The 57,009-nt window shown below is 71.9% G+C and carries 52 protein-coding genes (1 of these 52 only partly in view); 29 read left to right on the top strand and 23 right to left on the bottom strand.

Translation table 11 applies throughout. The features are described 5' to 3' along the window. The 4 genes from KM933_RS00260 to KM933_RS00245 form a co-directional block, all read left to right on the top strand. A protein-coding gene (locus KM933_RS00260) for an OmpA family protein (protein ID WP_221347681.1) crosses the window boundary here: on the top strand, positions 1–344 show its 3' portion. Its footprint begins 280 nt before the window's first position; the window shows 344 of its 624 coding nt (coding positions 281–624); its start codon lies off the left edge, out of view; its stop codon occupies positions 342–344. Between the two features lie 77 nt (positions 345–421). Beyond that, positions 422–1,294, top strand: a complete 873-nt coding sequence (locus KM933_RS00255; protein WP_221347680.1) for an LLM class flavin-dependent oxidoreductase — start codon at positions 422–424, stop codon at positions 1,292–1,294. Between the two features lie 75 nt (positions 1,295–1,369). After that, positions 1,370–1,954, top strand: a complete 585-nt coding sequence (locus KM933_RS00250; RefSeq protein WP_221347679.1) for a GNAT family N-acetyltransferase — start codon at positions 1,370–1,372, stop codon at positions 1,952–1,954. 61 nt (positions 1,955–2,015) lie between these two features. Then, positions 2,016–2,810: a class I SAM-dependent methyltransferase gene (locus KM933_RS00245; RefSeq protein WP_260332836.1), complete on the top strand. Its 795-nt coding sequence runs from the start codon at positions 2,016–2,018 to the stop codon at positions 2,808–2,810. Positions 2,811–2,900: 90 nt separating this feature from the next. Here KM933_RS00245 and KM933_RS00240 read toward each other — a convergent pair whose 3' ends face one another. Next, the gene (locus KM933_RS00240; RefSeq protein ID WP_173894742.1) at positions 2,901–3,251 is read right to left on the bottom strand and encodes an ArsR/SmtB family transcription factor; all 351 of its coding nucleotides are present in this window, start codon (positions 3,249–3,251) and stop codon (positions 2,901–2,903) included. A gap of 169 nt (positions 3,252–3,420) precedes the next feature. Here KM933_RS00240 and KM933_RS00235 point away from each other — a divergent pair, with 169 nt between their 5' ends. The 8 genes from KM933_RS00235 to KM933_RS00200 all read left to right on the top strand — a co-directional run bounded on the left by KM933_RS00235 (position 3,421) and on the right by KM933_RS00200 (position 11,157). Next, the gene (locus tag KM933_RS00235; protein WP_221347677.1) at positions 3,421–3,804 is read left to right on the top strand and encodes a winged helix-turn-helix transcriptional regulator; all 384 of its coding nucleotides are present in this window, start codon (positions 3,421–3,423) and stop codon (positions 3,802–3,804) included. Between the two features lie 844 nt (positions 3,805–4,648). Further along, on the top strand, positions 4,649–5,422 hold the full coding sequence (locus KM933_RS00230; RefSeq protein ID WP_221347676.1) for an isoprenyl transferase: 774 nt from the start codon (positions 4,649–4,651) through the stop codon (positions 5,420–5,422). Between the two features lie 421 nt (positions 5,423–5,843). Then, complete coding sequence (gene phoH2 / locus KM933_RS00225; protein WP_221347675.1) at positions 5,844–7,169, top strand: RNA 5'-3' helicase PhoH2; 1,326 nt, start codon at positions 5,844–5,846, stop codon at positions 7,167–7,169. Positions 7,170–7,647: 478 nt separating this feature from the next. Further along, positions 7,648–8,370 (top strand): aggregation-promoting factor C-terminal-like domain-containing protein, encoded by a 723-nt coding sequence (locus KM933_RS00220; protein WP_488269378.1) that lies wholly within the window; start codon positions 7,648–7,650, stop codon positions 8,368–8,370. Positions 8,371–8,495: 125 nt separating this feature from the next. After that, positions 8,496–9,896, top strand: coding sequence for an AI-2E family transporter (locus tag KM933_RS00215; RefSeq protein ID WP_221347673.1), 1,401 nt, complete (start codon positions 8,496–8,498; stop codon positions 9,894–9,896). Between the two features lie 106 nt (positions 9,897–10,002). Next, positions 10,003–10,533, top strand: coding sequence for a glycoside hydrolase family 25 domain-containing protein (locus KM933_RS00210; RefSeq protein WP_221347672.1), 531 nt, complete (start codon positions 10,003–10,005; stop codon positions 10,531–10,533). After that, the gene (locus KM933_RS00205) at positions 10,524–10,940 is read left to right on the top strand and encodes a hypothetical protein (RefSeq protein WP_221347671.1); all 417 of its coding nucleotides are present in this window, start codon (positions 10,524–10,526) and stop codon (positions 10,938–10,940) included. Before KM933_RS00210 ends, KM933_RS00205 begins: the two co-directional genes overlap by 10 nt. Positions 10,941–10,944: 4 nt before the next feature. After that, the gene (locus KM933_RS00200; protein WP_221347670.1) at positions 10,945–11,157 is read left to right on the top strand and encodes a hypothetical protein; all 213 of its coding nucleotides are present in this window, start codon (positions 10,945–10,947) and stop codon (positions 11,155–11,157) included. Positions 11,158–11,527: 370 nt separating this feature from the next. Here the strand turns inward: KM933_RS00200 and KM933_RS00195 are convergent, their stop codons facing one another. The 7 genes from KM933_RS00195 to KM933_RS00165 form a co-directional block, all read right to left on the bottom strand. Then, a complete protein-coding gene (locus KM933_RS00195) occupies positions 11,528–12,061 on the bottom strand; it encodes an alkyl hydroperoxide reductase (protein WP_221347669.1) in 534 nt (177 codons plus the stop codon). Positions 12,062–12,064: 3 nt separating this feature from the next. Beyond that, positions 12,065–12,244, bottom strand: a complete 180-nt coding sequence (locus KM933_RS00190) for a hypothetical protein (RefSeq protein ID WP_221347668.1) — start codon at positions 12,242–12,244, stop codon at positions 12,065–12,067. Positions 12,245–12,476: 232 nt separating this feature from the next. Beyond that, positions 12,477–14,777 carry an ABC transporter permease gene (locus KM933_RS00185; protein ID WP_221347866.1) on the bottom strand — a complete coding sequence of 767 codons (2,301 nt, stop codon included), beginning with the start codon at positions 14,775–14,777 and terminating at the stop codon, positions 12,477–12,479. Positions 14,778–14,890: 113 nt separating this feature from the next. After that, positions 14,891–15,577: an ABC transporter ATP-binding protein gene (locus KM933_RS00180; RefSeq protein WP_221347667.1), complete on the bottom strand. Its 687-nt coding sequence runs from the start codon at positions 15,575–15,577 to the stop codon at positions 14,891–14,893. Then, positions 15,574–16,098 (bottom strand): PadR family transcriptional regulator, encoded by a 525-nt coding sequence (locus KM933_RS00175; RefSeq protein ID WP_221347666.1) that lies wholly within the window; start codon positions 16,096–16,098, stop codon positions 15,574–15,576. Before KM933_RS00175 ends, KM933_RS00180 begins: the two co-directional genes overlap by 4 nt. A 187-nt stretch (positions 16,099–16,285) precedes the next feature. Beyond that, entirely contained in the window at positions 16,286–16,588 is a 303-nt protein-coding gene (locus KM933_RS00170; protein ID WP_430727253.1) for a type II toxin-antitoxin system antitoxin, read from the bottom strand. Further along, positions 16,534–17,481 carry an SPFH domain-containing protein gene (locus KM933_RS00165; protein ID WP_221347664.1) on the bottom strand — a complete coding sequence of 316 codons (948 nt, stop codon included), beginning with the start codon at positions 17,479–17,481 and terminating at the stop codon, positions 16,534–16,536. The genes KM933_RS00170 and KM933_RS00165 overlap by 55 nt, the downstream gene beginning before the upstream one ends. A 258-nt stretch (positions 17,482–17,739) precedes the next feature. Between KM933_RS00165 and KM933_RS00160 the strand changes: the two genes are divergently transcribed. Beyond that, the gene (locus tag KM933_RS00160; RefSeq protein WP_221347663.1) at positions 17,740–20,061 is read left to right on the top strand and encodes a transglycosylase domain-containing protein; all 2,322 of its coding nucleotides are present in this window, start codon (positions 17,740–17,742) and stop codon (positions 20,059–20,061) included. Positions 20,062–20,196: 135 nt separating this feature from the next. Here the strand turns inward: KM933_RS00160 and KM933_RS00155 are convergent, their stop codons facing one another. The 4 genes from KM933_RS00155 to KM933_RS00140 form a co-directional block, all read right to left on the bottom strand. Next, on the bottom strand, positions 20,197–22,299 hold the full coding sequence (locus tag KM933_RS00155; protein WP_260332834.1) for a SpoIIE family protein phosphatase: 2,103 nt from the start codon (positions 22,297–22,299) through the stop codon (positions 20,197–20,199). A gap of 366 nt (positions 22,300–22,665) precedes the next feature. Then, entirely contained in the window at positions 22,666–23,358 is a 693-nt protein-coding gene (fomD, locus tag KM933_RS00150) for a cytidylyl-2-hydroxypropylphosphonate hydrolase (RefSeq protein ID WP_221347661.1), read from the bottom strand. Between the two features lie 72 nt (positions 23,359–23,430). Further along, the gene (locus KM933_RS00145; RefSeq protein ID WP_221347660.1) at positions 23,431–24,816 is read right to left on the bottom strand and encodes a class II fumarate hydratase; all 1,386 of its coding nucleotides are present in this window, start codon (positions 24,814–24,816) and stop codon (positions 23,431–23,433) included. 245 nt (positions 24,817–25,061) lie between these two features. Then, positions 25,062–26,759, bottom strand: coding sequence for a fumarate hydratase (locus tag KM933_RS00140; RefSeq protein ID WP_221347659.1), 1,698 nt, complete (start codon positions 26,757–26,759; stop codon positions 25,062–25,064). Between the two features lie 156 nt (positions 26,760–26,915). Between KM933_RS00140 and KM933_RS00135 the strand changes: the two genes are divergently transcribed. Continuing rightward, positions 26,916–27,629 carry a DUF1707 SHOCT-like domain-containing protein gene (locus KM933_RS00135; protein ID WP_221347658.1) on the top strand — a complete coding sequence of 238 codons (714 nt, stop codon included), beginning with the start codon at positions 26,916–26,918 and terminating at the stop codon, positions 27,627–27,629. A 227-nt stretch (positions 27,630–27,856) separates the two neighbouring features. Beyond that, on the top strand, positions 27,857–28,234 hold the full coding sequence (locus tag KM933_RS00130; protein ID WP_221347657.1) for a WhiB family transcriptional regulator: 378 nt from the start codon (positions 27,857–27,859) through the stop codon (positions 28,232–28,234). A gap of 150 nt (positions 28,235–28,384) precedes the next feature. Here the strand turns inward: KM933_RS00130 and glpX are convergent, their stop codons facing one another. After that, positions 28,385–29,416, bottom strand: coding sequence for a class II fructose-bisphosphatase (glpX, locus tag KM933_RS00125; RefSeq protein ID WP_221347656.1), 1,032 nt, complete (start codon positions 29,414–29,416; stop codon positions 28,385–28,387). A 125-nt stretch (positions 29,417–29,541) separates the two neighbouring features. On the opposite strand from glpX, the gene KM933_RS00120 reads away from it, so the two are divergent. Next, positions 29,542–30,060 carry a DUF4245 domain-containing protein gene (locus KM933_RS00120; protein ID WP_221347655.1) on the top strand — a complete coding sequence of 173 codons (519 nt, stop codon included), beginning with the start codon at positions 29,542–29,544 and terminating at the stop codon, positions 30,058–30,060. Positions 30,061–30,169: 109 nt separating this feature from the next. Here the strand turns inward: KM933_RS00120 and KM933_RS00115 are convergent, their stop codons facing one another. From KM933_RS00115 to KM933_RS00100, 4 genes are all read right to left on the bottom strand, one after another. Then, the gene (locus KM933_RS00115; protein ID WP_221347654.1) at positions 30,170–30,760 is read right to left on the bottom strand and encodes a malonic semialdehyde reductase; all 591 of its coding nucleotides are present in this window, start codon (positions 30,758–30,760) and stop codon (positions 30,170–30,172) included. 188 nt (positions 30,761–30,948) lie between these two features. Then, on the bottom strand, positions 30,949–31,203 hold the full coding sequence (locus KM933_RS00110; RefSeq protein WP_221347653.1) for an exodeoxyribonuclease VII small subunit: 255 nt from the start codon (positions 31,201–31,203) through the stop codon (positions 30,949–30,951). 9 nt (positions 31,204–31,212) lie between these two features. Then, positions 31,213–32,433 (bottom strand): exodeoxyribonuclease VII large subunit, encoded by a 1,221-nt coding sequence (xseA, locus tag KM933_RS00105; RefSeq protein ID WP_221347652.1) that lies wholly within the window; start codon positions 32,431–32,433, stop codon positions 31,213–31,215. A gap of 112 nt (positions 32,434–32,545) precedes the next feature. Next, positions 32,546–33,907, bottom strand: coding sequence for an APC family permease (locus KM933_RS00100; RefSeq protein WP_260332833.1), 1,362 nt, complete (start codon positions 33,905–33,907; stop codon positions 32,546–32,548). A gap of 129 nt (positions 33,908–34,036) precedes the next feature. Here KM933_RS00100 and KM933_RS00095 point away from each other — a divergent pair, with 129 nt between their 5' ends. Further along, on the top strand, positions 34,037–35,053 hold the full coding sequence (locus KM933_RS00095; protein ID WP_221347650.1) for a 4-hydroxy-3-methylbut-2-enyl diphosphate reductase: 1,017 nt from the start codon (positions 34,037–34,039) through the stop codon (positions 35,051–35,053). Positions 35,054–35,082: 29 nt separating this feature from the next. Next, a complete protein-coding gene (gene ppgK / locus KM933_RS00090) occupies positions 35,083–35,829 on the top strand; it encodes a polyphosphate--glucose phosphotransferase (RefSeq protein WP_221347649.1) in 747 nt (248 codons plus the stop codon). 76 nt (positions 35,830–35,905) lie between these two features. Here the strand turns inward: ppgK and KM933_RS38905 are convergent, their stop codons facing one another. After that, the gene (locus tag KM933_RS38905; protein WP_308013183.1) at positions 35,906–36,373 is read right to left on the bottom strand and encodes a DUF6542 domain-containing protein; all 468 of its coding nucleotides are present in this window, start codon (positions 36,371–36,373) and stop codon (positions 35,906–35,908) included. A 363-nt stretch (positions 36,374–36,736) separates the two neighbouring features. Here KM933_RS38905 and ychF point away from each other — a divergent pair, with 363 nt between their 5' ends. The 3 genes from ychF to KM933_RS00070 all read left to right on the top strand — a co-directional run bounded on the left by ychF (position 36,737) and on the right by KM933_RS00070 (position 40,792). Then, positions 36,737–37,825: a redox-regulated ATPase YchF gene (gene ychF / locus KM933_RS00080; protein ID WP_221347647.1), complete on the top strand. Its 1,089-nt coding sequence runs from the start codon at positions 36,737–36,739 to the stop codon at positions 37,823–37,825. Between the two features lie 169 nt (positions 37,826–37,994). After that, positions 37,995–38,201 (top strand): hypothetical protein, encoded by a 207-nt coding sequence (locus KM933_RS00075; protein ID WP_221347898.1) that lies wholly within the window; start codon positions 37,995–37,997, stop codon positions 38,199–38,201. 344 nt (positions 38,202–38,545) lie between these two features. Continuing rightward, positions 38,546–40,792: a DEAD/DEAH box helicase gene (locus KM933_RS00070; RefSeq protein ID WP_430727252.1), complete on the top strand. Its 2,247-nt coding sequence runs from the start codon at positions 38,546–38,548 to the stop codon at positions 40,790–40,792. A gap of 24 nt (positions 40,793–40,816) precedes the next feature. Here the strand turns inward: KM933_RS00070 and KM933_RS00065 are convergent, their stop codons facing one another. Continuing rightward, positions 40,817–41,929 (bottom strand): threonine synthase, encoded by a 1,113-nt coding sequence (locus KM933_RS00065; RefSeq protein ID WP_221347646.1) that lies wholly within the window; start codon positions 41,927–41,929, stop codon positions 40,817–40,819. Positions 41,930–42,310: 381 nt separating this feature from the next. On the opposite strand from KM933_RS00065, the gene KM933_RS00060 reads away from it, so the two are divergent. The 7 genes from KM933_RS00060 to KM933_RS00030 all read left to right on the top strand — a co-directional run bounded on the left by KM933_RS00060 (position 42,311) and on the right by KM933_RS00030 (position 50,945). Further along, the gene (locus KM933_RS00060; RefSeq protein WP_221347645.1) at positions 42,311–43,873 is read left to right on the top strand and encodes a S8 family peptidase; all 1,563 of its coding nucleotides are present in this window, start codon (positions 42,311–42,313) and stop codon (positions 43,871–43,873) included. Between the two features lie 189 nt (positions 43,874–44,062). Beyond that, complete coding sequence (locus KM933_RS00055) at positions 44,063–45,265, top strand: DUF4190 domain-containing protein (RefSeq protein ID WP_221347644.1); 1,203 nt, start codon at positions 44,063–44,065, stop codon at positions 45,263–45,265. Positions 45,266–45,462: 197 nt separating this feature from the next. Further along, positions 45,463–46,215, top strand: a complete 753-nt coding sequence (locus tag KM933_RS00050; RefSeq protein ID WP_221347643.1) for a GntR family transcriptional regulator — start codon at positions 45,463–45,465, stop codon at positions 46,213–46,215. A gap of 340 nt (positions 46,216–46,555) precedes the next feature. Next, a complete protein-coding gene (locus KM933_RS00045; RefSeq protein WP_221347642.1) occupies positions 46,556–46,738 on the top strand; it encodes an SPOR domain-containing protein in 183 nt (60 codons plus the stop codon). Between the two features lie 84 nt (positions 46,739–46,822). Continuing rightward, on the top strand, positions 46,823–47,242 hold the full coding sequence (locus tag KM933_RS00040) for a (deoxy)nucleoside triphosphate pyrophosphohydrolase (RefSeq protein ID WP_221347641.1): 420 nt from the start codon (positions 46,823–46,825) through the stop codon (positions 47,240–47,242). A 134-nt stretch (positions 47,243–47,376) separates the two neighbouring features. Next, positions 47,377–47,811, top strand: coding sequence for an ATP-binding protein (locus KM933_RS00035; protein WP_221347864.1), 435 nt, complete (start codon positions 47,377–47,379; stop codon positions 47,809–47,811). A gap of 263 nt (positions 47,812–48,074) precedes the next feature. After that, positions 48,075–50,945, top strand: a complete 2,871-nt coding sequence (locus KM933_RS00030; protein WP_308013182.1) for a SpoIIE family protein phosphatase — start codon at positions 48,075–48,077, stop codon at positions 50,943–50,945. A gap of 83 nt (positions 50,946–51,028) precedes the next feature. On the opposite strand, the gene KM933_RS00025 is transcribed toward KM933_RS00030, so the two are convergent. From KM933_RS00025 to KM933_RS00010, 4 genes are read right to left on the bottom strand one after another with little or no spacing between them, the layout of a single operon-like run. Further along, entirely contained in the window at positions 51,029–51,808 is a 780-nt protein-coding gene (locus KM933_RS00025; RefSeq protein WP_221347640.1) for a succinate dehydrogenase/fumarate reductase iron-sulfur subunit, read from the bottom strand. Next, positions 51,805–53,748, bottom strand: coding sequence for a fumarate reductase/succinate dehydrogenase flavoprotein subunit (locus tag KM933_RS00020; protein ID WP_221347639.1), 1,944 nt, complete (start codon positions 53,746–53,748; stop codon positions 51,805–51,807). The genes KM933_RS00025 and KM933_RS00020 overlap by 4 nt, the downstream gene beginning before the upstream one ends. Then, positions 53,748–54,578, bottom strand: coding sequence for a hypothetical protein (locus tag KM933_RS00015; protein WP_221347638.1), 831 nt, complete (start codon positions 54,576–54,578; stop codon positions 53,748–53,750). Before KM933_RS00015 ends, KM933_RS00020 begins: the two co-directional genes overlap by 1 nt. 19 nt (positions 54,579–54,597) lie before the next feature. Then, positions 54,598–54,888: a hypothetical protein gene (locus tag KM933_RS00010; protein ID WP_221347637.1), complete on the bottom strand. Its 291-nt coding sequence runs from the start codon at positions 54,886–54,888 to the stop codon at positions 54,598–54,600. Positions 54,889–55,228: 340 nt separating this feature from the next. On the opposite strand from KM933_RS00010, the gene KM933_RS00005 reads away from it, so the two are divergent. Beyond that, a partial coding sequence (locus KM933_RS00005) for an ABC transporter substrate-binding protein (protein ID WP_221347636.1) occupies positions 55,229–57,009 on the top strand: 1,781 nt, incomplete at its 3' end.

Raw genomic sequence — 57,009 nt, 5'->3', positions numbered from 1 at the left:
TCGCCCTCCAGGCGGAGGTCCTGTTCCCGAAGGACAGCTCGAAGCTCAACCCGGAGGGACGCGGCCGCATCAGGGCGATCGCGGACGAGATCAAAGCCCAGAACGCCACGAACGTCCGCGTCTTCGGCTTCACGGACAACCTGGGCTCGTACGCCCACGGCCTCACCCTCTCCAAGCGGCGCGCGGAGGTCGTCCACGCGCAACTCGCCTCGAACCTCGGCGACATGGACGTCACCTTCGTCGTACGCGGCTACAGCGAGGACTACCCCATCGCCGACAACACCTCGGAACAGGGCCGCCGCAAGAACCGCCGCGTGGAGGTCACGTTCCCGAAGGAGGCGTGAGGAGAGGCGGACCTTGATCTGTCCCGCTCCCCGGACATCAGGTTGTTTCCCGTCCGCCCTCCGGGTAGAGAGGCCGCATGACCACACTCGGTGCCGTCTTCCGGCCGCAGCTGCCCCCAGAACGCCTACGAGCCGTGGCCCGCGCGGCGGACGCCGCCGGGCTGGAGGAACTCTGGCTCTGGGAGGACTGCTTCCTGGAGGGCGGCATCTCGGCGGCCGCGGCCGCCCTCGCGTGGACGGAGCGGCTCCGCGTCGGGGTCGGCCTCCTCCCCGTCCCGTTGCGCAACGTCGCCGCGACCGCGATGGAGACCGCCACCCTGGACCGGCTCTTCCCGGGCAGGGCCGTCCTGGGCGTCGGCCACGGCGTGCAGGACTGGATGGGACAGGTCGGCGCCCGGGCCGAGTCGCCCGTGACCCTCCTGCGCGAGTACCTCGCGGCGCTGCGCGCCCTGCTGCGCGGCGAGCGCGTCACCACCGACGGCCGGTACGTCAAGCTGGACGACGTCGCCCTCGACTGGCCTCCGCCGGCACCGGTGCCGATCCTCGCCGGAGCCACCGGGCCCCGCTCGCTCAGACTCTCCGGAGAGGCCGCGGACGGGACCATCCTCACCGCCAACACGTCGCCGGAGGGGGTGCGCAAGGCCCGCCGGCTCATCGACGAGGGACGCGAGGCGGCCTCCCGCACCGACGCGCACCGGGTGGCCGTCTACCTCCTCACCGCGACGGGCCCCGACGCCGCCGCCCGCCTCCGGGCCGAGCAGCAGGCCGAAGGCGTGGCGTCGGTCCCGGACCTCGGAGCCGCCGGGGACGCCGACGCCGTCGCCCGGGCCGTGCGGCGCCTCGTCGAGGCCGGCGCCGACACCGTGATCCTTCAGCCCACCGCCGACGAGCCGGACCCCGAGGGCTTCATCCGCTTCACGGCCGAGGAGGTACGTCCCCTCGTCCCCTGACATCCGATGGCCGAGCCCCTCCGGAGCGTCGTGGCCCGCGCCGGTTGTCAGTGCCCGGTGCCAGACTCCTGCGGCATGAGCGACGACGCGTACGGACCCCGTGCCACGCAGCCGCACACGCCTCCGCAGCCGCACGCGCGCCCCCGCGTGCGGCTGCGCACCGTGCGGGACACCGATCTGGAGGTCTTCTTCGAGCAGGAGCAGGACCCCGAGGCGACCCGGCGGTCGAGGTTCCCCGCCCGGCCCCGCGACCGCTTCATGACGCACTGGACCACCCGCATCCTCGGCGACCCCACCGTCCTCGTACGGACGGTCGACGTGGACGGCACCCCGGCCGGCAGCATCGTCGCCTGGTGGGAGAAGGACGCGGACACGGGGGAGGACCGGCGCTTCATCGGCTACTGGCTCGGCCGCCCCCACTGGGGCAGGGGCATCGGCACCGAGGCCCTCGCCCTCTTCCTCCGCGAGGAGCGGACACGCCCCCTCCACGCCGACCCCTTCACCGGGAACACCGCCTCGGTGCGCCTCCTGGAGCGGCACGGATTCCGCAGGACCGGCACGCTCCGGCACGGCGAGGACGTGCACGACCTTCTCGTACTCGATGTGCCCGATGTATCCGACGTGCCCGAGGTGTCCGACGGGACCCCGCCCCAGGCGTAGGCGCAGGCGTACCGAAGGGAAATCCGTCGCGTACGCGATGCCCGCCTGTCACCATCGTCCGATGGACCCGACCACCCCGCCGGACGCGGCCGGCCCCACCTTCGGGGAACTCGTCGCCGAAGCCGAGGCGGTCCCCACCGGGGGGTGGGACTTCTCGTGGTTCGAGGGGCGCGCCACCGAGGAGCGCCCCTCCTGGGGGTACGCCCGGGCCATGGGGGAGCGGCTGGCCGGGGCGGAGGCCGCGCTCGACATCCAGACCGGCGGCGGCGAAGTGCTCGCGTCCGCCCGGACGTTGCCGAGGCTCACCGCCGCCACCGAGGGCTGGCCCCCGAACGTCGCCAGGGCCACCGCCCTGCTCCACCCCCGCGGCGCTGTCGTCGTCGCCTGCCCGGAGGACGCCCCGCTGCCGTTCGGCGACGGGGCCTTCGACCTCGTCGTGAGCCGGCATCCGGTGACGCCGCACTGGACGGAGATCGCCCGTGTGCTCCGGCCCGGCGGTACGTACTTCGCCCAGCACGTCGGCCCCGCCAGCGCCCGCGAACTGGTCGAGCACTTCCTCGGCCCGCGGTCCGGCGCCCGGCGCGACGGCCGCGACCCGGACCGCGAACGCGCCGGGGCCGAGGCGGCCGGTCTGGAGATCGTCGGTCTGCGGGCGGAGCGGTTGCGGATGGAGTTCCACGACATCGGGGCCGTCGTGCACTTCCTGCGGAAGGTGGTGTGGACGGTCCCCGGCTTCACCGCCGACCGGTACCGGACCCGGCTGCTGGACCTGCACGAACGGATCGGGGCGAAGGGCCCGTTCGTGGCCCACAGCACCCGCCACCTCTTCGAGGCCCGCAAGCCCGCCACGGCTTGACGGCCCACCGCAGCCCGACGGCCCGGCGGCCCGACCGCCGTGCCCCGTCCGGGCCCCCGCTCACCCGGCGACCCTCACACCCCAGACCTCTCACCCCTCGTCCCGCAGCCCCAGCCGCAGGTGCTCCACGTGGTGCAGTGCCTGTTCCAGCAGCTCCGCCACATGGTGGTCGTACAGCGCGTACACGATCGACCTTCCGCGTCGCTCACCCGTGACGAGCCCCAGGTTCCGCAGCAGCCGCAGCTGGTGCGAGCACGCCGACTGCTCCAGGTCCGCCGCCTCGGCGAGTTCGCCGACCGCGCACGGGCCCTCCCGCAGGCGTGCCAGGATGCGCAGCCGGGAGGGCGTGGCCAGGGCCTGGAGTGTCGCGGCGACGTCCGCTGCGCCGACGGCGTCCAGTCGCTCGCGGGTGCTGCTCTTCGCATCGACTCCGTGGCCCATGCCGCCATCGTAGCGAGGCAGGTACGCCATCCGTCAGACGTGCCCGGGACGGTCGCCCTTTTCCGCGCGCACCCGCCCCGGCCCATGTGATCCTCGGTGTCGTGGCGGCCGTGCCGGACCCGGACGAGGCCGGGTCCGGCACGCTGCCCGTTCTCGGGAGGAGTTGACCGTGCCGAAGGGCAAGGGCCCCTACAGCTGTGGCCTGGACGCGGCCGTGGACGTCGTGGGCGGCAAGTGGAAACCGCTGATCCTCTGGGCGTTGCACGACGCCGGGACGCTGCGTTTCGGGGAACTGCGCCGGAACGTCCCGGGGGTGAGCGAGAAGGTGCTGAGCCAGCAGGTGCGCGAGCTGGAGGCGGACGGCGTGGTGCACCGCGAGGTGTACGGGGAGGTGCCGCCCCGCGTCGAGTACTCGCTGACCGAGCTGGGACAGGCGCTGAACACCGCCCTGCTGCCACTGGGCGAATGGGGCGAACGACACATGCGGGAAATTATCTACCGTAAACACCCAGAATTGAATGAAGGGTCGTCAGTCGTCGCTCAAGCTGGGTGAGGAGGCCGCGAAAATCCTTGGAACGCACACAAGGTTTCCACATCGTTATGCCGATTGGCTCATTCCGCTCCTCGCGGTCGCGTACCTTCGAACGAAGGCAATTCGCGCCAGCAAAGCTGTGCGGAGTGGCGCCGCGCGGTGGAGGGGGCCGCGCGGCGCCTGCCGCCCCCTCCGGTCCGACCCGGTGGCGCGGAAGGCCCGGCCGGGCGGGTGCGACCCGGCCGTGTCACTCTTGGGGCGTACGTCCGAGGCGGATGGGCCAATGCCTCATATTCCCGTGCGAACCCTCTGGTTCTCTTCGAATTCTCCTCGTCCACCTTGGAATCCGCTGCGATCCGGCCATGATCTGCCCCTGAATGAACGTTTCGACACTCACTCTGGCGTCGCTGGGCGACTCCGGAGAGTAGTTGTGGGGTGCTGATGCGCGCAGCATCCCTCACGAAGGGTTATGGTGGAAACCCCCCCTCGGGCCGGTCCGTCTCCCCCCCCACGGACCGGCCCGTTTTTTGTGCGCTCCCGCGCACCCGGCGTACGGGCCGGAGCCGCCGTCGTACCGCACCGCCCCGACTCCGCTCCGGGCTCCGGTCCGGCTCCGCCTCGACTTCCGCCTCAGGTTCCGCTTCGGCTTCCGTTTCGGACCCCGCGCCCGGGTTCCGTTTCGGACCCCGCGCCCGGGTTCCGCTCCGGACCCCGCGCCCGGGTTCGCTCCGGGGCCCGCGGCCGGCTCCGCCCCCCGCCCGTCCGTCGGCCCGGAGGCCTTGCACCCCAAGGGGGAAGGGCGCTCCGGCGGCTGTAGGGTGTCGCCCTCGGAGACTGCCATCTGCACGGAGGGGCTGACGGAAACGTGAACCTGCGCGACAACCTGCGCCGCTTGCTGGTCAGGTTCTACACACGCAGGGTGGAAGGCCACCTTGACCACGACCAGGTGCCCAAGCACATCGGGGTCATCGTGGACGGAAACCGGCGCTGGGCGAAGGCGGCGGGCAGCACCGCCGCCCAGGGGCACCGGGCCGGAGCGGACAAGATCGAGGAGTTCCTCGGCTGGTGCTCCGAGACCGACGTCGAGGTCGTCACCCTCTGGCTGTTGTCCACGGACAACTTCGACCGGCCCCAGGAAGAGCTCGTACCGCTGCTCGACATCATCGAGAACGTCGTGACCTCCCTCGCCGCCGACGGCCGCTGGCGCGTGCACCACGTGGGCGCGCCGGACATCCTGCCCTCGCAGATGCAGACCGCCCTCAAGGAGGCCGAGGAGTCCACCGCGCACATCGACGGGATACTCGTCAATGTCGCCATCGGTTACGGCGGACGCCAGGAGATCGCCGACGCCGTACGGCTGATGCTCCTCGACCACGCCGACAAGGGCACGTCGATGGAGGAGCTCGCCGAGAGCGTCGATGTCGAGATGATCGGCAAGCACCTCTACACCAGCGACCAGCCCGACCCCGACCTCGTGATCCGTACGAGCGGCGAACAGCGGCTGTCCGGGTTCATGCTCTGGCAGACGGCGCACTCCGAGTACTACTTCTGCGAGGTCTTCTGGCCGGCCTTCCGCAAGGTCGACTTCCTGCGCGCGATGCGCGACTACGCGGCCCGCCACCGCCGCTTCGGCGGCTGACGGACCGTCACGGGGGCGGCTGCGGGCGGATCTCCCGGAGCGTCCCCCGGGGCGCTCCCGGGGGATCCCCTGAGACGCCCCCTGGGGCGGGCGTGGGGCCAGGGGTTGGTCCTTTGGGGTGGAAGTAATGAGGAGTTCACCAGGGCGCCGTCGTGTGTGCTGGCATGGCACGGCGCGTTCGAGGGCATAAACCCTCCAGGTCGACGCCCGAACCACGGGTGTCGGATCTCAGCGGACGGCACGGGGCCGTCCGCCCGGGAGGCCCTTTGCACCAGCGCGACCGTGCGGTCAGTACGGACGAGGCGGAGGGCCGGTTCACGGCCCGTGCAGGGGTGCCGGAAACCGGCCGGGATCGTTCCCGCCCTCCTCCCAGCTTCTTCTCCGTCGCTCCCCGACCTCATCCGAGGGGGTACGTCCTTCCGTGGTGACCAGCACAAAGCGCCGTATGCCAGACCGGCGCACCTATGTTCTCGACACCAGCGTCCTGCTGGCCGACCCGCACGCCATGAACCGCTTCGACGAGCACGAAGTCGTGCTGCCGATCGTCGTGGTCACGGAATTGGAGGCCAAGCGGCACCATCCCGAACTCGGCTACTTCGCCCGGCAGGCCCTGCGCCTGCTCGACGAGTTCCGGGTGAAGTACGGCCGTCTCGACGCCCCCATCCCCACCGGGGAACTGGGCGGAACGGTCCGTGTCGAGCTCAATCACTCGGACCCCGGCGTGCTGCCCAGCGGCTACCGCCTGGGGGACAACGACTCCCGCATCCTCGCGGTCGCCCGAAACCTGCAGGCGGAGGGATTCGACGTCACGGTCGTGTCCAAGGACCTCCCGCTGCGGATCAAGGCATCCTCGGTCGGGCTCCTCGCCGAGGAGTACCGCGCGGAACTCGCCATCACGGGCTCCTCCGGCTGGACCGGAATGTCCGAACTGACCCTGCCCGCCGAGCAGGTGGACCTCCTCTTCGACGAGGAGAGCCTGTACATCCCCGAAGTGTCCGAACTGCCCGTCCACACGGGTCTGATGATCCAGTCCGAGCGCGGCAAGGCGCTCGGGCGCGTGACGGCCGAGGGCAACGTCCGGCTCGTCCGCGGCGACCGGGAGGCCTTCGGCATCAAGGGCCGCAGCGCGGAGCAGCGCATCGCCCTCGACCTGCTCCTCGACCCGGACATCGGGATCGTGTCGATGGGCGGCCGGGCCGGCACCGGAAAGTCGGCGCTCGCCCTGTGCGCGGGTCTGGAGGCCGTGCTGGAGCGGCGCCAGCACAAGAAGGTGATGGTCTTCCGGCCGCTGTACGCGGTCGGCGGGCAGGAGCTCGGCTATCTGCCCGGCTCCGAGTCCGAGAAGATGGGCCCCTGGGCGCAGGCGGTCTTCGACACCCTCTCCGCGGTCACCAGCCGCGAGGTCATCGAGGAGGTCACCGCACGCGGGATGCTGGAGGTCCTGCCGCTCACGCACATCCGCGGCCGCTCCCTGCACGACGCCTTCGTGATCGTGGACGAGGCGCAGTCCCTGGAACGGAACGTCCTGCTGACCGTCCTGTCCCGGATCGGGGCCAACTCGCGGGTCGTCCTGACCCACGACGTGGCCCAGCGGGACAACCTCAGGGTCGGCCGGTACGACGGGGTCGTGGCCGTCGTCGAGAAGCTGAAGGGCCATCCGCTCTTCGCGCACATCACGCTCACCAGGTCCGAACGGTCCCAGATCGCGGCCCTCGTGACCGAAATGCTGGAGGACGGACACATCTGACCCTGTCTGCCTCGCTCGCCCGTTCCTTCTGGGGTGTCCGGCAAGCCCGGTCTGTCCAGGTTCTTCAACGGGTGACGGAGGCGCCGTAGTTGGTACGGTCGACACCGTCCGGCAAAGGTGAAGAGCCTAGCCGGGCGGTGTCTTCGTGCGTGCTTGTTTCCGGAAAACTTCCGGGGCAAACGAAGTGTGAGCTTTCACACCCGGCACAGAATTGCCTCCCGGTGTCGCGGTGCGGCAGAGTCTCACTCCTGTCAGGCCCCGCATACGACACACCTGTACCCCCAGCGGCACAGCACGCAGCAGCACCAGAACTCCATAACGCCGTCGTATGCCGCCCGAGCACCACGCGGCGCTCCCCGCAGGGGAGTTGCCCACCGGGCCCGTGCCTCCCGTGACCCCGCAGTTGGGAGGCCTGTGCCAGGGGCACGATTGCGTCCGCGAGGGTCACCTGTAGCGGTCGATGCTGGAAGGAAACCGTGTGAGCCGGATTTCGGTCCGTGGGCTCGCAGTGGCCTCGGCCACCGCAGTCACCGCTGTCGGCGCCGTAACGGGCGTCGCCTCGGGCAGCACCTCGTCCTCGGGCGACGACGCCGAGGCGACGGCGAGCGGCGCGACGCTCCTCGCGGACATCCCCGCGGGTGCGCAGGCGCAGGTGCAGACCGCCTCCCTGGCACAGCAGGCCGACTCCCAGGCCATCGCGGCGGACGCGACCGCGAGGAAGGACGCCGAGGCAGCCGCGCGCAAGCAGGCCGCCAAGGACGCGATCGCCAAGCAGAAGGCCGCGGAGGAAGCGAAGGAGGCGGAGGCCGCGGCGAAGAAGGCGGAGGAGCGCAAGAAGGAAGAGCTCAAGACCGCCAGCCGCTCGGCCCCCCGCGCCTCGGCCAGCAGCTTCCCGGTGCAGTCCTCGTACACCGTCGCGCAGGTCCAGGAGATGGCGCGCCAGCTGGTCCCGGCGGACCAGTTCCAGTGCTTCAGCAACATCGTGGACCACGAGTCCAGCTGGAACTACAGGGCGGACAACCCCACCTCCGACGCGTACGGTCTGGTGCAGGCGCTGCCGGGTTCCAAGATGTCCTCGGCCGGTGCCGACTGGGCGACGAACCCGGCCACCCAGATCAAGTGGGGCCTCAGCTACATGGACGGCCGGTACGGCAGCCCGTGCGGTGCCTGGAGCTTCTGGCAGGCGAACAACTGGTACTGAGCCGGTATCGACTCAACTCCGCGGAGCCCTTCACCGTCCTACGGTGAGGGGCTCCCGCCATGTACGGTCGAGGCCGACGACTCCAGGGGGGAGTGGTGGGGAGCAACGGGGGAAGAGGACGGTTCATGTCGCGAGTGCCAGGGTTGTTCGGCCGGATCGGTGCCGGGCTCACCCGAGTGGGAGAGCGGTTGGACGCGCGCCGCGCGGCCGCCGACGAGGACGACGCCGACGGCCTCGGCAAGGACCGGCCGGACGGGGCGGGCGGCCGACCGGTGTCATCCGCTCCCGGCGGTTTCGCGGGCGCCCCCCGTCCCGATCCGGCCGCCGCCGTCCCGTGGGGGGTGCGGGTCGCCGCCGAGGCCGGCTGGCGGCTGCTCGTCCTCGCGGGCACCGTCTGGGTGCTGATGCGCGTCATCAGCGCCGTCCAGCTCGTCGTCCTCGCCTTCGTCGCCGCACTGCTCGTCACCGCGCTGCTCCAGCCCACGGTCGCCCGGCTGCGCGGGTACGGGGTGCCGCGCGGGCTCGCCACCGCGCTCACCGCCATCCTCGGCTTCGTCGTCATGGGGCTGGTCGGCTGGTTCGTGGTCTGGCAGGTCATGGAGAACATCGACGACCTCTCCACCCAGATCCAGGACGGCATCGACGAGCTTCAGCGGTGGCTGCTGAACAGCCCGTTCCATGTCACCGAGGCACAGATCAAGGACACGGCCGAGAGCCTGCGCGAGGCGGTCGGGGCGAACACCGAGGAGATCACGTCCGCCGGGCTCGAAGGCGTCACCGTCATCGTCGAGGCGCTCACCGGCATCCTCCTCACGATGTTCTCCACACTCTTCCTCCTCTACGACGGCAAGCGCATCTGGGAGTGGACGCTCAGGCTGGTCCCGGCGGCGGCGCGTCCCGGAGTGGCGGGGGCGGGGCCGCGGGCCTGGCGCACGCTGACCGCCTACGTCCGCGGCACGGTGATAGTCGCCCTGATCGACGCCATCTTCATCGGACTGGGCATCTTCTTCCTCGACGTCCCGATGGCCGTCCCGCTCGCCGTCTTCATCTTCCTGTTCGCCTTCATCCCGCTGGTGGGTGCCGTGGTCTCCGGCGCGCTGGCGGTGGTGGTCGCGCTCGTCACGCAGGGCGTCTTCACGGCGGTCATGACACTGATCGTGGTGCTCGTCGTGCAGCAGATCGAGGGGCACATCCTGCAGCCGTTCATCCTCGGGCGGGCGGTGCGGGTGCATCCGCTCGCCGTCGTGCTGTCCGTCGCGGCGGGCGGCGTCGTCGCGGGGATCGGCGGAGCGGTGGTCGCCGTGCCGCTCGTCGCGGTCACGAACACCGTGGTCGGATATCTGCGCTCGCACTCCCAGGCAGCGGCACTCCACGACTCGCCGGATCCGGTGACGCCGACGGAGGTGGCCCGGATGGAAGCAGCACGGGTGGAGGCAGCGCAGGCGGAGGCAGTGCAGGCGGAGGCAGCACAGGCGGAGGCAGCGCAGGTGGAACAGCCCTCCACGGACACACCGTCGTCCGGATGACGCGCTGACTCCTCTCCCCGGAAGAAGACTCCATTCACACCTACAGTGATCAAGCATCACAGGGGCAAGGTTCACCCCCTGATTCACGCGGCACTGTTCGGGGGAGATGTCCCAGGCGTCCCAGGTCGGCATCAACACGATGATGCGGGACATGGGCCTTTCCGCGACCTGCCTCGACGGCACGGTACGCCCGAAGGCACTCAAGGCGCTGTTGGCCATGGACGCCTATGTGTTCCTGTCCGGCGGGCCGGAGCAGATCCGCTTCATGCAGCAGTTGCTCAACGGCCGCTACCTTGAGAGGTCGACCTTCTGCACCGGTCCGTGTGACGGATTCTTCTCCCGGGGCCCCGGCACCTGGGCGCATTTGCTCGTCTCCTACGGAAACCCCGACCGAGAAGGTGTCACCGCCTGTGACCCCCGGTTCACCGTTACTCCTCGGCGTGCAGAAGCCCTTTACAAGGCGAAATACTATGCTGTCGGCCGCTACCTGGACGAGCCAGCCGGAAGCACGTTGAACAAGGAGATCCAGTCGGGCGGGCGAGGTGTTGCAGAAACTTATCCACCAGCAGGTGGCGCGCCGGGCGAAGTTCTTTGCCGTGCAGAAAGCAGAGAAGAGGTGAACTTCACATGTTCTTGATGGGCGCGTTGCTGGCTGCAAGTCTGGTCACTGCGGCGGTGGGCATCGTGGTGGCCCTCATCCTGCTGAGCCACCCGCCGTCGTACGTTCCCAGAATTTACGCGCTTGTCGTCCTGATTCTGATTTCCTCTGCGGTGGCGGTGTACTGCTACGGCTGGTTCTCCGTCACCGCGGGAGGGCCGTTTCCCGAACTGTGCACGAGCTGGAACGACGCTGGCGCCGAATTGACGACCATCAAGCAACAGTATTGGCCGCTTCGAAACGCCTGTGTGTACTCCGACGGGTCGACCGTGGAGTACGTCTCGAAGTCGGTCACCGTGCTCGTGTGCCTACTGGCGGGCACCGCCCTCATCTCGGCCGGCACTTCCGTATACCTGCGTAAGCGAGTCAGGAAACTTCTGGAGTGATTTCATGAGTGTCGTCAGGTGGGGCGGCGACACGAAACGGCCCAAGGAGTCGACTTTCCTCATCGACGTCCCACCGGGCTCGGCGAAACTCGCTCTGGTCGCCGAGACCCTCAGGCAGTGGAGCATCACTCCTGGCAGGTGGGCCGGGACCCGGAACATCGAGGACCCCGAGCGCCTCGCGGTCGCGAAGAAGCTCGCCAGTAAGCAGGCGGCCTGACACCGTCCAGTGACCCGAGCTGTCACACGCTGTCACACGCGACGCGTCATCGGAACTCTGAAAGGGCTTCCGGCGGTGCGAGGCGACGGGTGACGGGTGACGGGTGAAGGGGCTTTGGTCCTGGATACACGGGACACCGGGTCCTGAGAATCTGAGAACGGACATCTCGTGGCCATGGAGAACTGTTCGCCGTAGTTCGAGGCGGACACGGCCGCGCTGTACCGGTTGCGGCCCGGGGCCACGATCAGGCAGGTCGCCGCCGATCCGGGAATCAATCCCGGCACCTTGCGGAGCCGGGTCCGGGCGTCCCGGCGTTGCGGCGCCGCTCCCGCCACAGGGCCCCGCCCACCCCGGCGGCCGGTCGGCGCGGCTACTCCGCCAGCACCGCCTCGGAGTCCAGCGTGACCCCCACCGCCTGCACGACCGCCGCGATCCTGAACGCCTCCTGGACCGTCTCCCGGTCCACCCCGGCCTTCCGCAGCACCTGTTCGTGCGAGTCGAGGCACTGCCCGCACGCGTTGATCGCGGAGACGGCGAGCGACCACAGCTCGAAGTCGACCTTCGCCACCCCGGGGTCGCCGAGCACGTTCACCCGCAGGCCGGCCCGCAGCGTCCCGTACTCCGGGTCGGAGAGCAGATGCCGGGTGCGGTGGAAGACGTTGTTCATCGCCATGGTCGCCGCGGCGGTCTTGGCCGCCGTGTAGGCCTCCGGCGAGAGCTTCGCGTTGGCCTCCTCCTCCAGCTCCCGCAGCACCCGGGGCGACCGTGAGGCGATGGCGCACGCGAGCACCGTGCCCCACAGCTGCTGCTGGGAGAGGGCGGAGTCGCCGATGACCGAACCGAGGTTCAGCCGCAGGTCCTTGGCGTAGTCCGGGATCGCGGACTTCAGCGCGTCGAGGGACACGGGTCACGCACCGGCCGGCAGCGCGACCGGACCGAGGGTCTTCTCGCCCCTGGTCCGGTCGCAGGGGCACAGCTCGGGGCGCGGGTCGGCCGTCATCGGGAAGGTCAGGCCGGTCAGGTCCGGGTGGTCCTTGCGCCGGACGTGGTGCACGAACTCGGGGAACTTGCCACCAACAGTGAGCACAGGCTCTCCTCGCGGTGGAGGAAACACCGTTCGGGCGGGTTTTCCTCATGGGCTGGACGCTCTCGATCGTGGCACAGAGCGCGTCGGTCTCGAGAGCGGCCGCACTCTGCCGCACCGATCGAAAACAGTTGTCAGCACACAGCTGTCAGCACACAGTCGTCAGCGCACAGCGGGATGCCGCGCCACCGGTGAGGACCGGTGGCGCGGCATCCCGTGCCCGTGAGCACCGCCGCTACTCCGTGCGCAGGCCGTCCGGGCGCATCAGCCTCAGCAGCGGGGGCACGCTGAGCGCTGTGACGACCAGGACCACCGCCGCCCCGATGCCGGTCATCGCGAGGACGCTCAGCCAGTCCACCGTCACCGGGACGGCCGTCATCTTCAGCAGGACTCCACCCAGGGTGAGGCCCACGATCGCGGCCAGGACCAGGCCGAGCGCGACCGGGATCGCCGTCTGCCACAGCACCGACAGGCTGAGCGTGCGGCGCCGGGTGCCGAAGGCGACCAGCGCGGACAGCAGTTTCCTGCGTTCGCGCAACTGCTCCAGCTGGGAGACCAGCAGACTCGCCCCGATCAGTGCCAGGACACAGGCCGCGCCGACGAACAGGCCGGTGCGGATGGAGTCGTAGCGCTCGGACCGCTCGGTGGCCGTGTACGTCATGGGTTCCGTGAGCGGGTCGATCCTCGCCGCGGTGTTGCGCACGTGTTCGTGCACGTCGGGGACCGCCATGTCGAGGGTGAGGAAGACCCGTCCGCTGAGGGCCGGGGCCGCCGCGGCGGGCAGCGCACCAGTGGTCATCAGGAAACCACCCCGCTCCCAGCCCGTGGGGTCCTTGCGCGGAGCGGCCTCCTTGATGCCCCCGGGCACCGTCCAGGCCGCTTCCGCGCCCTTCGTCGAGCCCTGGTAGGAGGGGTCGACGAACAGTTTCCGTCCGGCTTCGGCGAGTCGCGGGGTCTCCGTGTCGTCCTGGACGCCCCGCACGGCGAACACGTCGCCCTCCCGGCACGAGGGCAGCCTCGCCACCTCGCGCAGGGCCGCGCAGTCGCCGACGGTGAGTCCCACGGACGACACGGGGTCCAGCCGGCGGTCGCTGATGGAGGAGTCGGCCAGCGCGACGGCGCCGCGCACCCCGCGGGTCCCGGCGAGCTGCCGCCGTGCGCCCTCGGAGGAGACCTCCTTCGGTACGGACACCTCCATCTGGGCGCGCGAGAGGTCCTGGCCGGTGGACTTCGTGTAGTCGTCCTGGATACCGGCGAACAGCATCTGCAGGGCGATGGCGCCGGCCACCGCCACGGCGATCCCGTTGACCATGCGGGCCGCGGTGCCGCTGCTCAGCTGGAGCCTGCGCACGGCCAGCTGCCAGGAGACCGGGCCCGGGTTCAGCCGGGCCACCACGGACTCCACCACCCACGGCAGCAGCGCGGTGACGCCGACGAGGAGCAGGACGACGCCGCCGATCACCAGGTACTCGTTGAAGTTCCCGCTGTCGCCGCCCTTGCCGATCATCGGGGCGAGCAGGCCGAGGCCCGCCAGGGGCAGCAGCAGCCGCCACCACAGCCGGCGGCGCGCGGGCCGGGCCGTGCGCACCACGCCGAGCGGTTCGATGACCACGCCGCGCAGGGCCAGCAGCGTCACCGCGACCGCGCCCGCCGGGACCGCGACGGCGATCAGGAGGGCCAGCACGGGCGCCGGGTCCAGGTAGCTCGGGAAGACGCTGAACCCGAACAGCTCCACGGTTCCGGCGGCCTGACGGCCGAGCAGGAAGAAACCGGTCCCGAGGACGAGGCCCAGGAAGGCCCCGGCGAGCGCCTCGCCCGCCGCGATCCGGCGGGTCATCCGGCTGTCGGCGCCGACCAGCCGCAGCGCCGCGAGCCTGCGGTCGCGCCGCTCGCCGCCGAAGCGTACGGCCGCGGCGATGAAGACCCCGACCGGCATCAGCAGCACCACGAAGATCGTCAGGACGAGCAGGAGGAGGACGGGGTCCAGCTTCTCCGCCGGGGCCTTCTGCGCGTGGAAGGTGTCGATCCGCCGCACGCCTCCGTCGCCGAGCCGCGCGGCCAGGTCCTCGCCGCCCGTGTAGAAGGCGAGTTCGGCCGGGCCGATGAGGCCCGGCTCGCCGATCGTGCCGGTGATCCGGTACGGCAGCCGCTCGCGCAGCAGCGCGGCGTCCCCGGAGTCCAGCAGCTCCTTGAGCGCGGGGGACACCACCATCTCGCCCGGCGCGGGGAACCCGCTCACCCCGGGCGGCAGCGGCGCCCGCAGGCCCTCGGGCTCCAGCCGGCGGCCGCGGACGTCCAGGCCCCGGAACTCGGTGCCGGCGTTCGCGACGAGCAGGGTGTTGTCGCCCTCGGGCTTGTCGGGCGCGCCGAACACCAGGTCCATGCGCGCGTACTCGCGGTCGGACCGCGCCTGCATCACGTTCGGGACGGCGGTGGTCAGCAGCAGCAGTGCCACGCCGAGCCCCACGCCGACCCCCGTGAGCAGGACGCGCACCCAGCCCTCGCGGCCGCCGGTGAACGCGAACCTGACCCCCATGGCCAGGTCCCTGGACCACTGCACCCGTGCGGGGACGGCGCGGCGGGAGTCCTCCCGGGCGCCCGGCGCGGGGCCCGCCCCGGGCGAGGCGGCGGTGAGCTGCGGACGGGGGGTCATACGACGCGCTCCATGTCCCGGGACCTGCCGTCCCGTACGACGATCTCGCGGTCCGAGTAGGCGGCCACCCGGGTCTCGTGCGTGACGAGGACGACGGCCGCGTTGGCGGACCGGGCGGCGTCCGTGAGCAGCTCCATCACCCGCTCGCCGTTGAGCGAGTCGAGGGCGCCCGTCGGCTCGTCGGCGAACAGCACGCGCGGGCCGGTGACCAGGGAGCGGGCCACGGCGACGCGCTGGCCCTGGCCGCCCGAGACCTCGCCGGGGCGCTTGCCCCCGAGGTCGTCGACCTCCAGGCGCTCCATCCAGGACAGGGCGGTGCGCTCGGCCTCCTTGCGGGGGATGCCGTTCAGCCGCAGCGGCAGGGCCACGTTCTCGACGCAGGTCAGCTCCGGCACCAATTGGCCGAACTGGAAGACGAAGCCGAACTCGGAGCGCCGCAGCGCGCTGCGCTGCGAGTCGTTCATCGTCGCCATCTCGCGGCCGTTGTACATGATCGAGCCCGAGTCGGGCGTCACGATGCCGGCGAGGCAGTGCAGGAGGGTCGACTTGCCGGAGCCCGAGGGGCCCATCACGGCGACGACCTCGCCCGGGTGGATGGAGAACCCGGCGCCGTCCAGGGCGTGGGTGGGGCCGTACGCCTTGCGCAGGTCGTGGGCCACGAGCAGGGAGCCTGCGGGGGTCATCGGGCCACCGCCTCCGCGAGTTTGCCGAGGCGGGCGGCGGTGAGTTCGAGCCACCGCAGGTCCGCTTCGAGGTGGAAGAGGGCGTGGTCGCAGATCAGCTGGTCGGCGAGGTCGCCGTTGCGTTTGCGGTCGGTGAGGATGCGCATCATGCGCAGGTGCTCCGAGCGCTGCGTGTCGAGGATGTCGGACGCGTCGCGGTGCGTCAGGAGTGCGAGGACGACCTTCGTGTAGAGGGCCGACTGCAGGTACGGCTCCGGCTTCTCCGGCGTCGCGAGCCACTGCTGGACGTCGGTGACGCCCGCCTCGGTGATCGCGTACCGCTTCCGCTCGGGGCCGTCGCCCGCCTCGATCCCGTCGACCTCCACGAGGCCGTTCTTCAGCAGCCGGGACATCGTCGAATAGACCTGGCCGTAGTGGAGCGGCCGGTCGTGACCGAACTTCTCGTCGAAGGCCCGCTTCAGGTCGTAACCGTGGCGGGGCCCGGACTCCAGGAGCCCGAGGAGCGTGTGACCAATGGACATGCGAGCACTCTACACGGCGTGTATACACCGCATGTATACACACCGTGTAGAGCTGCATCCGGTAGGGCCGGGCGGACCGTTCCCCCGCAGGTGGACCCCGATTGTCACAATCCCGAAACCGCCCCCGGCGGCCCCGCGCCCTTCGGAGGCGGGGAACCGCGCACCCGGCCCCCGCCGGGCCGCCGGCCTACTCCTCCGCCTCCTCGGAACGCGGCGGCCGCCCCCGCCGGGGGATCGGCCCCGTCCCGCCGGGAAGCCGCCCCGCCTCCCCGAGGGCCCGCCGCAACAGGAACTCGATCTGCGCGTTGGCCGAGCGCAGCTCGTCCCCGGCCCACCGGGCCAACGCCTCGTACACCAGCGGATCCAGCCGCAGCAGCACCTGCTTCCGCTGCTGCTGCGGCCGCCGCCGCGGGGATTCCCCCTCCGCAGGAGAACTCACTGGTAGAGCGACCCGGTGTTGAGGACGGGCTGCGGTGCCCGGTCGCCGCACAGGACCACCATCAGGTTCGACACCATCGCGGCTTTCCGCTCGGAGTCCAGCTCCACGATGTCCCGCTCCGAGATCCGCGCGAGCGCCGCCTCGACCATGCCGACCGCCCCGTCCACGATCTGCCGCCGCGCGGCGACGACCGCGCCGGCCTGCTGGCGCTGGAGCATCGCGGAGGCGATCTCGGGCGCGTACGCGAGATGCGTGAAGCGGGACTCGATGATCTGCACCCCCGCCGCCTCCACGCGCGCGTGCAGCTCGACCGCCAGCTTCTCGGTGATCTCCTCCGCGTTGCCCCGCAGCGACAGGCCCTCCTCGTCGTGGGCGTCGTACGGGTACTCGATGGCGATGTGCCGCACGGCCGCCTCGGTCTGGGTGGCGACGAACTCCAGGAAGTCGTCCACCTCGAAGCTGGCCTGCGCGGTGTCCTCGACCCTCCACACCACGACGGCGGCGAGCTCGATCGGGTTGCCGTAGGCGTCGTTCACCTTCAGGACGGCCGTCTCGTGGTTGCGCACCCGTGTCGAGATCTTCGTGCGGGACGTGAGCGGGTTGACCCAGCGCAGTCCGTCCTCGCGGATCGTGCCGCGGTAGCGGCCGAAGAGCTGGACGACGCGGGCCTCGCCCGGCGCCACCATGTTCAGGCCGCACATGGCGACGAAGGCCGCGAGGGCGACCAGGATGCCGCCCGTGATGAGCGCGGCCTTGCCGCCGGTGGCGTCCACGGCGGTCGCGGCGACGACCGTCGCGGCGCCGGCCAGCAGTCCGAGGAGCCCGAGCAGCAGCGCGAGCCCGCCGCCGATGCTGTGTGCCGGGAACTCCCGTACGCGTGGGGCGGGCATCTCGGGCACGTCGGCGGCGTCCGGAGAAATGCCTGGTGAATCGTGTGTGGGCATGGGTGTCCCCCGTTTCGCGGTGCGGCCGCCCGAAGCCCGGGCGACCGTCCTGTGTCTATCTAAGTGATATCACTTTATCCGCCACGACAACCTTCCGCACCCGAGAATCGTCGGTTCCATAGGGGCAGGTGCTGATTGTCACGTCCGTAAAAGGCCGGATCGACAGACGTTTGTCCCTCACCTCGGTGTTAGTTTGCTGAGCTGACCGAAACGACGAACCTGTGAGACACGAGAGACGGAAGCGGAGCGGACGGACCCATGGGACGAGCGGACGAGAGACGAGCGCGGCAGCGTGGCAGCCACCGCGGCGCGCCCAGACGCTCGGCCAGGGCCGGCGGCAAGAGCGGCATACGCCGCTTCCTCACCTGGAAGAAGCTCCTCGGTACGTTCTTCGGCGTCTGTCTGCTCGCGATGGCGGCCTTCGTCGGGCTCTACCTGATGATCGACGTTCCCAAGGGGAACGCGGCGGCGGTGCAGCAGAGCAACATCTACAAGTACGGCGACGGCTCGACGCTCGCCCGCGACGGCGAGGTGAACCGCGAGCTGGTCGACCTGGACCAGGTCTCCAAGGACGTCCGGATGACCTTCGTCGCCGCCGAGAACAAGTCCTTCTACCAGGACTCCGGCGTCGACTTCAGGGGAACGGCCCGCGGCCTGCTCAACACGCTCTCCGGCAAGGGCAAGCAGGGCGGCTCGACGATCACCCAGCAGTACGTCAAGAACTACTACCTCACGCAGGACCAGACCGTCACGCGCAAGCTGAAGGAACTGGTCATCTCGCTGAAGGTGGACCGCCAGAAGTCCAAGGACGCCATCCTCGCCGGCTACATCAACACCAGCTACTACGGCCGTAACGCGTGGGGCATCCAGGCCGCGGCCCAGGCGTACTACCGCGTCGACGCGGACCGGCTCACGGTCGCCCAGGGCGCGTACCTCGCCGCGCTGCTCCAGGCGCCGAGCCAGTACGACTGGGCGGCCGCGAGCGACACCGGCAAGAAGCTCGTCACCGACCGCTGGAACTACGTCCTCGACAACATGGTCGAGGAGGACTGGCTCAGCCCGGCCAAGCGCGACGGCATGAAGTTCCCCGTGCCGAAGGAGCCCAAGGGCGCGCCCGGTATGCAGGGCCAGGCCGGCTACATGGCGGAGGCCGCCGACAACGCCCTGATGGAGCAGCTCGTCGCGAAGGGGACGGCCTCGGACATGAAGGAGGCCGCGGCCCTGGTCAAGGCGGGCGGCTGGACCATCACGCTGAACATCGACAAGAAGAAGCAGGCCCAGCTGGAGAAGTCGGTCAGGAGCCAGCTGACCGGCAAGCTCGACCCCGGGAAGCGGAAGGTCGACGCGAACGTCCAGGCCGGTGCCGTGTCCGTCGACCCGAAGACCGGTGCCGTCGTCGCCATGTACGGCGGCGTCGACTACGTGAAGCACTACACGAACAACGCGACGCGCCGCGACTACCAGCCCGCCTCCACCTTCAAGCCGCTGATCCTGGCCGCGGCCGTCGAGAGCAGCGCCACGACGCAGGACGGCCGGCCGATCAGGGCGAGCACGATCTACGACGGCACCAGCAAGCGTCCGGTCGTCGACGACGGGGCCAAGGTCGGCTTCTCCCCGCCGAACGAGGACGACGTCGACTACGGCGACGTCACCGTCCAGACGGCGATGAACAAGTCCATCAACTCCGTCTTCGCGCAGATGGGCGTCGACGTCGGGATGGAGGAGGTCATGAAGACCGCGGTCGAACTCGGCATGGACGTCGAGGACGCCGACGCGGTGCCCGCCCAGACCCTCGGCACCATGGGCGCGAGCCCACTGGAGATGGCCGGTGTCTACGCGACCCTCGACAACCACGGCAAGAAGGTCACCCCGACCCTCGTGAAGTCGGTCGAGCACAAGGACCGCACGGTCAGCTTCCCGGACGCGATCGGCGAGCAGGTCATCAGCCGGGGGACGGCGGACACCGTCACCTCGGTGCTGACGGGCGTGGTCGACGACGGCACGGCCCGGACGTCCGTGCGCGAGAACCCGGCCCGCGGCAGCCAGCTGGTCGCCGGCAAGACCGGCACCTCCGACTGCAACAAGTCGGCCTGGTTCACCGGTTACACACCGAAGCTCGTCACTGCGGTGGGCGTCTTCGGCGAGGCGGCCGAGGCGGGCACGACCCGGTGCGGCAAGGAGAAGCCGGTCGAGGTCAAGGCGTTCAGCCAGGTCACGCTGCAGGGCGCGGCCGGCGGCGGCCGCGTCAACGGTGGTGGCTTCCCGGCGCAGATCTGGGCGGCGTACACCTTCGGCGTGATGGACGGCGTCTCCAGGTTCGACCTGCAGACGGACCAGGGCGCGGCCGTACGGCCCACCCCGACCCCGTCGGCCACCCCGGCGCCGCCGACCCCGTCGGAGGAACCGTCCTCCGAGGAGCCGACGACGAAGCCCCCCACGTCCAGCGCTCCGGCGGAGAGCTCCCCCGAGGCGTCCCCGTCGGACGACGAGTCGCCGTCCCCGTCGACGAGCCCGTCGACCTCACCCTCGGACGACACGGAACCCTCGGAGGACCCGGACGACCCCCAGCCGGCCCAGTAACCACTTTTCAGGGGCGCGGGGCTTTCAGGGCGCGGGGAAGGGCACGGTCCTTTCCGGGGCGCGGGGGAACCGCGCGACCGGCCACGGCGGACCCGCGGCGCACCACCCGCGCCCCGGACCCCACCCGCGGCGGAGCTACCCGTGGTTCAACTCGAACCACACGACCTTCCCCGTGCTGAGCCGGGTAGCCCCCCACCGCCGCGCCAGCTTGTTGACCAGGTAGAGCCCGCGCCCGCCCTCGTCCGTGGCGCGGGCATTGCGCAGCCGGGGCAGCTGCGGCACGTCGTCCCCGACCTCGCACCGCAGCACGTCCGTGCGCAGCAACCGCAGCGTGACGGGCCGCGAGGCGTACCGCACGGCATTGGTGACGACCTCGCTGACGAGCAGCTCCACGGAGTCCGTCAGCTCCTCCAGGTCCCAGCGGGCCAGCGCCTTGCGGGCCAGCCGCCGCGCCCGCCCGGGCGCGGCGTCCTCGGGTTCGAGGTGCCAGACCGCGACGTCGCTGGGCGCGATCCCGTCGAAGCGCGCGGCGAGCAGCGCGATGTCGTCGTCCCGGTCACCCGGACCGAGCATGTCGAGCACCTCGTCGCACAGCGCCTCCAGCGGCGGCGGATGGTCGGGACCGGTCAGCTGCGCGGTCGCGGCGATCCGCTCCCGCAACTGCTCTATCCCCGTCCACACGTCCCGCAGCCGCGACTCGACCAGCCCGTCGGTGTAGAGCAGCAGCGTGGCGCCCGCGGGCGCGTCCAGCTCGACCGCCTCGAAGTCCACTCCGCCTACGCCGATGGGAGCACCCGGTGGTACGCGCAGTACCTCGGCGCGACCGCCCAGATGCAGCAGGACGGGTGGCGGATGGCCGGCGTTGGCGATGGTGATGCGGTGCGCGACCGGGTCGTACACCGCGTACAGGCAGGTCGCCATGCGGTCGGTGCCGAGCCGCTGGGCCTGCTCGTCCAGATGGTGCAGGACCTCCTGCGGCGGCAGGTCCAGCCCGGCGAGGGTCTGCGCGGTCGTCCGCAGCTGGCCCATGATCGCCGCCGAGGTCATGGAGTGGCCCATGACGTCACCGACGACCAGGGCGACCCGGCTGCCCGGCAGCGGGATCGCGTCGTACCAGTCGCCGCCCACCCGGGCCGTCTCGGCGGCCGGCAGATAGCGGGACGCCAGCCGTACGCCCGTGGGCCGCGGCAGCGTCTCGGGCAGCATCGTGCGCTGCAGCTCGTCCGCGATGTACGCCTCGCGCCCGTACAGCACCGCCTTGTCGATGCCGAGCGCGCTGTGCGTGGCGAGCTGCGCCGCGACCAGCAGGTCGTCGGTCTCGAAGGCGGGCCGGTCGGGGCGGCGCAGGAACAGCGCGGCCCCGATCACGCGCCGGCGGCCGCGCAGCGGCGCGAGGATCGCGCGCTGGCCGCCCGGCACGGTCAGGTCCTCGCCGATCAGCTCGGGCAGCGCGGCCCGGGCGGCGGGCGCGTCCGCGAAGACGGGCCGCACACCGCGCAGCACCTCGTTCAGCGCGCCGCCGGGCCGTACGGTGCACAGCTCGGCGGTGACGCCGACGTCGGGCTCCGGCTGCAGCGCGGGCAGCAGGAAGCCCTCGGTGTCCCGGTCCTCCGGGATCCGGTCCGTGCGCCGCAGCCGCAGCATGACGGGCCCGGTGGGCCGCTCGTCGCCCACCGGCAGCGGATCGCGCAGGTAGACCAGGATCGCGTCGGAGAAGGTCGGCACCGTGGCCCGGCACAGCCCCATCACGATCTCGTCGAGGTCGATGCCGCGGGCGATCCGCCGGGTCGCGGCTCCGACGAAGCGCAGCCGGTCGCCGTCGCGGCGCATGGGCATGGGGGCGCCGGGCACCGCGCTCCGTCCCGTACGCCGGTCCGTGTCGGCCTGGTCGACGGCGGCGCCGGCGATGGCCTCGGCGCCGGGCCGGTCCGCGGCGGCCTCGGGCCGCGGCCGGTGCGGTCCGGACTCCGTCGCGGACGGCTGGGAGTGCTCGGGGCCGCTGCCGGCGGGTGTGCCGGCCGGAGCCTGGCCGTCGGGTACGGGCACGGCCGCGGCCCCCGCCTGGGCGGGGGTCCCGGCGGGCCGGGTCTGCGCGGGCAGACCCGAGGCGCCCTGTACCGGCGGCTCCGGGGTACGCAGAAGCGCCCCGCGGGGGTCCGCGGGGGCCGTGGGCCGGGCAGCGCTGGGCTGCCGGCGCTCGGGGGAGATGGGGTGCTCCGTCACGCGTGTCGAATCCATCCGTCCGGTGCTGCGCGCCGTGCGTGCAGTTCGTCCCGCAGGAAACCCGATACCCGGAATGCGTGCCCCCGGAACGGAATCCCCGCGTGATCAGACAGCCTGTCAGAAGAAGGGGCTCCGGGCACCGGCGGGAACGACCTGTTTCGCCGGCGCCGGGCCGTACCGCTGTGCCCCTCGTACCCCTCGCTCACGTCCTGCCGCCCCTCGGTGACGTTCGGTCAAGCACAGCACATCGTGCGGGAGTTGCCGGAGCGCACCCGCCTGCCACCCGGCCACCACTCCTCAACGACGGTGCCGTGCACCGATCCTGACCGGCTGTTGCGGAGGACGATCCTACGGTTCTACCACGGGGGCACATCAAGGGTCTCACGTGGACACGTGCGCGGGCGTGCGATCCCAGTCCTCCGGCAGGGACGGCACGGGCCAGGCCGGATCGGGGCGCCAGCGCTCCCAGCCGTCCGGGAACGGCGGGCCCCAGACGCGGATCACCTCCACCGCGGCCCGTCCGGCCTCCCGGACGCGCGCCGCCGAGCGGGCGTCCATCAGGCCGTCCCGCTGGGCCTGCGCGAACTCGTCCTCGTCGCGCCAGCCCCAGGTCCGGTCCGGGTGCACCGAGATGTCGAGGAAGTGGTCCTCGGAGTCGACCCCGCCGGACCATCTGGCGAGCGGCTCCTCCAGGTTGACGTACCAGTTCTTGAACCGCCAGCCCGGCTCCCAGAACAGCCACACCGACCACGGCTCGCCCGGCCGCGCCAGCTTCAGGACGCCCGTGCCGAACCAGCGGTCGCGCTGCACGGTCCGGGGCTTGGTGTAACGGGTCTCCAGCGGTTCCGTGTGCACCGGCGTGCCGTCCGCGAGGACGGGTCTCATGCACTCCGTCCCCGGGGCCAGCCACACGGCGAGCAGTTCCGCGTCGTCCCGCACGACGGTCACGGGGCGCACGATGTGGAAGCGGTCGCCGGCGTTCTCCCGGTACCGCCACAGGATCTGGCTCCCGGGGTTCCAGTACGCCGCCGGACCGCCCGCTTCCACCTGTGTCACCGTTCCGCCCTGTGTCATGAACAGATATTAGGCGCCGGAGGCGGGCGGAGCGGCGGTCGATGCCATGGTTCGCCCACCGGCCGCACGGCGTTACGGCCGTGTCATCCGCAGGACATCCAGCGCCTCGTCCAGCTGTTCCCGGGTGAGGTCGCCGCGGTCGACGTACCCCGACTCCAGGACGACCTCCCGGATGGTCCTCCGCTCGGCCAGCGCCTTCTTGGCGACCTTCGCGGCCTCCTCGTACCCGATGTACTTGTTCAGCGGCGTCACGACCGACGGCGACGACTCGGCGTACTCCCGGGCGCGCTCGCGGTTGGCCGTGATCCCGTCTACGGTGCGGTCGGCGAGCAGCCGGGAGACGTTCGCGAGCAGCCGGACCGACTCCAGGACGTTCTTCGCGATGACCGGCAGCATGACGTTCAGCTCGAAGTTGCCGGAGGCCCCGGCGGCGGCGATCGTGGCGTCGTTCCCGGTCACCTGCGCGGCCACCATCAGGACGGCCTCGGGGATGACGGGGTTCACCTTGCCCGGCATGATCGACGAGCCCGGCTGGAGGTCGGGCAGATTGATCTCCGCGAGGCCCGTGCGCGGCCCGGAGGCCATCCACCGCAGATCGTTGGAGATCTTCGTGAGCCCCACGGCGACGGTCCGCAGCTGCCCGCTGGTCTCGACGACGCCGTCCCGTGCGCCCTGTGCCTCGAAGTGGTCGCGCGCCTCGGTGAGCGGCAGCCCGGTGGCCCGCGCGACCTCGGCGATCACGGCGGCGGAGAACCCCGGCGGGGTGTTGATCCCGGTTCCGACGGCCGTGCCGCCCAGGGGCAGCTCGGCGAGCCGGGGGAGGGACGCCTCCAGCCGCTCGACCCCGTACCGCACCTGGGCCGCGTACCCGGCGAACTCCTGGCCGAGCGTCACCGGGGTGGCGTCCATCAGATGGGTCCGCCCCGACTTCACGACGTCGGCGAACTCCTCGGACTTGCGGGTCAGCGAGGCGGCGAGGTGCTCCAGCGCGGGGACGAGGTCGCGGGTGACGGCGGCGGTCGCGGCGATGTGGATCGAGGACGGGAAGACGTCGTTGCTGGACTGCGAGGCGTTCACGTGGTCGTTCGGGTGCACGTCCCGGCCGAGCCGCTCCGTCGCCAGCGTGGCGATCACCTCGTTGGTGTTCATGTTGGACGAGGTCCCGGAGCCGGTCTGGAAGACGTCCACCGGGAAGTGGTCGTCCCACGTGCCGTCCGCGACCTCTCCCGCGGCCTCCTGGATGGCCTCCGCGACGTCCTTGTCCAGTACGCCGAGCCCGGCGTTCACCTTGGCCGCGGCCGCCTTGATCCGGGCGAGGGCCTCGATGTGCGCGCGCTCCAGGCGCTGCCCGGAGACCGGGAAGTTCTCGACGGCGCGCTGGGTCTGGGCCCGCCACTTGGCGTCCGCGGGGACGCGGACCTCGCCCATGGAGTCGTGTTCGATGCGGTAGTCGGTCATGGCAGGTATATCGCCGCCGCCGCCCGTACCCATTCCCGTCCCGGAGGGCTGCCACCCCCCGGACCCCCGCAATCGCGCTGCGCGCCCGCCCCCGGACGCCGGACGGGCCGGAACGCCCGGCGCCGGACGGGCTGGGACATCCGGCGCCGGACGGGCAGGGAGACCCGGGGCGCGGGGCCGTGACACATGCGGCTCCGCCGCGGGGCGCGGCCGGCCCCCACCCGGACCGCGCCCGGACTCCGCCCTCAGCCCAGCCCCAGCCCGGGCCCCCGCACCGGGATCGAGGTGAACGTCGGCGCCGGCGCCGGGTCCTTGAAGAAGTCGTTGCCCTTGTCGTCGACGACGACGAACGCCGGGAAGTCCTCCACCTCGATCTTCCACACGGCCTCCATCCCGAGCTCCTCGTACTCGACGACCTCGACCTTCTTGATGCAGTCCTGCGCGAGCCGGGCCGCGGGCCCCCCGATCGACCCGAGGTAGAACCCGCCGTGGGTCCCGCACGCGTCGGTGACCTGCTGCGACCGGTTCCCCTTCGCCAGCATCACCCGGGACCCGCCCGCCGCCTGGAACTGCTCCACGTAGGAGTCCATGCGCCCGGCCGTGGTCGGCCCGAAGGACCCGGAGGCGTACCCCTCGGGCGTCTTGGCGGGGCCCGCGTAGTACACCGGGTGGTCCTTCAGGTACTGCGGCATCCCCTCGCCCGCGTCGAGCCGCTCCTTGATCTTGGCGTGCGCGATGTCCCGCGCCACGACGAGCGGCCCGGAGAGCGAGAGCCGGGTCCTGACCGGGTACTTCGTCAGCTCGGCCAGGATGTCGTCCATCGGCCGGTTCAGGTCGATGCGCACGACGTCACCGGCCTCGTCGAGCTGCTCGTCCGTCGTGTCGGGCAGGAACCGCGCCGGGTCGGTCTCCAGCTGCTCCAGGAAGACGCCCTCCGCGGTGATCTTCGCGACGGCCTGGCGGTCGGCGGAGCAGGAGACGGCGATGGCGACCGGGCAGGACGCGCCGTGCCGCGGCAGGCGCACCACCCGCACGTCGTGGCAGAAGTACTTGCCGCCGAACTGCGCGCCGATCCCGATCCGCTGCGTCAGCCCGAAGACCTTCTCCTCCAGGTCCCTGTCCCGGAAGCCGTGCCCGAGCGGGGAGCCCTCGGCCGGAATCCCGTCGAGGTAGTGCGCGGACGCGTACTTCGCGGTCTTCAGGGCGTACTCCGCGCTCGTGCCGCCGACGACGATCGCGAGGTGGTACGGCGGACAGGCGGCCGTCCCCAGGGAGCGGATCTTCTCCTCCAGGAACCTCATCATGGACGCCTCGTTCAGGACGGCCTTCGTCTCCTGGTAGAGGAACGACTTGTTGGCCGAGCCGCCGCCCTTGGCCATGAAGAGGAACTTGTAGGCGCCGCCGTCGGTCGCGTACAGCTCGATCTGGGCGGGGAGGTTGGTGCCGGTGTTCTTCTCCTCCCACATGGTGAGCGGGGCCATCTGCGAGTAGCGCAGGTTCAGGTTCAGGTACGCGTCGTGGATGCCGCGGGACAGGGCCTCCTCGTCGCCCCCCGCCGTGAGCACGTTCTGGCCGCGCTTGCCCATCACGATGGCCGTGCCGGTGTCCTGGCACATGGGCAGGACACCGGCGGCCGCGATGTTCGCGTTCTTCAGGAGGTCCAGCGCGACGAACTTGTCGTTGCCGGACGCCTCCGGGTCGTCGATGATGCGCCGCAGCTGGGCGAGGTGCGCGGGCCGCAGGTAGTGCTGGATGTCGTGGATCGCCTCGGCGGCGAGCGTGCGCAGCGCCTCGGGCTCCACCCTGAGGAAGGTGCGCCCGTCGGCCTCGAAGGTGGAGACACCCTCGGAGGTCACCAGCCGGTACGGGGTGGTGTCCTCTCCCTGCGGGAGCAGGTCGGTGTACGCGAACGCGGGGCTGGGAGCGGGGGAACTGTGCGGCATCTTCGCCAAATCCTTCATCGACGGACAGCGGCCGGCCTCCGTTGGCGGCGCCCACCAGCGTAGGACCTGCCCCGGGCACCGGTGGTGCGGGGTGAGGCACAGTTCGCCGTCCACGCCCTCTGGTCGCGATCTATCGCGTTTGGGTACGCTGCTGCCGTGGACCTTCAGAAGCACACCGAGCCCGACCGCCGGACCCGTACCGACCCCCGGACCCGTACCGACCTCCGGGCCTCCGACGCGGACCGCGACCGGACCGCGGACATCCTGCGCGAGGCCCTCGCCGAGGGGCGCCTCACCCCGGAGGAGCACGCGGAGCGGGTCGAGGAGGTCCTGCGCGCGAAGACCGTGGGCGAGCTGGAACCGCCGGTGCGGGACCTGCCGGCGGCCCACCGGCCCCGCACCGCGCCGGCGTTCTCGCCGCCCCCCGACCGCCCCCTGCCGGGCGCGGTCCCCTCGGTCGCCGACGAGAACGTGGTGGCGGTGTTCAGCGCCGCCGTGCGCAGGGGCCGCTGGCGCGTGGGCCGCCGCACGCACGCGTACGCGATCTTCGGCAGTGTGGAGATAGACCTCAGCGAGGCGCTGTTCGAGCACCAGCAGGTGGTGATCAAGGCGATCTCGGTCTTCGGCAGCGTCGAGATCCGCGTCCCGGAGAACGTGTCGCTGCGCGGCAGCGGCGGCGGGGTCCTCGGCAGCTTCGAGGTGGACACGCTGGACTCGGGCGAACAGGACGCGCCCGTGGTCTACGTGGACGGGCTGGCCGTCCTCGGCAGCATCGAGGCGAGGCCCCGGCGGGGCAAGCTGATAGAGGACATCCTCGGCCGGGTCGGCGACCGCGTGAACGCCACGTTGCGCAAACACCTGGGGCGTTGACGGTCGCGAATCCCGCGGCGGCCGCGCGCCGGGCGGTCGCGCGTCCGGCGTCCGGCGTCCGCGGAGGGGGCCGGTCCGGCGCCGTACGGAGGGAGCCGGTCCGGTGAGGGGGCCGCCGCACCGGTCCCGGTCCCCCGTGCTCGGGAACCGAGTGCTTAGGCGCGCGTACAACGGGTAGGGCTTGCTGCGTCGTCTCTCGCTCGCGAAGCCGTCGTCAGGAGTAGACCGTGCCGCATCCGCCGCATCAGTCCCTGCAGGTCGCTGCCGTTCCGCCCCAGCCGGCGCCGGTGCGCGAGAGGGACCAGGACGTGCCCTGGCACACGGAGGCCGTGTGCCGCCGCGACGAGGCCGGGCTGTTCTTCGCGCCCTCGAAGGAACCCACCGCGGCCCGGCTGTCCCGCGAGGAGGCGGCGAAGCGGGTCTGCGCGCGCTGTCCGGTGATGGTCGAGTGCCGGGAACACGCCCTGCTGCAACCCGAGCCGTACGGGGTCTGGGGCGGCCTCACCGCCGCCGAGCGCCGGGTGGCCCTGGCCCGCCGGCGCCGCCGCGACCTGGAACTCCAGAAGGCGGCCCGGGCGGCGGGCACCATAGCCGCGGCCGGCTAGCCCCCGACGGCGACGGCGCGTCCCTCCGCGCAGGAAGGGGCGCCCCATCACCGTGCCGGGGGTGGCCCCGTCAGGGGCGCGGGGAACCGCGCGACCGGCCACAGCGGACCCGCGGACCGACGACGGCAGTGGTGCCGCTGCCCGGCGGAGTCACTTCGCCCGGTCGAAGTCGATCGCCGAGTACGCCCGCAGCTTCGCCAGCCGGTGCTCCGAGTTGATCCGCCGCACCGTCCCCGACTTCGACCGCATCACGATCGAGTCGGTCGTGGCGGTCTCGGACCGGTACCGGACCCCCCGCAGCAGCTCGCCGTCGGTGATCCCGGTGGCGACGAAGAAGACGTTCTCGCCGGAGACCAGGTCGTCGGTGAGCAGGACGCGGTCGAGGTCGTGCCCGGCGTCCACCGCCCGCGCCCGCTCCTCGTCGTCCTTGGGCCACAGCTTCCCCTGGATGGTGCCGCCGAGGCACTTCACGGCACAGGCCGAGATGATGCCCTCGGGCGTGCCGCCGATGCCGAGCAGCAGGTCGATGCCCGTGCCCTCGCGCAGCGCCAGGATCGAGCCCGCGACATCGCCGTCGGAGATGAGCTTGATGCGCGCGCCGGTCTCCCGGATCTCCTTGACGATGCCGTCGTGGCGCGGCCGGTCGAGGATGACGACCGTGACGTCCTCGGGCGTGACGCGCTTGGCCTTGGCGACCCGGCGGATGTTCACGGACACCGGGGCGTCGATGTCGACGAAGTCGGCGGCCTCGGGCCCGGTGACCAGCTTGTCCATGTAGAAGACCGCGGACGGGTCGAACATGGTGCCGCGGTCGGCGGCGGCCAGCACCGCGATCGCGTTGGTCATGCCCGCGGCGGTGAGCGTGGTCCCGTCGATCGGGTCGACGGCGATGTCGCACTCGGGGCCGGTCCCGTCCCCGACGCGCTCCCCGTTGAAGAGCATCGGGGCCTCGTCCTTCTCGCCCTCGCCGATGACGACGACGCCGTTCATCGAGACGGTGGAGACGAGGGTGCGCATGGCCCGTACCGCCGCGCCGTCGGCGCCGTTCTTGTCGCCGCGGCCGACCCAGCGGCCCGCGGCCATGGCGGCGGCCTCGGTGACCCGGACCAGTTCGAGGGCGAGGTTGCGGTCGGGGGCCTCGGAGGGGACCTCTAGCTCGGACGGCAATTGATGCTCGGTCATCGGAGCGCACCTTTCTGATACGACGACGGCCGGATGGGGGTTCGGGCCGACTCTATCCCCACTCCGACATAATGAGCAGGGGGGCCCACGGATGAGCAGACCAGTACACCTGCGACGATGGGGGGGTGGCAGGTACGAAAGGCAAGCAGTCGGCCCGGGACATGGTGCTGTCCCTGGGCGTGATCGGCATCGTCGCGGGCTTCATCTACGTCTTCATCCCCAACGACGACTCGGAGCCCCCGCTCGAACGGGTCGACTACCGCGTGGAGCTCCTCACGGCGCGCCGTGCGGCCTCGTACCCGGTGGCGGCGCCCGAGGGCCTGCCCGAGGAGTGGAAGGCGACCTCGGTGCGGTTCCGCGGGGACGACTTCGGCGCGTGGCACCTCGGCTTCCACGACCCCGACGGGGAATACGTGGCGGTCGAGCAGTCCACGCAGAAGCCCGGCACGTTCATCGAGGACGCCAGCCAGGGCGCCGAGGAGACGAACGTCGTCCAGCGCATCGGTGAGAAGTCCTGGAAGCGGTACGAGGGCGCGAAGTACGACGCCCTCGTGCTCCGGGAGAAGAACTCCACGACCGTGGTGGCGGGTACGGCGCCGTTCGCCCGGCTGGTGGAGATGGTGGAGTCGCTGAAGACGTCGTGAGCGCGGAGCGGGCAGGACACGCAGGACACGGGGAGGCCCCCGGCACGCCGCCGGGGGCCTCTCCCATGTCCGTGTCCGTGCTCGCGTCCGGACGGGCGGGCGCGGGGCTTCAGACCGTCGTGACGACCTGGTCGAACTCCAGGCGCGGGGAGCGCGGGAACCAGGCGTTCTCGGCGGGCCGGCCGATGTTGACCACCATCAGCGGGGTGTGGTCACCGTCGAGGAACTCCTTCTGGACGCCCGCGGGGTCGTAGCCCGTCATCGGACCGGCGGCCAGACCGGCGGCGCGGACACCGACGATGAAGTACGCGGCCTGCAGCGCGGCGTTGAGCGCGGCGGCACCCTCGCGGACCGGGCGCTCGGCGAAGAACGCGTCCTTGGCCTGCGGGAAGTGCGGGAGGAGGTACGGCAGCTCGTCGTGGAACTCGTTGTCCGCGGACAGGATCGCGACGAGCGGGGCGGCGGCCGTCTTCGGCCGGTTGCCCTCGGCCATGTGCCGCACCAGGCGCTCGCGGGCCTCGGGGGAGCGGACCAGGGTGATGCGCAGCGGCGACTGGTTGAAGGCGGTCGGACCGTACTTGACCAGGTCGTAGATCGCCTGCACCTGCTCGTCGGTCACCGGCTCGTCGGTGAAGGCGTTGGCGGTACGGGCCTCGCGGAACAGGAGGTCCTGGGCGGCGGGGTCGAGGACGAGAGACATGGGACAACCTTCTCGGAGCGTGCGTCGGATCACGGGGACCGGCTGACACGTATGAAGGTACGCCGATTAGGTTTAACTTTCAACGAAAATCGGATCAAGGTGATCCGCTTCACACGTGCACAGCTTGACCGGTCGCACCGGGACCGTCCCGCCGCGCCGGCACCGCCCCGTGTCCCGCCCCGGGGACTTCATCCCGCGTCCTGCCGCCCTCCGTCCCCCTCTTCCCCGGTCCCTTCTTCCTCGTCCTCGGCCAGCGCGGCGTCGAGGCGGGCGCGGGCGCCGTCCAGCCAGCGCCGGCACACCTTCGCCAGCTCCTCGCCCCGCTCCCACAGGGCCAGCGACTCCTCAAGCGTCGTACCGCCCGTCTCCAGGCGGCGGACGACCTCGATGAGCTCGTCCCGCGCCTGCTCGTACCCGAGCGTCTCGTCCGTTGTGCTGGTCATGCGTCCACCCTAGGGTCTGTCTCGGACATCGACTCGTACCGCGAACTCGCCGGTGGCGACCCGCGCCCGCAGGGGCTCGTCCGCTGTCACCTCGTCCGCGGAGCGGACGGCGTGGCCGTCGGACTTCTGCAGGACCGCGTACCCCCGCTGGAGCGTCGCGGCGGGGGAGAGGGCCACCACACGCGCACGTGTGTGCGTCAGCTCGGAGTCGGCCCGGTCCAGGAGGTGGCCGAGCGTACGGCGGCCGCGGTCCAGGAGCGCCGCGACCTGGCCGGCCCGCTCGTCCACCATCCGGTGCGGGTCCTCCATCGAGGGACGGGCCAGCGCGTGCGCGAGACCCCGCTCCTCGCGCTCGACGAGGGCCCCCACGTGGCGGCGGGCGCGGTCGCGCAGGAAGCGGATGCGTTCGTACTCCTCGCCGACGTCCGGCACGACCTTCTTCGCGGCGTCGGTGGGCGTGGAGGCGCGCAGGTCGGCCACGTGGTCCAGGAGCGGATTGTCGGGCTCGTGGCCGATGGCCGACACGACGGGCGTACGGCAGGCCGCGACCGCCCGTACGAGCTGCTCGTCGGAGAACGGGAGGAGGTCCTCCACGCTGCCGCCGCCGCGCGCCACCACGATCACGTCGACCTCGTCCGTCGCGTCCAGTTCCTGCACGGCCCGCACGACCTGCGGAACGGCGTGCACGCCCTGCACGGCGACGTTGCGCACCTCGAAGCGGACGGCGGGCCAGCGCCGTCGCGCGTTCTCCAGCACGTCCCGCTCGGCGGCGGAGGCGCGGCCGGTGACCAGCCCGATCAGCTGGGGCAGGAACGGGAGCGGCTTCTTGCGCCCGGGCGCGAACAGCCCCTCCGCGGCGAGCGACTTCTTCAGCTGCTCCAGCCGGGCGAGCAGTTCCCCGACGCCCACGGGCTTGATCTCGGCGGCCCGGAGCGACAGCTGCCCGCGCGGCGCGTACCACTCGGGCTTCGCCTGGACGACGACCCGGGCACCCTCGCCCACCACGTCCGCGACGGCGTCGAACACCTGGCGGTAGCAGGTCACGCTCACGGAGATGTCGTACGACGGGTCGCGCAGCGTCAGGAAGACGACACCGGCGCCCGGGCGGCGCGACAGCTGGGTGATCTGCCCCTCCACCCACACCGCGCCGAGCCGGTCGATCCACCCTCCGATGAGCCGCGACACCTCGCCGACGGGCAGGGGGGCGTCGGCGGACGTATTGAGAGCCATGCCGCGAGCGTAGCCGCCGCCGCTGACAGCACCGGCGTACCTCGGCAGGCCGTCGCCGGCCCCACCGGACCCGCACCCGCCCGACCCGTCCGGCCACCCCGAAAACCCCGGGTCAGTCCGCCGCGGGCGCCCGCCCCCGCTGAGCCGACGACACCACCAGCCCCACCCCGAGCCACACCGCCCCCACCACCTGCGCCGCCCCCGACGCCTCGAAGATCACCAGGACGGTGATCCCCGCACCGGCGACGGGGACCACCACGTGCCGCCACCACACCACCGCCCCGCCCCGCCGCCGCACGGCGAACCACCCCACCACGCTCGCGTGCAGCAGCGTGAACGCGGTCAGCGCGCCGACGTCCACCACGGACACCAGATGGTCCATCCCGTCGTCGCGCCGGGCGGCCCACACGGCCGCGACCAGCGTGATGACGGCCGCGCAGAGCAGGGCCGCCCGCGGCACCCCGGAGTCCGTCCGCGACAGGACCCGCGGCAGCCGCCGCTCCCGGGACATCGCGAACAGCAGCCGTCCGGCCGCCGCCTGCCCGGCCAGCGCGGCGAACGCCGCCCCGACCGCCTTGCTCACGGCCACCAGGTCGTGCAGCCACGTACCGACCGAGGCGTCGACGGCGTCGTAGAAGGCCGTCCCCTGCCTCACCGGGTCGTCGGCGAGCCGCGCCGACGACACCGGCGCCAGCAGCGCGACCAGGTACGTCTGCGCGATGAACAGCACCCCGGCGAGCGCCAGGCAGCACAGCACGGCCCGCGCGACCTTCCCCGAACCGCCGGTGACCTCCTCCGCGAAGGAGGCGATCGCGTCGAAGCCGAGGTACGACAGCACGGCGACCGACACCGCCGCGAGGACCGCGGACAGCGCGAACGCCCCCTGCGAACCGTCTCCGGACAGGGGTGACAGCCAGCCCCGCTGCGCCCCGTCGCGTGCGAGGACCACGACCGCGGACACGACGAAGACGAGCAGGACCACGATCTCCAGCGCGAGCACCAGGAAACCGACGCGCGCGGCGACCCGTACGCCCCACAGGTTCAGCAGCGTCGTGACGAGCACCGCGACCGCCGTCCACACCCACCGCGGGACACCCGGGACCAGCGCGTTCATCGCGATCCCGGAGAAGAGGTACGCCACCGCCGGGATGAGCAGGTAGTCCAGCATCGCCATCCACCCGGCGACGAACCCGGCCTCCTTCCCGAGCCCCGCGCGCGCGTAGGCGAACACCGAGCCCGCCCGGGGGACGACCCGCACCATCTGCGCGTAGCTGAAGGCGGTGAACGCCATGGCGACCGTGGCGACGACGTAGACCAGCGCGACCGCCCCGTGGGACGTGGCGTCCAGGGCCCCGAAGACGCCCACCGGTGCCATGGGGGCGATGAACAGCAGCCCGTACACGACCAGGTCCCGGAAGCCGAGACTGCGCCGCAGCCCCTGCTCCCCGCCGGGCGCGCCGGCCGGTGTTTCCATGGGGGACATCCGTGCCTCCGGGAGTCGTGCCGCGTCCGCTCCCTCCCGGCACCCGGCGTCCGGCCCTCCCCGGCCCACGGCCAGTCTCCCCGCGGACGCGATCTCCGACCTCCCGGGCGCACCCTTACGATGGGAGGCATGACTGCTTCGACCGGCCGCCGTGTCCTGCTCGCCGCCCCCCGTGGCTACTGCGCGGGGGTCGACCGTGCCGTGATCGCCGTCGAGAAGGCCCTGGAGCAGTACGGGGCCCCGATCTACGTCCGCCACGAGATCGTCCACAACAAGTACGTCGTGCAGACCCTGGAGAAGAAGGGCGCGATCTTCGTCGAGCGGACGGCGGAGGTCCCCGAGGGGTCCATCGTCATGTTCTCGGCGCACGGCGTCGCCCCGGTCGTCCACGAGGAGGCCGCGGCGGGCAGGCTCGCCACCATCGACGCGACGTGCCCGCTGGTCACCAAGGTCCACAAGGAAGCCGTCCGGTTCGCGAACGACGACTTCGACATCCTCCTCATCGGCCACGAGGGCCACGAGGAGGTCATCGGCACCTCCGGCGAGGCGCCCGACCACATCACCCTGGTCGACGGCCCCGGGGACGTGTCCAAGGTCGAGGTCCGCGACCCCTCCAAGGTCGTCTGGCTCTCCCAGACCACGCTCTCGGTCGACGAGACCATGGAGACGGTGGACGCCCTCAAGGAGAAGTTCCCGCAGCTCATCTCCCCGCCGAGCGACGACATCTGCTACGCCACGCAGAACCGCCAGCTCGCGGTGAAGCAGATGGGCGAGCAGGCGGACCTCGTCATCGTGGTCGGCTCGCGCAACTCCTCGAACTCCGTACGGCTCGTCGAGGTGGCCAAGCTCGCGGGCGCGCGGGAGGCGTACCTCGTGGACTTCGCCGACGAGATCGACGAGAGCTGGCTGGAGGGCGTCACGACGGTCGGCGTCACCTCCGGGGCCTCGGTGCCGGAGATCCTCGTCGAGCAGGTCCTGGAGTACCTCACCACCCACGGCTTCGAGGACGTCGAACTCGTCAAGGCGGCCGAGGAGTCCATCACCTTCTCGCTGCCCAAGGAGCTCCGCCGCGACCTGCGCGCGGAGGCGGCGGCCCTGGTGGCCGGGCGCACCGCAACCACCCCCTCGGGCGAGTGACTGTCCGTCCCACGACGTAACGTAGGGCCATGCAGATCTTCGGTGTGGACATCGGCGGTTCAGGGATCAAGGGCGCTCCCGTGGACCTGGACCGGGGCGACCTGGCGGAGGAGCGCTACAAGGTGCTCACGCCGCACCCGGCGACACCCGACGCGGTGGCGGACGGTGTGAAGGAGGTCGTCGGCCACTTCGGCTGGACGGGCCCGGTCGGGATCACCTTCCCCGGTGTGGTCACGGACGGCGCCACCATCCGCACGGCCGCCAACGTGGACAAGAACTGGATAGACACCGACGCGCGCGCCCTGCTCGGCGACCGGCTGGGCGGCCTGCCGGTGACCGTGCTGAACGACGCGGACGCGGCGGGCGTCGCCGAGATGCAGTTCGGCGCGGGCAGGGACCGCCGGGGCACGGTCGTCCTCCTCACCTTCGGTACGGGGATCGGCAGCGCCCTCTTCGTGGAGGGCGCCCTCGTTCCGAACACGGAGCTGGGCCACCTGGAGCTGAACGGCCACGACGCGGAGAAGCACGCCTCCACGAAGGCCAAGGAGGACCACGACCTCTCCTGGGAGCACTGGGCCCACCGCGTCCAGAAGTACCTCGCCCACGTGGAGATGCTCTTCTCGCCCGAGCTGTTCATCATCGGCGGCGGCGTCAGCCGCAAGGCCCACAAGTTCCTGCCGCTGATCGAGGGCGTCAAGGCGGAGATCGTCCCGGCCCAGCTCCAGAACAACGCGGGGATCGTGGGCGCGGCGATGCGCGCGGCGAGGGCGGACTAACACTCCTCGCCGAGGAGCACGGTCCTCAGACTTGTCCGTACGGGGTCACCCGGCGTCCGTACGGGGTCACCCGCCCTCAGGCCGTACGGCGTCGCTGTGCGGCCCTGCGGCTCATCATCCGCGCCTTGCGCACGGTCACGATGACGCCGGCCGCCAGCGTGCCCCCGTACAGCCACCCCGCGTGCATCGCCAGCGCGGTGACCAGCCCCATCAGCCGGCCGAGGAAACCGCCCTCGCCGTCGGCGAGCGGCAGCAGGCCGACGGCGAAGGCGATGGGCACGGCGACGACCGCGGTCACGAGGTCGGCCCGCCGCACCCACACCGCGGTCAGCACGCAGACCGGCTGGAACAGCAGGCCGTAGACGACGAACGACGCCCCGAACAGCAACTGGTCCAGACAGGCCAGCGCGAACATCGACGCGGCACAGAACAGCCCGCTGCCCAGACCGGTGAGCCGCGGGTTCGGGAACCGCCGCACCGCCTGCACGAGCGGTGAGGCGGGAGCCGCGGTCCGTGGTGCCCGTGCGGCCCGCGGTACTCGCACGGCCCTGGGCTGCCGGACCGTGCGGGCACCGCCCCGCCCGGCCTGCGGGGGAAGCGGCGAGTGGCCGCGTGACGGCTGTGACTGGGGGGGACGCGTCCTGTGTTGCTCCACCGGTCCAACTTAGGTCGGGTTATGTGTGGAACGGGCTCTGGGACACGCGCTTTGGTCGACCTTGGCCAAGCGTTCGATACGTCGCCGGTGCGAGGCGGCGCACGCCGTAGACTGGTGGATCGGCCCGTGCGGTACCAGGCGAAGGACGCGGGCCCGTCCGGGCCCGGCCCTGTGTCCCGGTCCCGGTGCCCTCGCCCCTCGCCCCTCGTTCCTTGTCCCCGCCCCACCACCTCACGTACGGGAAGTCGCAACGTGTCGCTCACGATCGGAATCGTCGGTCTGCCGAATGTCGGCAAGTCGACCCTTTTCAACGCCCTGACCAAGAACGACGTGCTGGCGGCCAACTACCCGTTCGCCACGATCGAGCCGAACGTGGGCGTGGTCGGGGTCCCCGACGCCCGGCTGACCAAGCTGGCGGAGATCTTCGGCTCGCAGAAGATCCTGCCCGCCACCGTGGACTTCGTCGACATCGCGGGCATCGTGAAGGGCGCCTCCGAGGGCGAGGGACTGGGCAACAAGTTCCTCGCGAACATCCGTGAGTCGGACGCGATCTGCCAGGTCATCCGGGCGTTCAAGGACGAGAACGTCGTACACGTGGACGGCAAGGTCTCGCCCAAGGACGACATCGAGACGATCAACACCGAGCTGATCCTCGCCGACCTGCAGACCATCGAGAAGGTCCTGCCGCGCCTGCAGCGCGAGTCGCGCATCAAGAAGGACGTCGGCCCGAAGGTCGCGGCGATCGAGGCGGCGCAGGCGATCCTGGAGAAGGGCGAGACCCTGTTCTCCGCGGGCATCGTCCAGGGCTCCGGCAACGACGAGCTGCTGCACGACCTGCACCTGCTCACCACGAAGCCGTTCCTCTACGTCTTCAACGTCGACGAGGACGAGCTGGTCGACGAGGACTTCAAGGCCGCGCAGCGCGCGCTGGTCGCCCCCGCCGAGGCGATCTTCCTCAACGCCAAGCTGGAGGCGGACCTCGCCGAGCTCGACGAGGAGGACGCCAGGGAACTCCTGGAGTCGGTCGGCGTCCAGGAGCCCGGCCTCGACACCCTCGCCCACGCCGGCTTCCACACCCTCGGTCTGCAGACGTACCTCACGGCAGGCCCGAAGGAATCCCGCGCCTGGACCATCAAGAAGGGCGCCACCGCCCCCGAGGCCGCCGGAGTCATCCACACCGACTTCCAGAAGGGCTTCATCAAGGCGGAGGTCATCTCCTTCGAGGACCTCGTCGAAACGGGCTCGGTGGCCGAGGCCCGGGCCAAGGGCAAGGCCCGCATGGAGGGCAAGGACTACGTGATGCGGGACGGGGACGTGGTGGAGTTCCGCTTCAACGTGTAGCGGGTGACTTGGCACCGCGTCGCCGGTCTGGTGAACGTACAGGTCAGAAAGGGCCTGGCTCTTCGGAGTCGGGCCCTTCGTCTGTTTCCGTGCCGGGCTGTGTGCTGGGCGGTGCGTCGCGGGCACGGGGAACACGGCACTTTTCCTACTCGTTCGACGCACTTGAGTCATGACCGGGACGACATACGGCATCGGGGAAGGGCCGGCGACACGGGTGAGCCTGTCGCTGCCGGAGGGAACCGCTGAAGCGATCCGAGCGCGGGTGGGCAAGCGGGAGTTCTCCGGGTTGCGCGTGGTCCCGGTGGGTGACGAGGAGGCGGGGGCGGCCTCGAAGCTGCTGACGGGTGCCGGTTTGCACGGGCTGTGGTCATGCTGACCTCCGATATCGACGACGGCGGCCGGGACGCCGACGAGGAGTTGCAGCCACGGGTGGCCCTCCGCCGCCGCGAGCGCCTGCCCGCCGGCGAGGGCGACCGCCGCGACCGCCAGAAGCTGCCGGACCAGTCTCATGAGAACTCCTGTTCAGGGCCGCGGCCTGGGCGTCGCGGGCCGAGTAGGAGGCCATGGACGTGACGGCCGGGAATCGTCACCGCCGAGTGGACACCTGCGGGTAGCTCTCACGGGGGACAGACTCCTGCCCGGCCGGCGCCGCGCTGTCGGTGGCAGGTGGCAGGATGTCCGCTCGGTCGCGGTGTACGGGGTAATCGCGGTGTACGGGGTATGAGGGGCGGCATGGTGGAGGGCGAGGGCAAGGGGGCGGTCGGCGGTTCCGTGACGGTGGGGCGCAGGGCCCGGGAGATCGTCGCCCGGGGGGAGCGGCTCGGCGGGCTCGCGCGCGGGGTGCTCGCCGATCACGCCCGCGCCGTCGAGCAGGTGCGTACCGCCCTCGCGCCGCTGCTCGCCGAGCTGGTGGCCCAGGAGCTGGAGGGCATCCCCGTCGCCCGGCTGAAGGACGTCACCGAGGGGCGGCTGCGGCTCGGGGCGCTGGAGAACGCCGGGTTCGGCAGCGTACGGCCGGTGTACGAAGCCAGCCGGTACGAGCTGCGGCAGATACCGGGGGTCGGGCAGCAGACCGCCGACCAGGCACTCGCCGCCGCCCGGCAGATCGCGCGGGCGCTGGAGGAGACCGTGTCCGTGCGGATCGACATCGATCACCCGGAGCCGCGGACCACCGCCCTCGTCATCGCGCTGCGGCGGATCGTCGAGGCGGGGCCCGACGTGCGCCGGGCCGTGGACGCGGCCCGGGAGCTGGAGCGCAGGCTCGCGGCGCTCCTCCCGGTGGCGCGGCCCGCCTGCGGACGGCTGCGCATGGCCCTCCTCGGCAGGGCCGGGCGCGAGAGCGCGCTCGCGGCGGCGGGCGAGGTGCGCGCGTTCGTGGCCGACGCCGTCGCCAAGGGCCTGCCGATGCTGCTCACCCAGGCATCCACCGATCTGCTGCGGGAGTCCGCGTCCGACGCCGAGGCGTGGGTGGACTTCGAGCTGCGGTCCACGGAGTACTACAGCCAGCTCGCCGAGATCGCCGGCAGCGCGCCCGACGTCGCGGCCTCCGAGGGCTTCCTGCCGGCGGAGGTCGCGGACCGGGTGCACGCGCAGGGGCTCGACGACACCCACCGCCGGGTCTCGCTGCGCGGCTACCAGTCCTTCGGTGCGCGGTTCGCGCTCGCCCAGGGCCGGGTGGTCCTCGGCGACGAGATGGGGCTCGGCAAGACCGTCCAGGCCATCGCGGTGCTCGCGCACCTGGCGGCCGACGGGCATCGCCACTTCCTCGTGGTGTGCCCGGCGAGCGTACTGATCAACTGGACGCGGGAGATCGGCTCCCGCAGCACCCTGCGCGCGGTGCCCGTGCACGGCCCCGACCGGCTGGACGCGTACGCCGAGTGGCGTGAGCGCGGCGGTGTCGCGGTCACCACCTTCGACGTGCTGCACAGCCTGCCCGACCCGAGGAAGGCCGAGGCGCATCCGCTGGACGCCCCGGCCGCGTTCGTCGTCGACGAGGCGCACTACGTCAAGAACCCCGACGCCCGGCGTTCGCGGGCCGTCGCCCGCTGGACGAACCGCTGCGAGCGCGTCCTGTTCCTCACGGGGACGCCGATGGAGAACCGCGTCGAGGAGTTCCGTACGCTCGTCCGCTACCTCCAGCCCGACCTGGTGCCGAGGATCCAGGGCAGCGACGCGGTCGCCGGGCCGCACACCTTCCGCCGGTCCGTCGCCCCCGCCTACCTGCGGCGCAACCAGCAGGACGTGCTCACCGAACTGCCCGCGCTGGTGCAGGTCGACGAGTGGGAGGAGTTCAGCGCCGCCGACCAGGAGGCATACCGGGAGGCGGTCGCCGCGGGGAACTTCATGGCGATGCGGCGGGCGGCGTACGCGCGTCCGCGGACGTCGGCGAAGTTGCAGCGGGTGCGGGAGCTGGTCGCGGAGGCCGCCGCGAACGACCTGAAGGTCGTGGTCTTCTCCTACTTCCGTGACGTGCTCGCCACCGTGCGGGAGGCGTTGGGCGAGGGGGAGGGTGCCGGGGTGCTGGGGCCCCTCGCGGGCGGGGTGCCGGCCGTCCGGCGGCAGCGGCTCGTCGACGAGTTCGCCGGTGCGGAGGGGCACGCGGTGCTGCTCTGCCAGATCGAGGCCGGCGGGGTCGGGCTCAATCTGCAGGCCGCGTCCGTGGTGATCCTCTGTGAGCCGCAGGTGAAGCCGACGCTGGAGCACCAGGCGGTGGCCCGGGCGCACCGGATGGGGCAGGTCCGGTCGGTCCAGGTCCACCGGATGCTCGCGGCCGACAGCGTGGACGACCGGCTGCTGCACATCCTGGAGAGCAAGGCGCGGCTCTTCGACGCGTACGCGCGGCGCAGTGATGTCGCCGAGGCATCGCCCGACGCGGTCGACGTCTCCGACGGGGCCCTCGCCCGGCGGATCGTGGAGGAGGAGCAGGAACGGTTGGCCGTGGGCAGCGGGGGTGCTCCGCGGGGCTAGGCAGAGCGGGGGTGCCCCGCGGGGCTAGGCAGGGGGTGCCGGCAAGCCTGTTTTCGTGCCTGCTCCGCAGAGGGGGAGCACCGCCGTGCGCGGGCCCAGGGCACCCTCGCGCACCGCCGCCCAGGACGCCGCGCCGGTCGGCTCCACGTACAGGCCCTGCGAGGCCAGGTCGGTCTGGGCGTGACGGAGCTGGTCCTCCGTCACGGTGAGGAACGTGCCGCCGGACTCGCGCACCGCCCGGAGGATCTGGCGTGCCCGCGGCGGGCGGGGGATCGCGATGCCCTCGGCGAACGTCGGGGCCGCCGGAGTGACCCCGACCAGGTCGTCCGCGCCCTCGTGCCAGGCGTGGGCCAGCGGTGCGACGGCCGCGGACTGGACCGCGTACAGCGCGGGCCTGCGGTCGATCAGCCCCGCCGCGTGCAGTTCGGCGACGGCGAGTGCCGCGCCGAGCAGGAGCGTGCCGTTGCCGACCGGGACGACGAGCACCTCCGGGAGCCGTCCGCCGAGCTCCTCCCACACCTCGTGGACGTACGTCTTCGTGCCGTGCAGGAAGTACGGGTTGAAGACGTGCGAGGCGTAGAACGTGCCCTCCTCGTCCGCCGCCTCCCGGGCCGCCGACGCGGCTGCCGCACGGTCGCCCGGGACCGCTTCGAGGCGGGCCCCGTGCGCCCCGATCTGCTCCAGTTTCCCGGCGGACGTGCCCTCGGGGACGTACACCGTGCACGACAGCCGGGCCCGGGCGCAGTACGCGGCGACGGCCGTACCCGCGTTGCCGCTGCTGTCCGCCACCACCCGCCGGGGCCGCAGCCGCAGGGCCAGTTCGGCGAGCAGGACCGCCCCGCGGTCCTTGAAGGAGAGCGTCGGCGTCAGAAAGTCCAGCTTGGCCGAAACCCCCTCCCTGAGGCCCACCAGCGGGGTGCGCCCCTCGCCCAGTGACACCGAGGGAGCCGGCAGCGGCAGGCACTCGGTGTAGCGCCACAGCGAGTTCACCCGTCCGGCCAGCGACTTGAGGGGCGCGGGCGTGGGCGCGAAGTCGAGGTCCAGCGGGCCGCGGCAGACCGGGCAGCACCACGCGAGCGAGTCCGCGGGGACGCGCGTGCCGTCCACCGGGCAGAAGCGATCCGGCAAGGGAGTCATGCCCGCAGGTTAGACGCGCCGGTCGCTGACGGGTCCTCATGACTGCACCGGTCCTCACGACTGCCTCGCCCCTCATGGCTGCCCCGGCTCCCACGAGGGCCCCGGTCCTCATGGCCGGCGTCGGTGTCACAGCCGTCACGGCCGGCACGGCGGTCACGGCCGTCACGGCCGGTGCGGGGCACCTGCGTCACGTCGGTGCAGGGCCCTTGTGCAATTCCGGTGGAAGCCCCAGCCTTTCGGCTGAGTGCATCGTTCGGCTCGTCGAACGGGCCGGCGCGAACCTGCCCGTGCCCGTACGACCCGCACCACCCGGTGAGTGCCCGACCGCACCACCCCCCACCACCCCCCACCAGCGCACACCGATCGAGGAGGATCCCTCAGATGGCAGTGATGCGTCATGCCCGGCGAAGACTTGCCGGTATCGGCTCGGCGGCCCTGGTCGCCGGTCTCGTCTCCGCCCTTCCGGCCCACGCCGCCGCGGGCCCCGAGGGCCGGATCCAGTACGCGGGCGCGCCCGGCACGATCGCGGACAGTTACATCGTGACGCTCCACCCGGACGCCGCGAAGGCCGGTTCGGCCGAGGGCCGGGCCCTGGCCGCGGAGTACGGCGCCACCATCGAACGTACGTACAGGAAGGCGCTGAACGGATACGCCGTCGAGGCCACCGCGGCCGAGGCGAAGAGGTTCGCCGCCGACCCGGCCGTCGACTCCGTCGTCCAGAACCGCGTCCTCTCGATCCAGGCGACCCAGCCCGACCCGCCCTCCTGGGGCCTGGACCGCATCGACCAGGCGGCGCTCCCGCTCGACCGGAGCTACAGCTACGACGACACCGCGGGCGAGGGCGTCACCGCGTACGTCATCGACACCGGGATCCGCATCACCCACACCGACTTCGGCGGCCGGGCCTCCTACGGCTACGACGCCGTCGACGACGACAACACCGCCCAGGACGGCCACGGCCACGGCACGCACGTCGCCGGCACGGTCGGCGGCACGGCGTACGGCGTCGCCAAGAAGGCGCGGATCGTCGGTGTCCGCGTCCTCAACAACGCGGGCTCCGGCACCACCGCGCAGGTCGTCGCGGGCATCGACTGGGTGACGGGCAACGCCGTCAAGCCGGCCGTCGCCAACATGAGCCTCGGCGGTACCGCCGACACCGCGATCGACACCGCCGTACGCAACTCCATAGCCTCCGGCGTCACCTACGCCGTCGCCGCCGGCAACGAGAGCACCAACGCCGCCAGCCGCTCGCCCGCCCGGGTCACCGAGGCCATCACGGTCGGCGCCACCACCAGCACCGACGCCAAGGCCAGTTACTCCAACTACGGGGCCGTGCTCGACCTCTTCGCCCCCGGCTCCTCCATCACCTCTGCCTGGAGGACGAGCGACAGCGCGACCAACACCATCTCCGGTACGTCGATGGCGGCGCCGCACGTCGCGGGAGCCGCCGCGCTCCATCTGGCCGACAACCCCACCGCCACTCCGGCCGCCGTGCAGAGCGCGCTGGTCGGCGCGGCCACCACCGGGGTCGTCACCGGTCCCGGCACCGGCTCGCCGAACCGGCTGCTGCGGGTCGGCGACGGCGGTACGACGCCGCCCGGACCGTACTTCGAGAACACGGCGGACCACGCCATCGCCGACAACTCCACGGTGGACTCGCCGGTCGTGGTGAGCGGGGTCGGCGGCAACGCGCCCGCGGCCCTGAGGGTGCCGGTGAACATCGTGCACACGTACATCGGTGACCTGCAGGTGCAGTTGGTCGCGCCCGACGGGTCGGTCCACACGCTGAAGGCGTACGGGACGGGCGGGTCGGCCGACGACATCAGCACGACCTACACGGTCGACGCGTCGTCCGAGACGGCCGACGGGACGTGGACGCTTCGGGTGGGCGACAACGCCGCGCGGGACACGGGGTACATCAACTCGTGGGGGCTGCAGTTCTGAGCACGGAGCCGCGGGTCCGGGACGACAATCCCGGCCCCGCGGTCCCGCGGACCGCGCCCCCCGGCGGACCGCCCCCGCGGACCGCCCCACGTTCCGTCCCCGTCCGTGCCGTGCTTACCATGCGCTGCGTCGCACATCTGTTCCGTGCAGCCATGACGCACCACCCTCCGGACGAGGAGCACGCCGCCAGTGGAGACACCCCCGCCCGACGGCCCTCGACAGCCGCAGCCGTATCCGCCGCAGGGGCCCGACCCGTACGGGTACCGGCCCTGGGGGCACGGCTGGTACCCGTACAACAACCCCGCTCCCGCCCCCGCCCCCGTCAACGGTCTCGCGGTCGGCGCCCTGGTGCTGAGCCTCCTCTGCTTCCTGCCGTTGGTCGGGCTGGTGCTCGGGGCCGTCGCGCTGGGGCAGATCAGGCGGAAGGGCGAACGCGGCAAGGGCATGGCCATCGCCGGAATGGTGCTGTCCGGCACCGGCACCGTGATCCTCGCGCTCGTCCTCACCGTCGGGGGCGCGGCCGGGTTCTGGAAGGGCGTGGAGGAAGGCGCGCGCGAGGCGGGCGGGAGCGGCAGCACCTTCTCCGTGGACGAGGGCGAGTGCTTCGACACGGAGGGCGGCTCCCTGGAGGGCATGGCGTACGACGTCGACGAGGTGCCCTGCGAGGGCGGGCACGACGCCGAGGTCTTCGCGAACTTCGAGATGGCGGGCGGGGGATTCCCGGGCGACGACGCCATCACCGACATCGCCGACGACAAGTGCTACACGCTCCGGTACGCCTACGCCGTGGACGCCTGGGCCATCCCGCACGACGTCGACATCTACTACTTCACGCCCACGCGCGACAGCTGGAGTTTCGGCGACCGCGAGGTCAGCTGCCTCTTCGGCAACGTCGACGGGAAATCCGGCCTGACCGGGTCGCTGCGCCAGGACCGGTCGAGTCTCGACGCCGACCAGCTCGCCTATCTGGAAGCGGCCCGGGTCCTCGACGAGGCGATGGACTCGGCGCCCGGGGAGCCGTACGTCGAGGACGACCTGCCCGGTCACAGGAAGTGGGCCGGCAGGGTTTCGGGCGCCCTCGCCGAGCAGATCGGCATGCTCCGCGGCCATGAGTGGCCCGAGGGCGCGAAGAAGCCGGTCACCACGATCGTCGGGGATCTGGAATCGGCGAAGGAGGAGTGGGCGAAGGCCGCGAAGACCTCCGACGTGGACACCTTCTACGAGCACTACGGAGCGGCGCTCGACCTCACCGACGCGAAGAAGACGGTCGGCGCGCGCAAGGCCCTCGACCTCGCGACGACCCCTCCGGCCGAGTACGAGTACGAGGACGAGAGCGAGGGCGACGGCGGGGGCGGGGCGGGCGACGGAAGCGGCGGCGGCGTCGAGGTGTGACGGCGGGGCGGCAGTGGACGGCAGCGGGGTGGGGGCCGTCGTGATGGGGAGAAACGCCCGCCCAAAACACCTGGCGGCCTGACGTCATCACATCGAGTGATTCTTTGGCCTCCACTTGCCTGGCGCAACCCACGGTCGCCACTCTGTTGCTGTCTGTACAAACACGACGGTGTAACGGGGCAACGGGGGAGTGGTCAGTGACATTCGGTGAGCAGCCGGCGTATCTGCGCGTCGCGGGCGACCTTCGCAAGAAGATCGCCGACGGGTCCCTGCCACCGCACACCCGGCTCCCGTCGCAGGCCAGAATCCGCGCGGAGTACGGGGTCTCGGACACGGTCGCGCTGGAGGCCCGCAAGGTGCTGATGGCGGAGGGGCTGGTCGAGGGCCGCTCCGGATCCGGCACGTACGTGCGTGAGCGCCCGGTGCCCCGCCGTGTCGCCCGCAGCGGCTACCGCTCGGACGGCGGCGCGACCCCCTTCCGCCAGGAGCAGGCCGACCCGGCCGCACGCGGTACGTGGGAGTCGCACAGCGCGCAGGCGGAGGCGGGCGGTCCCGTCGCCGAGCGGCTCGGCATCCGGGCCGGCGAGCGGGTGATGTGCACGAAGTACGTCTTCCGGGACGCGGGCGAGGTCATGATGCTCTCCACCTCCTGGGAACCCCTCGCCGTCACGGGCCGCACCCCGGTGATGCTCCCCGAGGAGGGGCCCCTCGGCGGCATGGGCGTGGTCGAGCGCATGGCCGCCATCGACGTGGTCGTGGACAACGTCACGGAGGAGGTGGGGGCCCGGCCCGGCCTGGCCGAGGAGCTGTCGGCGCTGGGAGGGGTGCCGGGACACGTGGTGCTCGTCATCCAGCGCACGTACTACGCGTCGGGCCGGCCGGTGGAGACGGCGGACGTGGTCGTCCCGGCCGACCGGTACCGGATCGCCTACCACCTGCCGGTGAAGTAGGGCGTACTGCGTCATGCGTAGGAGGTGACCGCAGGGCGGCCGGTGAGTCCGGGGCGCAAGCGGAGGGAGTCCGTCCCGCGCCGGTGGGATCCGGTCGTTCTCGTGGCGGGTTCCCGTGCGGTCCCCGTGCTGTTCGCGGGACCCGGGAAGAATGCCAGGGGGCGTATCCGGAAGGATGCGCCCCCTCTGTCCTGGCCGGTTGCCTACCCCGGTCCTACCTCTTTGTGAGAATCCGTATTCGCTGCGTAAAGGTTGGGCGTAGGCTCGGGCATATGCGGATTGCGGTTTCCTTGGGTGGCGGAGCCGGGCGCGAGCCGGGAGCGGGGGGTGGAGGGGCGCGATGAACGACGGCACGATCACACTTCCCTGGCTCGTCATTCGCCAGGACGACAACGGCAACCGCTACCGCATCGGAAGGTACGCGACCAGGGCCGAGGCCCAGAAGATCGCGGACAGCCTCGACGAGCGCGGTCACAAGCAGCTGTACTGCGTGGAGCGGGTCGCCCAGAACGGCGCGCGGTGACCGGCACCCGGTGACACGGGTGCCCGGTGACGAATGCCCGGTGAGGATGCCCGGGGTCCGGGCCGCTCCCGTAGGCTCCGGCGCATGAGCGAACGGATCGTGGTGGTGGGGGCCGCCGTGCTGGACGACGGGCGGCTGCTGGCCGCGCGCCGTAGTGCGCCCGCGGAGCTGGCCGGGCGATGGGAACTGCCCGGCGGGAAGGTCGAGCCGGGGGAGAGCTCCGAGCGGGCCCTGGTGCGCGAACTCCGGGAGGAACTGGGGGTCCGGGCGGAGGTGGTGGGGCGGGTGCCGGGGGAGTTCGCGCTGCGGGCGCCGTACGTCCTCCATGTCTGGACCGCCCGGCTGGCGGCCGGTTCGGCCGCGCCCCGGCCCCTGCAGGACCATGACGCGTTGCGCTGGCTGGCCCCGGACGGACTGTGGGACGTCGACTGGCTCGACGAGGACGTGCCCGCGGTGGTCGAGGTCGCGCGGGTGGCCTGGGGGAGCGGAGCGCCGGTGGTGTGAGGGCCTCTCCCCCGCAGGGCGCTTGGGGTGACCGATGAGAGCCGGAGTGCGCCGTTCGTGTCACGGTGCGTCCTCACGCACGGTACTTCGCCTGGGATATCGGGTATGTGCCCATTAACCCCATGAAAAGGTACATGGTCCGGTCCGCTTCTGGCCTGGGAGTGATCTGTGTGATCCGCACCGAGGGCGATGTCGCCGAGTGGAACTTTCCCGCGGACCCCGGCGCCGTCAGGGACGCCCGTGCCGCGGTCCGCGGCCAGCTGCACGACTGGAAGCTCGCCTCCCTGGACGATGTGGCGGCGCTGCTGGTCAGCGAGCTGGTGACCAACGCCCTGCGGCATGCGACCGGCCCCATCGGGGTGCGGCTCGTACGCTCCGCGCGGTCCCCCGGGGCCCTGCTCGTGGAGGTCTCCGACCCCCTGCCCGACCTGCCCCGGGAACGTGCTGCCCGGCCCGACGACGAGACCGGCCGAGGACTCCAGCTGGTGGCGAACTCCTCGCGCCGCTGGGGCACCAGACCGGGCGAAAAGGGCAAGACGGTCTGGTTCGAGCTGGCCGTTCCCGGCTGAGCGGAAGTCCGCCGGCGGGAGTCCGCCCGGGGTCCGTCCGGGGTCCGGTGGGCCCCGGACATGCAGGACCGGCCAAGACAGGGGTTCGACGGGGTGCCTCGTGGTTAGAAGACTGGGAGTGTCTGTCACAGCCGGTCCTAAAAGCATCGGGACCGTGCTGTGATCGTGAACACCGTGTTGTGCGGCATCGTAGTGCTGGATACTGCGGGCAGCCGCTGTCGGTGACCGGTGCCGGGCGCGGTGAGCTGGAGGGGACGGTTCGCGTGAGCGAGATACCAGCGAAGGCCACGGAGCCCGAGGGCCCGTCGGGCGACGCGATGGCTGATGCGACGGCAGGCGATGGCGCCGTGCCCGCGGCCGGCGGCGCGCCGGACGGAATGCCGCATCGCCGGACGCCGGACCGCCGGACGCCCGCCCGTGAAATGCCGCGCCGCGGAACGCCGGACCGCGGCGCGCCGGACCGCGGAACGCCGGGCGGACCCGCGTACGGAGCCAGGACCGGATCCCCGGCCGCATCCCCGACCGGACCTGCGGACGGGATCCGCGGCGACACGCACGACCTCCCCGGTGACGCACACGACCTTCCCGGTGGCGCGGGCGACGTTCCCGGTGGCGGGCCGGGCGACGCGCCCGGCGAGGTCGTGTGGCAGAGCAACCCGCCCGGCTCCATCTACGACTACATCAAGGTCGCCTCGTTCTCGATCGGCCCCGACGGCCTCGTCGACCAGTGGAGCCTCCGCGCCGAGCATCTGTTCGGCATCCCCACCGACCGTGCCGTGGGCCTGGACCCCATCGAGGCGTTCGTCGCCGAGGACCGGCGCGACTTCGGACAGCGGAAGATGGCCGAGGTCCTCGACGGCAGGGAGTGGACCGGTGTGATCCCCTTCCGGCTGCCCGACCCCGAGGGCTCCGGTCGCGTCGTCGAGGGACTCGCCGAGATCTACGTCATGCCGACACGGACCGCGGAGGGCGAGCGGGCCGCCGTCTGCATCGTCGTGGACGTCCGCACGCTCCGCAGCATCGAGACGGATCTCGCCGCCTCGCAGGCCATTTTCGGCCAATCTCCTTTCGGGTTCCTCCTCATCGACCCGGACCTGCGGATCCGCCGCGCCAATCGGCGGTTCGCCTCGATCTTCGGCGGCACGGTCGACGACCACCGCGGCCGCACCGTCCGGGACTACCTGTCGCCGAGCGAGGCCGAACGCGTCTCGGCGATCCTGCACCGGGTCCTGGAGACGGGCGACTCCGTCACCGAGATGCTGGTCACGGGCACCGTGCCGGGCTCCCCCGAGCGGCGCCACTGGTCCATCAACCTCTACCGCGTGCACGGCGGTTCCGGCCGTCCGATCGGTATCGCGTGGCTGGGCACCGACATCACCGCGCGCCGCGCCGCCGCCCGTGAGGCCGCGCAGGCGCGGCGCAATCTCGCCCTCCTGAACGAGGCGGGCGCGCGGATAGGCAACTCGCTCGATCTGGAGACCACGGCCCGCGAACTGCTCGACGTGGCCGTGCCCGGCTTCTGCGACCTGGCCTCCGTCGACCTCTACCAGGGCCTGCTCGCCGGTGACGAGACCCCGCCCGGTCTCGCCGACGGCAGTGCGCAACTGCGCCGTGTCGCCTTCGCCAGCGCCGTGTCCGACGCGCCCTTCGTCGGCGGTCCGAAGCCCGTCGGCGTCGGCGCGGTCCACCACTTCGCCTTCAACTCCGCCTGCGCGGACGCCCTGCGCACCGCCAGGCCGCAGACCGTGGCCGCCGAGGAGGGTGGCCTGATCCAGTCCACGCTCGCGGTGCCGATGGTCGCCCACGACACGGTCGTCGGCCTCGTCCAGTTCTCCCGTACGAAGGGCAGCGAGCCGTTCGGGGAGCGCGACCGGGCGCTGGCGGTCGAGCTGGCCGCACGGGCCGCCGTCTGCATGGACAACGCGCGCCTGTACCGCCGCGAGCACGAGCGCGCCCTGATCCTGCAGCGCTCCCTGCTGCCGCCCGGCGACCCGGAGGCATCCGGCCTGGACATCGCCTGCCGCTACCTCCCCGGCAACGCGGCCACGGAGGTCGGCGGCGACTGGTTCGACGTCATCGAACTGCCCGGACACCGCACGGCGCTGGTCGTCGGCGACGTGATGGGGCGCGGTCTGCGGGCGGCCGTCGCGATGGGCGAGCTCCGCACGGCCGTACGGACCCTCGCGCTCCTCGACCTCGAACCGGCCGAGGTGCTCTCCGCGCTGGACGAGATCGCCCGCGGTCTGGGCACGCCCGGCGGCACCCAGCAGTCCACCCGCGGCGCCCGCCAGTCCCGGGACGCCGACCTCTCCGAGGTGTACCTCGCCACCTGCGTGTACGCGGTCTACGACTCCGTCACCCGCCGCTGTACGTTCGCCAACGCCGGCCACCTCCCGCCGGTCCTGGTCGAGCCCGGCGAGGGCGCGCTCATGCTCGACGTACCGCCGGGGATACCGCTCGGCGTCGGCGGCGAGCCGTTCGAGGAGGTGGAGGTGGACCTCCCGGAGGGTGCCCTCCTCGCGCTCTACACGGACGGGCTGGTCGAATCCCGCGACCACCCGCTGGACGAGGGCCTGCGGGCATTCGTGGGCGCTCTCACCGACCCCTCCGAGCCGCTGGAGGACGTCTGCGACCACGTCCTGAGCACCCTGGACACGCACCACGGCGAGGACGACATCGCGTTGCTGATGGCACGTGTCCAGGGGCTGCCCGCCGAGTCGGTGGGCGACTGGACGCTGCCGCGCGAACCGCGCAGTGTGGGCCGCGCCCGCGAGTTCGCCCGCAACCGGCTGGTGGGCTGGGACCTGGAGCCGCTCGTCGACACGGCCGAACTGCTCGTCAGCGAGCTGGTCACCAACGCCCTGCGCTACGGCGAGGGCGAGATCCGGCTGCGTCTCCTGCTGGACCGCACCCTGGTCTGCGAGGTCTGGGACGCCGGTCTCGTCCAGCCCCGCCGCCGCCGGGCCCGCGACACGGACGAGGGCGGCCGCGGACTGCAGCTGGTGGGTCTCCTCAGCGCCGCCTGGGGCTCCCGCCGCACACCGCGCGGCAAGACGGTGTGGTTCGAACTTCCCCTGCCCAGCGGCGGAAAGGGCCTCAAGGACCCGGCGGAGGCCCTGCTGAGCCTGTTCTGACCCCCGCCACCCTCGCCCGCCCCCCCGCCTGCCGCCCCTGCCCTCCCCCTCCGCCCGCCGTCCCTGTCCCCGTCCCTGCGAGGTCACTCTCCCGGAGAGCGCCTCCTGATCTTCGACCCCAGCCAGACCAGCGGGTCGTACTTCCGGTCGGCCGCGCGCTCCTTCAGGGGGATCAGCGCGTTGTCGGTGATCCTGATGCCCTCGGGGCAGACCTCCGTGCAGCACTTGGTGATGTTGCAGTAGCCGAGGCCGTGCTCGTCCTGGGCCGTCCTCCTGCGGTCCAGGCCGCTCTCGCCGGCGGCGTCCAGCGGGTGCATGTCCAGCTCGGCCACCCGCATCAGGAAGCGCGGGCCGGCGAAGGCGGTCTTGTTCTCCTCGTGGTCGCGCACCACGTGGCAGGTGTCCTGGCACAGGAAGCACTCGATGCACTTGCGGAATTCCTGCGGCCGGTCGACGTCCTCCTGCATCATCCGGTACTCACCGGGTCCGACACCCCCGGGCGGTACGAACGCGGGCACCTCCCGCGCCTTCGTGTAGTTGAAGCCGACGTCGGTGACGAGGTCGCGGACCACCGGGAAGGCCCGCAGGGGGGTGACGGTGACGGTCTCCTCCCGCGTGAACACCGACATACGGGTCATGCACAGCAGCCGCGGCCGGCCGTTGATCTCGGCCGAGCACGAACCGCACTTGCCCGCCTTGCAGTTCCAGCGCACGGCGAGGTCCGGGGCCTGGGTCGCCTGGAGCCGGTGGATGATGTCGAGGACCACCTCGCCCTCGTTCACCTCGACCCCGAAGTCCTCCAGGGCGCCGCCCCCCACGTCCCCGCGCCACACCCGGAAACGGGCCTCATAGCTGCTGCTCACTCGTGGAGCTCCTCTTCGGCGAGGTACTTGACCAGCTCCTCCTTCTCGAAGAGGGCGAGCAGGTCGGGACGGATGGGCTCGGTGGTCTCCCGGACCAGGTCGATCTGGCCGCGCACCGGGTCCGTGGCGGCGGGCCCGCCCGTCGGGTCGGCCAGCCGGCAGAGCAGGTTGACCCGCCGCCACGCCCGGTCCATCCCCGGATGGTCCTCACGGGTGTGGCCGCCGCGCGACTCCGTGCGCTCCAGCGCGGCCCGTGCCACGCATTCGCTGACGAGCAGCATGTTCCGCAGGTCCAGCGCGAGGTGCCAGCCCGGGTTGAACTGCCGGTGCCCCTCGACCCCGGCCCGCCGCGCCCGCAGCCGCAGGTCCGCGAGCCTCTCCAGGGCCTCCACCATCTCCGGTTCCCTGCGGATGATGCCGACGAGGTCGTTCATCGCCTGCTGGAGCGCCTGGTGGACGGTGTACGGGTTCTCCGGCGGCCGGCCGTCGTCCCCGCCGGACACGGGCCCCTCGGCGGAGAAGGGCCGCAGGGCCTCCGCGGCGGCCGCGTCGACCTGGGCGCCGTCCACGGCGGGACGGCCGCCGGTGAGCGCCGCCGCGTACCGCGCCGCGTGCAGTCCGGCCCGGCGGCCGAACACCAGCAGGTCGGAGAGCGAGTTCCCGCCGAGCCGGTTGGAGCCGTGCATCCCACCCGCGACCTCACCGGCCGCGAACAGCCCGGGCACCCCGCGGGCCGCCGCGGTGTCCGAGTCGACCGCGATCCCGCCCATCACGTAGTGGCAGGTCGGCCCGACCTCCATCGCCTCGGCGGTGATGTCGACGTCCGCGAGCTCCTTGAACTGGTGGTACATGGACGGCAGCCGGCGCCGGATCACCTCGGCGGGCATCCGGGTGGAGACGTCGAGGAACACGCCGCCGTGGGGCGAGCCGCGGCCCGCCTTCACCTCGGAGTTGATGGCCCGCGCCACCTCGTCCCGGGGGAGCAGCTCAGGAGGGCGCCGGTTGTGGTCAGGGTCCTCGTACCACCGGTCGCCCTCCTCCTCCGACTGCGCGTACTTCTCCTTGAACACGTCCGGGATGTAGTCGAACATGAACCGCTTGCCCTCGGAGTTCCTGAGCACCCCGCCGTCGCCGCGCACCGACTCCGTGACGAGGATGCCCTTCACCGACGGCGGCCAGACCATGCCCGTCGGGTGGAACTGCACGAACTCCATGTTCAGCAGCGGCGCCCCCGCGAGCAGCGCCAGCGCGTGCCCGTCGCCGGTGTACTCCCAGGAGTTCGACGTCACCTTGAAGGACTTGCCGATGCCACCGGTGGCGACCACCACCGAGGGGGCCTCGAGGACGAAGAACCGGCCGGACTCCCGCTCGTAGCAGAAGGTCCCGCAGACCCGGTCGCCCTCCTTGAGGATCCGGGTGACCGTGCACTCCTGGTAGACCTTCAGGCGCGACTCGTAGTCGCCGGTCTCCGCGAAGTCCTCCTGCTGCAGCGACACGATCTTCTGCTGGAGCGTGCGGATCAGTTCGAGGCCCGTGCGGTCGCCGACGTGCGCGAGGCGCGGGTACTCGTGCCCGCCGAAGTTGCGCTGGGAGATGCGCCCGTCCTGCGTACGGTCGAAGAGGGCGCCCCAGGTCTCCAGCTCCCACACGCGGTCGGGGGCCTCCTGCGCGTGCAGTTCGGCCATCCGCCACTGGTTGAGGAACTTGCCCCCGCGCAGGGTGTCGCGGAAGTGGACCTGCCAGTTGTCACCGGAGTTGACGTTGCCCATGGCCGCCGCGATGCCGCCCTCGGCCATCACCGTGTGCGCCTTGCCGAACAGCGACTTGCAGATCACCGCCGTGCGCGCGCCGCGCTCGCGTGCCTCGACGGCGGCCCGCAGCCCGGCGCCCCCGGCACCGACCACGACGACGTCCCACTCCTGCCGGTCGACCACGGACATCAGAAGAACCTCGGATCGTCGAAAGCGCCGGAGGCGACCAGGTACACGTAGAAGTCGGCGAGCGCCACGCTGATCAGCGAGGCCCAGGCGAGCTGCATGTGGCGGGCGTTGAGGCGGCCGGCCAGCTGCCAGGCCCGGTAGCGCACCGGGTGCTTGGAGAAGTGCCTGAGCTTGCCGCCGACGATGTGCCGGCACGAGTGGCAGGAGAAGGTGTACGCCCAGATCAGCACGATGTTGACGAGGAACACGAGCGTGCCGAGCCCCATGTGGCCCCACGCGTAGTGCTCGTCCCGGAAGGCGAGCACGGTGTCGTACGTGAGGATCCCGGCGACCGGGACCGCCGCGTAGAAGAAGTAGCGGTGCATGTTCTGGAGGACCAGCGGGAAGCGGGTCTCGCCGGTGTACTTCCTGTGCGGCTCGGCGACCGCGCAGGCCGGCGGCGAGGCCCAGAAGCCCCGGTAGTAGGCCTTGCGGTAGTAGTAGCAGGTCAGCCGGAAACCGAGCGGGAAGATCAGGACCAGCAGGGCGGGGGACAGGCCCCACCAGCTGCCGAAGATCTCCCAGTTGGGCCCGTTCCGCATCGGCTCGCAGTTCTCCGCCAGGCACGGCGAGTAGAACGGCGAGACGTAGGGGGCCGCGTAGTAGTCGGTGTTCGCGAACGCCCGCCAGGTCGAGTAGACGACGAAGGCCAGCAGCCCGGCCGCGGTCGCGGCGGGCGCCAGCCACCAGCGGTCGGTCCGCAGGTGCGGGGCGCTGATCGCGGCGCGCGTACCGCCGCGTACACCGCCGCGCGTGCTGCTCTTCGGTTGGGGTTCCGTACCAGTGGCCAAGGAGAGCTCCGGTCGGGGATCAGGGTGCGTGGCGGTCGCGGGCGCCGAGACCCTCGTCGTCGGAGTCCGTCCACAGGCTGTTGTCGTACGGGGTGTCGGGGATGGTCACGAGGTCGGGGCGGATCGGTTCGACGAGGTCGGGCGCGGCCTCGCGCAGGAGCGCCACGCTCTCGCGCAGGTGGTCGGCGTCGGTGCGCACCCTGCGCATCTCCAGGCCGTCCGCCCCCAGCTGCTGCTCCAGCCGCCCCACGGACCTCACCAGGTCGTCGAGGCAGCGCTGGACTGACGTCAGGTCGTCGTGCACGGACATGGCTCGGCCTCACTTCCGCGGACCCGACGGCCCAGGGCGGCAACGTTCATGCGCCTGAGAGTGTGACGTGCCGCACCTGCCGGTGTGAAGGGACGTGCACGGATTCGGCGGGGGCGTGCGGGTGCGGGGGTGTCCGGCGCGCAGGCCCGGGGCCCGGGAGCCCTGTCCGCCGTACGGGTGGGCTTCCCCTCCGCCGTCGCCGTGTCGGCCCCCGGCGCTGAACCCTTTCCTCTTCAGTGGCCGCATAGATCTGATCAACACCAAATAAGCCAAACGTGATCGGACGTCCGTGACCGGACGTCCGTGTTCACCCGCGGAGCGGCCCCCGGAGGTACCAGTCATGTCCCACGACGGCGTCGGACCGCGCGCGGTGGCGCGCTCGGTCGCGTTCCTCACGGCCGGTGTCCTCGCGGTGCCCGCCCTCGCCGGGTGCGGCGAGCAGGACCCGGCGGGCAGGCCCGCCGCGGACCAGGACACCGCGTCCGCGCGGCGCGACGCGGTCGCGGACGGCGGCACCGTGCGCTGGGCCGTGGACGGCGTGCCGCAGACCCTCAACACCTTCCAGGCGGACGCGGACGCCGCCACCTCCCGGATCGCGGGGGCCGTACTGCCCGCGCTGTACCGGCTCGATGCGAACGGCCGGCCGCGGCGCAACGCCGACTACCTGGAGTCGGCGAGGGTCGTCGAGCGCGAGCCCCGGCAGGTCGTGCTCTACAAGCTCAACCAGCAGGCCGTCTGGAGCAACGGCCGCGAGATCGGCGCCGCGGACTTCTCCGCCCAGTGGCGTGCCCTGTCCGGCCGGGACAGCGCGTACTGGACCGCCCGCAACGCCGGCTACGAGCGCATCGAGAAGATCGAGCGCGGCGCGAGCGACCTGGAGGTGCGGGTCACCTTCAGGAAGCCGTACGCGGACTGGCAGTCGCTGTTCTCGCCGCTGTACCCGAAGAACGTCATGGGTGCTCCGGACACCTTCAACGACAGCGCCCGCCGCAGGCTGAAGGTGACCGCGGGTCCGTTCACCGTCAGCGAGATCGACCGCCGGTCGGGCGACGTCACCCTCAGGCGCAACCCCCGCTGGTGGGGCCGCCCCGCCAAGCTCTCCGCGCTGGTCCTGCGGGCCGTACCCCGGGAGAAACGCGTCGCCGCGCTCGCCGCGGGCCGGCTCGACCTGGCCGAGATCGACGCGTCCGAGGCGCACCGCGTCGCGTCGGCCGCCGGGGCCGACACGAAGGGCAGGGGTGCCTCGCTCGTCCACGGCCCCGGTGCCGCCCTCACCCCGGGCCGGGCGCTGCGGTCCTGGGCGGTCGTGCACGGCTCCGACGAGGAGGCGGCCGACGAGGAGGCCACGGCCCGCAGGAAGCGGGCCAGGGCCGCCGGGAAGTACGCCCGCCAGCAGCGCTCCCTGCGCGGGTTCGAGGTCCGCACCTCCCTCGAACCCGCCTTCACCCAGCTCGCGCTGAACGGCTCCGAGGGCCCGCTCGCCGACGAGCGGGTCCGCCGGGCCGTGGCCCGTGCCCTCGACCGCGCGCAGCTCGCCCGGATCGTGCTCGAACCACTGGGCCTGCCCGCCGAACCGGTCGGCAGCCATCTCGCGCTCGCCGGGCAGTACGCGTACGCCGACAACAGCGGGGCGCTCGGCGGGCAGGACACCCGCGAGGCACGGGCCCTGCTGGCCGACGCGGGATGGGTGGTGAACGGCCCGGTCGAGAAGAAGAAGCCCAGGAAGGCGGCGGGCGCGGAGGCGTCCAAGGACACGGGCCGCGCGGACGAGACGGACGAGACGGACGAGACGGACGAGACGGAGGAGACGGACGAGACGGAGGACGACGGCGGCGAAGGCAGCGAGGGCAGCGAGGGCGGCGAGGGCAGCGAGGGCAGCGAAGACGGCACCGAGGACACCGAGGACTCCGGTGACGACGGCACGTACATCGTCGGCGGGACGGACGACCGGCCCGGCGACGACGCCGGCCCCACCGCGTCCGCGCCGGGGCGGACCGGCGGGCAGGCGGAGAAGCACCTCGCCCAGGACGGCGGCCAGCAGCTCAAGCCCGGCGGCGCCCCGGGCGCGTACGCGCCGAAGGGCACGGCCGCCCCGAGCCGCACGGTCGCCCCGGGCCGCAC

This window comes from Streptomyces beigongshangae (assembly GCF_019710745.1).
GTDB lineage: Bacteria > Actinomycetota > Actinomycetes > Streptomycetales > Streptomycetaceae > Streptomyces > Streptomyces beigongshangae.
Note: the sequence above shows the minus strand (reverse complement) of the source record. Positions and strands in the feature narration are given on the sequence as shown.

What these genes read in the sequence shown, in the direction of transcription:
- KM933_RS00255 (WP_221347680.1), top strand. Translation starts at nt 422, where the DNA reads ATGACCACACTCGGTGCCGTCTTCCGGCCGCAGCTGCCCCCAGAACGC.
- KM933_RS00250 (WP_221347679.1), top strand. Translation starts at nt 1,370, where the DNA reads ATGAGCGACGACGCGTACGGACCCCGTGCCACGCAGCCGCACACGCCT.
- KM933_RS00245 (WP_260332836.1), top strand. Translation starts at nt 2,016, where the DNA reads ATGGACCCGACCACCCCGCCGGACGCGGCCGGCCCCACCTTCGGGGAA.
- KM933_RS00240 (WP_173894742.1), bottom strand. Translation starts at nt 3,251, where the DNA reads ATGGGCCACGGAGTCGATGCGAAGAGCAGCACCCGCGAGCGACTGGAC.
- KM933_RS00215 (WP_221347673.1), top strand. Translation starts at nt 8,496, where the DNA reads ATGTCGCGAGTGCCAGGGTTGTTCGGCCGGATCGGTGCCGGGCTCACC.
- KM933_RS00210 (WP_221347672.1), top strand. Translation starts at nt 10,003, where the DNA reads ATGTCCCAGGCGTCCCAGGTCGGCATCAACACGATGATGCGGGACATG.
- KM933_RS00205 (WP_221347671.1), top strand. Translation starts at nt 10,524, where the DNA reads ATGTTCTTGATGGGCGCGTTGCTGGCTGCAAGTCTGGTCACTGCGGCG.
- KM933_RS00200 (WP_221347670.1), top strand. Translation starts at nt 10,945, where the DNA reads ATGAGTGTCGTCAGGTGGGGCGGCGACACGAAACGGCCCAAGGAGTCG.
- KM933_RS00185 (WP_221347866.1), bottom strand. Translation starts at nt 14,777, where the DNA reads ATGGGGGTCAGGTTCGCGTTCACCGGCGGCCGCGAGGGCTGGGTGCGC.
- KM933_RS00180 (WP_221347667.1), bottom strand. Translation starts at nt 15,577, where the DNA reads ATGACCCCCGCAGGCTCCCTGCTCGTGGCCCACGACCTGCGCAAGGCG.
- KM933_RS00175 (WP_221347666.1), bottom strand. Translation starts at nt 16,098, where the DNA reads ATGTCCATTGGTCACACGCTCCTCGGGCTCCTGGAGTCCGGGCCCCGC.
- KM933_RS00165 (WP_221347664.1), bottom strand. Translation starts at nt 17,481, where the DNA reads ATGCCCACACACGATTCACCAGGCATTTCTCCGGACGCCGCCGACGTG.
- KM933_RS00160 (WP_221347663.1), top strand. Translation starts at nt 17,740, where the DNA reads ATGGGACGAGCGGACGAGAGACGAGCGCGGCAGCGTGGCAGCCACCGC.
- KM933_RS00155 (WP_260332834.1), bottom strand. Translation starts at nt 22,299, where the DNA reads ATGGATTCGACACGCGTGACGGAGCACCCCATCTCCCCCGAGCGCCGG.
- fomD (WP_221347661.1), bottom strand. Translation starts at nt 23,358, where the DNA reads ATGACACAGGGCGGAACGGTGACACAGGTGGAAGCGGGCGGTCCGGCG.
- KM933_RS00145 (WP_221347660.1), bottom strand. Translation starts at nt 24,816, where the DNA reads ATGACCGACTACCGCATCGAACACGACTCCATGGGCGAGGTCCGCGTC.
- KM933_RS00140 (WP_221347659.1), bottom strand. Translation starts at nt 26,759, where the DNA reads ATGCCGCACAGTTCCCCCGCTCCCAGCCCCGCGTTCGCGTACACCGAC.
- glpX (WP_221347656.1), bottom strand. Translation starts at nt 29,416, where the DNA reads ATGACCGAGCATCAATTGCCGTCCGAGCTAGAGGTCCCCTCCGAGGCC.
- KM933_RS00115 (WP_221347654.1), bottom strand. Translation starts at nt 30,760, where the DNA reads ATGTCTCTCGTCCTCGACCCCGCCGCCCAGGACCTCCTGTTCCGCGAG.
- KM933_RS00110 (WP_221347653.1), bottom strand. Translation starts at nt 31,203, where the DNA reads ATGACCAGCACAACGGACGAGACGCTCGGGTACGAGCAGGCGCGGGAC.
- xseA (WP_221347652.1), bottom strand. Translation starts at nt 32,433, where the DNA reads ATGGCTCTCAATACGTCCGCCGACGCCCCCCTGCCCGTCGGCGAGGTG.
- KM933_RS00100 (WP_260332833.1), bottom strand. Translation starts at nt 33,907, where the DNA reads ATGGAAACACCGGCCGGCGCGCCCGGCGGGGAGCAGGGGCTGCGGCGC.
- KM933_RS00095 (WP_221347650.1), top strand. Translation starts at nt 34,037, where the DNA reads ATGGGAGGCATGACTGCTTCGACCGGCCGCCGTGTCCTGCTCGCCGCC.
- ppgK (WP_221347649.1), top strand. Translation starts at nt 35,083, where the DNA reads ATGCAGATCTTCGGTGTGGACATCGGCGGTTCAGGGATCAAGGGCGCT.
- KM933_RS00075 (WP_221347898.1), top strand. Translation starts at nt 37,995, where the DNA reads ATGACCGGGACGACATACGGCATCGGGGAAGGGCCGGCGACACGGGTG.
- KM933_RS00070 (WP_430727252.1), top strand. Translation starts at nt 38,546, where the DNA reads ATGAGGGGCGGCATGGTGGAGGGCGAGGGCAAGGGGGCGGTCGGCGGT.
- KM933_RS00065 (WP_221347646.1), bottom strand. Translation starts at nt 41,929, where the DNA reads ATGACTCCCTTGCCGGATCGCTTCTGCCCGGTGGACGGCACGCGCGTC.
- KM933_RS00060 (WP_221347645.1), top strand. Translation starts at nt 42,311, where the DNA reads ATGGCAGTGATGCGTCATGCCCGGCGAAGACTTGCCGGTATCGGCTCG.
- KM933_RS00045 (WP_221347642.1), top strand. Translation starts at nt 46,556, where the DNA reads ATGAACGACGGCACGATCACACTTCCCTGGCTCGTCATTCGCCAGGAC.
- KM933_RS00040 (WP_221347641.1), top strand. Translation starts at nt 46,823, where the DNA reads ATGAGCGAACGGATCGTGGTGGTGGGGGCCGCCGTGCTGGACGACGGG.
- KM933_RS00035 (WP_221347864.1), top strand. Translation starts at nt 47,377, where the DNA reads ATGGTCCGGTCCGCTTCTGGCCTGGGAGTGATCTGTGTGATCCGCACC.
- KM933_RS00020 (WP_221347639.1), bottom strand. Translation starts at nt 53,748, where the DNA reads ATGTCCGTGGTCGACCGGCAGGAGTGGGACGTCGTCGTGGTCGGTGCC.
- KM933_RS00010 (WP_221347637.1), bottom strand. Translation starts at nt 54,888, where the DNA reads ATGTCCGTGCACGACGACCTGACGTCAGTCCAGCGCTGCCTCGACGAC.